The organism is Actinoplanes teichomyceticus ATCC 31121 (assembly GCF_003711105.1).
In the GTDB taxonomy this organism is placed as follows: Bacteria; Actinomycetota; Actinomycetes; order Mycobacteriales; family Micromonosporaceae; genus Actinoplanes; species Actinoplanes teichomyceticus.
The window spans coordinates 4,736,775-4,794,445 of record NZ_CP023865.1; the positions used below are offsets into that span (position 1 = coordinate 4,736,775).

The window sequence follows — 57,671 nt, forward strand, 5'->3', positions numbered from 1 at the left end:
GAACGCACCCCGGCGGCGACCGCGTCGTCCGCCCACTGCCGCGCCCGCTCCGGGGTGAGCTGGAGCTGCTGCAGGTTGGGCAGCGCCGGGCCGGGCGCGATCGCCGGGACCGGGCCGTTGCTGATCACCCGGCCGTCGGCGTAGACGGAGACCTGCGGGAGCCGCCCGTACTGGAACTGCGGCGGCACGAAACCGCCCTCCTGCGCGACCCGGACCAGCACGGTGGGGTCGCCGGCGGGGGCCGGGGCGCTCTCGGCGCGCGGGTCGGCGGTCGAACCGGACGAGCCGGCCTCGCCGGCTGTGCCGGGCCGGGCACAGCCGGCCATCAGGATCAGGGGGACGGCGGCGGCGGTCAGAAGGCCGCGGGTTCGGGTCATGTCCGGTACGACGAGACGCGCGGCCCGCCGGTTCCGCGCCGGGCGCAGATTCCCGCCGAAAGAATCAGATCTTGCCTACGGCGCCACCCGGGCCCGCCGGCCGAGCACCTCGACGACGTCCCCGGGATGCAGCTGGCGGCCGCGCCGGGTGTCCACCTCGCCGTTGACGGTGACGTCGCCCGCGGCGATCAGGACCTTGCCCTCGCCCCCGGTCTCGATGAGGTCGGCCAGCTTGAGGAACTGGCCCAGCCGGATCATGTCACCGTCGATCGGCACGTCGCGCATCCGGACATCATCCGGCACCGCCGCGGGCGGCCCGCAGCCAGGGCGGGTGCGGCGGGCGCAACCGGCCGGAAAAGTTTCCCCCGGCCGGTTGAACCATCGGGGCCGGTGATCCGAACTATCTGCCGTGAGGTATTTGGGAACAGCGCTGACGGTGGCGGCGACCGCCGGGATCCTCGGGGTGGCCGGTCCGGCGTTCGCCGACGTGACGGTCACCCCGGCCAGCGCGCCGCAGGGCAGCGGCCAGAACCTGGCGTACCACGTCACCAACGACGGCGCCCGGCCGATCACCCAGGTGACCCTCCAGATTCCCGAGGACACCCCGATCGCCGAGGTCTATCCGCTGTCCACGGACAACTGGGCCCCGCGGATCGAGTGGCGGCAACTGAGCACGCCGCTGAAGACCATCCACAACGGCACCCCGGTCACCCAGGTGCCGAAGTCGATCACCTGGATCGCGGTGGGCGGGAAGTCCATCGCGCCGGGCGGCTCGGCGGACCTGGGCGTGGCGGTCGGCCCGCTGCCCACCCTCAGCTCGGTCACTTTCACCCTCCTCGGCCGGTACGCCGACGGCGGCAGCACCCCGGCGATGCGGGCGGGCATGACGCTCACCCCGGACCCGGGTGGCACGGCGGCGGCCGGCCACCACGGCGCCGCGGACCCCGGGGCCGTCGCGGAGGACCAGCTCTTCGAGCAGGTCGTCGCCGAGGCGCGGGCCGACGAGCGGGGGCCCTCGGTGCTCGGCCTGGCCGGCTGGGTGGTGGCCGCGCTGGCCCTGCTCGGCGCCGGCTGGCTGGCGCTGCGCAACCGGCACCGGGCCGGCGACGACCCGGACGAGCCGTCCCCGGGCGGCGCCGAGGAGGACACCGAGGAGAAGGAGACGGTCGCAGCCGGTCGCTGGAGCTATCGCGGCTGACCGGAAGACTCCCCGCAGGCAGGGTCCTGCAGCGGGAAACCTCACGCGGGTGGCGTGAGGCAGTCGTGGGCACGCGCGTGGGGCGCGGACCGCGACAGGCGGGTGGGGCCCCGGGCAAGGCCCGTGATCCGCGCGCCGGGCGGGTGGGGAGCTCCCCACCCGCCCGGCTGTATTCATGGCCTCGCCCATTCATGGCCTCGCTCCGCTTCATGGCCTCGCTCCGCGAGGCGGGCGTTGCGCCCCGGTGAGTCGATGGCGGGCCGGAAACGAGCACGCTGCGCCTGTCGTCTGCGGCCCTCTCGACGGGCCCGATGCGTGGTGGTTGCGGTCACGGCCACGGCGGGTTGCGGCCGTGGGCACGGCGCGGGCGGCGGTGGCCGGATTCAGACCGGGACTACGCGTTCGGTGCGGAGGGCTTCGATGATCTCGCGCTCGACCCGGTCGGCTTCGTCGTGCGGGACCTGGCAGGTCCCCGCCGCGATGTGGCCGCCGCCGCCGTAGCGCAGCATCACCTCGCCGATGTCCACCGGCGAGGTGCGGTCCAGGATCGACTTGCCGCAGGCGAACACCGTGTTCAGCTTCTGCCGGCCCCAGATGATGTGCACCGAGACCCGGGCCTCCGGGAACAGCGCGTACACCATGAACCGGTTGCCCGCCTCGATCACCTCCTCGTCGCGCAGGTCGACGACGATCACGTCGCCGTCCAGGCGGCTGACCCGGTGCAGCTGCTCGACGAAGCGGGCCGAGCAGTCGTGGAACAGGGCGGCCCGCTCGGCCACGTCCGGCAGGGCGAGGATCTCGTGTACGTCGGAGTGCTCGATGCAGGCGTCGATCAGCTGCATCATCAGCTGGTAGTTGGAGATCCGGAAGTTGCGGAACCGGCCGAGTCCGGTCCGGCTGTCCATCAGGAAGTTCAGCAGCGTCCAGCCGGTCGGGCTGAGGATGTCGGTGAGGGTGTAGTCGGCCGAGTCGGCCTGGTCGACCGCCTGCATCAGGTCGTCGGAGACCTTGGGGAAGCGGTCCTTGCCGCCGAAGTGGTCGTAGATCACCCGGGCCGCCGACGGGGCGTCCGCGTCGATGACGTGGTTGCTCCGGTCCCCCTCGTTGCGCAGCGTCTCCGAGTGGTGGTGGTCGAAGACCAGGTGCGCCCGGCCGTCGTACGGCAGGTTGGTGAGGATGTCCCGGTCGGTGACGTCGACGGCGCCGTCCTGCACGTCCTTGGGATGCACGAACATGATGTCGTCGATGAGGTCGAGGTGCCGCAGCAGCACGGCGCAGACCAGGCCGTCGAAGTCGCTGCGGGTCACGAGCCGGTACTTCACGGGGTCCCCCTCGGTTGCCAGACCGTTGCGCCCATTTTGCCACTTTTATCGGTTAGGTCCTCCCCGCATCCAGGGAAGCGGAGCACGCCATGTCGTGAAGCCGGTCACGAAAAGTCACGCCTGCGCCGTGGCGACCGACACGTGTGCTCGCCGGCACACATCGCGATGAACCATGGACCTCGGCCGCTGCGTAAGGTCAGACGGACGGTAACGACCCGGTCGGAGGACACGGAGAAATGGACCAACCTCAGCTCATCCAGGAGCGCAGCGCGCCGCCGGCCACTCTGGTGATCTTCGGCGCCTCCGGTGACCTCACCCGCCGCAAACTGCTGCCGGCGGTCGAGAGCCTGGCCCGCCACAACCGCCTGCCCGACGAGTTCGCGCTGGTCGGTGTCGCCCGGACGCCGATGTCCGACGAGCAGTTCGCGGAGAGCGCCCTGGGCGGACGCAGTCTGTCGCAGAAGCGCCAGCTGGCCGGCGGCATCCGCTACGTCTCCGGCGGCTACGACGACCCGGAGACGTACAAGCGTCTCGCCGAGACGCTCGACGAGCTGGACGCGCAGCGCGGCACGTCCGGGAACCGGCTGTTCTACCTGTCGACCCCGGCCGGCGCGTTCGAGCCGGTGATCTGCGGCCTGGCCGGCGCCGGGCTCAACCAGGCGCGCGAGGGCTCGTTCGCCCGGCTGGTGATCGAGAAGCCGTACGGCCGGGACCTGGCCACCGCCCGCGAGCTCGACGCCGTGGTGCACGCCGCGTTCGACGAGCCGAACGTCTTCCGCATCGACCACTACCTGGGCAAGGACACCGTCCAGAACGTGCTGGCGCTGCGCTTCGCCAACTCGATCTTCCAGCCGATCTGGGACCGCTCCTGGGTCGACCACGTGCAGATCACGGTGGCCGAGACCCTCGGGGTCGGCACCCGGGGCGGCTTCTACGAGTCGGCCGGCGCGATGCGCGACATCGTGCAGAACCACGTGCTGCAGGTGCTCGCGCTGGCGCTGATGGAGCCGCCGGCCTCGTTCGAGGGCGAAGGCCTGCGCAGCGAGAAGGTGAAGCTGCTGCAGGCGATCCGGCTGCCCACCGACCGGGACATCGCCGACGCGGCGGTGCGCGGGCAGTACACCCGGGGCGGCACTCGGGAGGAGCTGATGGCCGGTTACCGCGAGGAGGTGGGCGTCGACCCGCTGTCGCGGACCGAGACGTACGCCGCGCTGCGGCTCAACGTGGACAACTGGCGCTGGGCCGGCGTGCCGTTCTACGTGCGTACCGGCAAGCGCCTGCCGGCCCGGGTGACCGAGGTCGCCCTGCAGTTCCAGCGCCCGCCGCACCTGCCGATCCCGACCAACCAGCTCACCGAGCTGGACGCGGACGCGCTGATCCTGCGGATCCAGCCGAACGAGGGCATCTCGCTGCGCTTCGGCGCCAAGGTGCCGGGCCACACCTTCCGGGTGCGCACCGCCAGCATGGAGTTCTCCTACGACCAGACGTTCGTCGAGGAGTCCCCGGAGGCGTACGAGCGCCTGCTGCTGGATGCGCTGATCGGCGACGCGTCGCTGTTCATCCGCAGCGACGAGGTGGAGCAGTGCTGGCGGATCGTCGACCCGATCATCGAGCACTGGGCCAGGGACCAGTCGCCGATCCCGACGTACGAGGCCGCCTCCTGGGGGCCGACCGACGCGGACCGGCTGATCGGGCGCAACGGCCGCAAGTGGCGCAACTCGAAGTGAGACGCGCCGTGCCGGCGTGAATCCTGCGGCGGTGGGCGGGCTCGCATAGGGTGGTCAGCAACGTCGATCCCCATCGAGTCCGCCCCCGAGTCGAAAGAAACACGGATATGCAGGTATCGGTCGCGCACCATCCACCCAACACGGCCGTCCTCGTCCTGCGCGGTTCCCTCGACATCGACACCGCGCCCGCCCTCAAGGCCAATCTCGGTCGCCTGGTCGAACGGCCCGCCCCGCGCGTCGTGGTGGACGTCGCCGGCCTGGACTTCTGCGACTCCATGGGCGTCGGGGTGCTGGTCACCGCGCACGGCCGGGCCATGGAGCGAGGCGGCTGGGTCCGGCTCGCCGCGCCGTCCGGCTTCCTCCGGCGGCTGTTCGACACGCTCGGGCTCACCGACTACCTGCCGATGTTCCCGGACGTGGCGGCCGCCCTCAAGGACGAGTGACCGTCACCGCGCCGGCGGAGGAGACCGCGTCCAGGGCGGCCACCGCCGCGCCGCGGGCACCGGCCATGTCCAGGTCCGCGACGATCGCGAAGGTGGCCGCCTCGACCTGCTCGTCGCGCAGCTGGGTGCTCTCCCGCACGGTGTTGAGGAACCACTGCCGGAAGTGCGGGGCGGCCTCGACCACGCCGCCGCCGAGGAAGTACGCCGACGGATCGGTGAAGTTGGCCGCGATGGTGAACAGCTTGCCGATCGCCCGGGCCTGCTGGGTGAAGACCGCGATGGCCAGCGGGTCCTCCTTCTCCCCGTAACCGCGCAGCAGCTTGGCCGCCCGGTCGATCGGCTCGGCGGCCAGCGGGTGGTCCGGGAACCGGGTCAGCCAGTACGGCAGCAGGTTGTTGCGGATCCCGGTGAGCGAGGCGATCGCCTCCACGTCGCCCTCGAACCCGCAGTTGCACCGGGGCACCGGCTGGTCCGCCTCGATCACGCCGTGCAGCGGGATCTGCACGTGACCGAGCTCGCCGGCCATCCCGGCGGCGCCGCGGATCACCTTGCCGTTCTCGACCACTCCCCCGCCGAGCCCGGTGCCGACGATCGCGGCCACCGACGAGTGCTCCAGGGCGGCCGTGCCGAAGTGCCGGTGGTGGGCGTAGAGGGCGGCGGCGTTCGCGTCGTTGTTGTAGATCACCGGCAGGCCGAGCCGGGCCTCCAGGGCGCCGCGGATGTCGAACCCGCGCCAGGACACCTGGTTGAAGTTGGTCGACCCCTTGGACGAGATCACCCCGTGCGCGCTGGCCGGGCCGGGGGTGTCCAGGCCGACCGCGCGGACCAGCGACAGCGGCGTGCTGGTCAGCTCCAGGATGCCGGTGAAAGCCTCGGCGAGCGCCTCGACCGCCGACTCCGGGCCGTCCAGGACGCGGCTCGGATTCTCCACCAGGTGGCTGACCAGAAACTGCCCGGTCGCGTCGAGCACGGTGGCGTTGTTGCAGGTCCCGCCGTTGTCGAGACCGACGACCGCCCAGGAGGAGGGGGTCCGTACCGTTTCTGCCTGATCCACGGGTGTGAGCCTACGTCGGTCGTGGTGTCCGGTCACGGGTGCACCCGGATTGCGGACGCGTTAGTCACGGTTGCGGCCGCGACGCGGTCTGCCCGGCGGGCCGAACGGAAGAGCATGACGCCGACCCGCCGTACCCTGCTGACCGGAGCCGCGGCCGTGACCGCCGGGCTGATCATCGACGTGCCGGCCGCCGCGGCGGCGAAGCCCGCCGCTCTGGACCCGGCCGCGCTGCTCGGCGACGACCCGATCGCGCACCTGCTGCGCCGGGCCACCTTCGGCGCCACCGAGCAGTCGCTGGCCGAGGCGCGCCGGCTCGGTGTGGCCGGTTGGCTCGACCGGCAGCTGGACCCGCAGCGCATCGACGACAGCGCCTGCGACAAGCTGCTGCGGCGTCTCCCGCTGGCGCACGCCACCCCGGCGGCCGTGCGCGCCGCCCTGCCGAAGCACTCCTACGACGGTTTCCGGCAGCTCGGTCAGGCGGTGCTCGCCCGCGCGGCGTGGAGCCGGCGGCAGCTGTTCGAGGCGGTCGCCGGGTTCTGGGGCAACCACCTGCACATCGCCGCGCCGGCCAGCGGGATGTGGGACACCCGCGGCGACTACGACGCCCAGGTGATCCGCAAGCACACGTTCGGCCGGTTCGCCGACATGCTCAAGGCCTCGGCCCGGCACCCGGCCATGCTGACCTACCTGGACCAGCGGTCGTCGAGCAAGGCGCACCCGAACGAGAACTACGCCCGCGAGCTGATGGAGCTGCACACCGTCGGGCTGATCTTCGACGAGAGCGACGTCCGGGACGCCGCCCGTCTGCTCACCGGGATGACGGTGAGCCGGGCCGGCAACTACGCGTACGACGCGTCGCAGCACGCCACCGGCGCCGTCGACATCGCCGGCTTCCGGCACGCGAACGCGAAGGCCGACGGCGAGGCGGCCGCGCTGGCCCTGCTCGACCACCTGGCGAAGCACCCGGCCACCGCCGAGCGGGTGGCCCACAAGCTGTGTGTCCGGTTCGTCACCGACGAGCCGCCGGCCGCCCTGGTCGCCCGGCTGGCGAAGGTGTACCTGGCCAACGACACCGCGATCGTGCCGGTGCTGCGCGCGCTGTTCACCTCCGCGGAGTTCGCCGACTCGATCGGCCGCAAGACCCGCACCCCGTTCGAGGACATGGTGGCCACCATCCGGGCGCTCGGCCTGGAACCGGACGCCGACGGGGTGAAGAGCCTGGGCGCGCTGCACGACATGCTGGTCTCGGCCGGCAACGCGCCGTTCCGGTGGGCGCCGCCGAACGGGTTCCCGGACGTCGCGTCGGTCTGGGCGTCGCCCTCGGCCTTCCTGATGCGCTGCAACCTGCATCTGAACCTGGCCGCCGGCTGGTACCCCAAGCAGCTGACCCGGCCCGCGAACCTGCTGAAGTCCCTGGTCCCGGTGCTGCCGGCGACCTACGGCGGATTGATCGACGCGCTCGCCACCCGGCTGATCGGGACGACGTTGCCGGCTTCGCACACCGCGGCCGTGCTCAGTGTCGCCGGAAAGGTGCCGACCAGTCCCCTGAGCGGCTCCGACCGGTCGCTCGCCGGGCACGCTCCGTACCTGATCGCGCTCGTCCTCGACGCCCCGTCCTTCCAGCTGAGGTGATCATGAAGAACGTTCTGTGCTGTGAGCCCACCCGACGGACCGTCCTGGGCGGCGCGCTCGCCGGGCTGGCCGGGGCGGCGCTGAGCACCCGGATGGCGTTCGCCGCCGAGCGGTACACCGGGGACACCCTGGTCGTGATCTCGCTGCGCGGGGGGTTCGACGGGCTGTCGGCGATCGTTCCGATCGGTGATCCGGCGTACTACGCGGCGCGGCCGGCCATCGGCGTGCCGAAGAGCCGGGTGATCGCCGGCAACGGCGCGTTCGGGCTGCACCCGGCGCTCGCACCGGTCCTGCCGCTCTGGCAGGGCGGCCGGATGGCGGCGGTGCACGCGGTCGGACAGCCGAATCCGACCCGCTCGCACTTCGCCGCGATGGAGGCGATGGAGAACGCCGCGCCGGGCACCTCGATCCGCAGCGGCTGGCTGGACCGGATGCTCGGGCTGACCGGCGCGACCGCGCCGCTGGCCGGGGTGTCGCTGGGGCACGCCATGCCGGCCCGGATCCTGCTCGGCGGCGCCGACGACGTGTCGATGCCGGCGATCGACGACTTCACCCTGGCCGGGGACGGCAAGCGGCCGATGGCCGCGGCGCTGCGCGCGATGTACGCCGACGCGCCGGCGGCGCTGGCCGCGCCGGCCGGGTCGGCGGACCGCGCGCTGTCCGCGACGGCCGCGGTGAAGGCCGCCGGGTACGCCCCGGCGAACGGCGCCACCTACCCGGACACCGAGCTGGGAGCGGCGCTGCGCGACGTGGCCCGGCTGATCAAGGCGAAGGCCGGCCTGGTGACCGCGGCGGTGGACAGCGGCGACTGGGACATGCACGAGGGGCTGGGCACCGCGGTCAAGGGCCAGCGGATGTACGACAACCTGGCGGACCTGGCCGCGGCCCTGGCCGCGTTCACCACCGACCTCGGCGACACCGCCATGAAGAACGTCACCGTGCTGACCATCAGCGAGTTCGGCCGCCGGGTGCGGGAGAACGGCTCGCGGGGCGCCGACCACGGGCACGGCAACGCGATGTTGCTGCTCGGCGGCGGCATCCGGGGCGGGAAGGTGTACGCGAACTGGCCGGGCCTGTCGCCCGGCGCGCTGGTCGACGGCGATCTGGCGGCGACCACCGACTACCGCTCGGTGATCGGCGAGGTGCTGCAGAAGCGCTGCGGCTTCGGCGCCCTGGACGGGGTCTTCCCGGGTGTGAAGCCGTCGGCGTTCGGCCTGGCCGCCGCCCGCTGACCCCGCACACCGCAACGGCCGGTGCTCCCTGCGGGGAGTACCGGCCGTTGCGGTTCGGGGGTGTCAGCGGGCGCCCGCGGTGCGGCGCTTCGACCAGATGTCGAAAGCCACCGCGGCCAGCAGGACCGCGCCCTTGACCAGCATGACGGTCTCGGATGCCGCACCGATGAGGATCATGCCGTTGTTGATCACGCCCATGATCAGGCCACCGGTGATGGCGCCGACCACCTTGCCGACACCACCCTGGACCGCGGCGCCACCGATGAAGGCGGCCGCGATGGCGTCCAGCTCGAAGCTGTTGCCGGCGGTCGGGTTGGCCTGGTTGAGCCGGCCGGCGAAGATGATGCCGGCCAGGGCGGAGAGCACGCCCATGTTGACGAACAGCCAGAACAGCACCGACTTGACCTTGACGCCGGAGAGCGTCGCGGCCTGGAGGTTGCCGCCGATCGCGTAGATCTGACGGCCGAAGACCGCCCGATTGGTGACCAGGGTGTAGCCGACCACCAGGACGGCGAGCAGGATCAGCACCCACGGCAGGTTGCGGTACCGGGCCAGCTGCACGATCACGAACATCACCAGCACGGCCGGGACGACCGCCTTGAGCACGAACATCCACATCGGGTCGACCGCCTGCCGGTAGGCGATCCGGGCGGCCCGGGAGCGCCACTGGACGACCACGATGCCGAGGACGACCAGCAGGCCGACGATGATGCTGAACAGGTCGGCGCCGCCGAGCGGGCCGAGGCCGACGTTGCCCAGGAAGCCGTCGGTGAAGCCGTTGGCCAGGTTCCGCACCGGGTCCGGGAACGGGCCGAGGCCCTGGTTGCCCAGGATCTTGTAGGTGATCGCGCGGAACAGCAGCATGCCGGCGAGCGTGACGATGAAGGCGGGGATGCCGAAGTAGGCCACCCAGAAGCCCTGCCAGGCGCCGATCAGCGCGCCGAAGATCAGCGTGGCCACCACGGCGACCGGCCACGGCACGTCGTGCTGGACCATCATCACCGCGGCGAACGCGCCGGTCGCGCCCACCACCGAGCCGACCGACAGGTCGATGTGCCCGGCGATGATGATCAGGATCATGCCGATCGCGAGGATCAGCACGTACGAGTTCTGCACGATGATGTTGCTGATGTTCTGCGGGGCGAGCAGGTCACCGTCGGTCAGGATGGTGAAGAGCACGATGATCGCCGCGAAGGCGATGTAGATGCCGCTCTGCTTCAGGTTCAGATTGAGCTTGGAGCGGCTCTTGCCGGGTGCCTGAGCCGGCTGCTTGCCGACCGCGAGGTCCGCGTTGGTGGGTGCGACCGTCACGGCGCGACCTCCTGTTCTTCCTTCGTCATGAGAGTCATCAGGGACTCCTGGGTCGCCTCGGCACGCGGCACCTCGCCGGTGATCCGGCCGGCCGAGAGGGTGTAGATGCGGTCGCAGATCCCGAGCAGCTCGGGAAGCTCGGAGGAGATGACCAGGATGGCCTTACCCTCGTCGGCGAGCCGGTTGATGATCGTGTAGATCTCGTACTTCGCGCCCACGTCGATACCACGGGTGGGCTCGTCGAGAATGAGCACGTCCGGGTCCGTGAAGATCCACTTGGACAGCACGACCTTCTGCTGGTTACCGCCGGACAGCTTGCCGACGACCGCCTCGACAGTCGGGGACTTGATGTTCATGCTGGCCCGGAACTCGTCGGCGACCTTGTACTCTTCGTTGCCGTCGACCCAGCCGCCCCTGGCCAGCTTGGTCAGCCCGGCCGCGGAGATGTTGCGCTTGATGTCCTCGATCAGGTTGAGGCCGTAGCGCTTGCGGTCCTCGGTCGCGTACGCGATGCCGTGCTTGATCGCTTCCTGGACGCTCCGGACCTGGATCTCCTTGCCGTCCTTGATCAGGCGGCCGGAGATGTTCACGCCGTACGAGCGGCCGAAGACGCTCATCGCCAGCTCGGTACGGCCGGCGCCCATCAGGCCGGCCAGGCCGACGATCTCGCCCCGGCGCAGGCTGAGGTTCGCCTTGCGCACCAGCGCACGGTCGGGCTGGGTCGGGCTGTGCACCGTCCAGTCCTCGATCCGCAGCACCTCGTCGCCGATCTTGGGCTCGTGCTCCGGGTACCGGTGTTCGAGGTCACGACCCACCATGCCGGCGATGATCTTGTCCTCGGACAGGTTCGCCGTCTCCTCGGTCCAGATGGTCTGGCCGTCGCGCAGGATGGTGACGCGGTCGGAGATGCTCATCACCTCGTTGAGCTTGTGCGAGATGATGACGCAGGTGATGCCCTCGTCGCGCAGGCCACGCAGCAGGTTGAGCAGGTGCGCCGAGTCGTCGTCGTTGAGGGCCGCGGTGGGCTCGTCGAGGATCAGCAGCTTGACGTTCTTGGTGAGCGCCTTGGCGATCTCGACCAGCTGCTGCTTGCCGACGCCGAGATCGACGACCGGGGTCACGGCGCTCTCCGACAGGCCGACCCGGCGCAGCAGCTCGTCCGCGGCGGCGTTCGTCTTGTTCCAGTCGATCCAGCCGCGCTTGGCCTGCTCGTTGCCGAGGAAGATGTTCTCGGCGATCGAGAGGTTGGCGGCGAGCGCGAGCTCCTGGTGGATGATGACGATGCCCTTGTGCTCGCTGTCGCGAATGCCGGCGAACCGGCTGACCTCGCCGTCGTACTCGATCTCGCCGTCGTAGGTGCCGTGCGGGTACACGCCGGACAGCACCTTCATCAGGGTCGACTTACCGGCCCCGTTCTCGCCGCAGATGGAGAGGATCTCGCCCCTGCGGACTTCCAGGTTGACATCCTGCAACGCCTTGACGCCCGGGAACGTCTTGGTGATGTTCTTCATCCGCAGGATCGTGTCGGTCATTGGAGGTCTCCTTCGGCCGCCAAGGGAGCCGAACCCCGCCCGCTGGGGTCGGGCGGGGTTCGGCGCCAGCTCACTTGATGTCGGCCTCGGTGTAGTAACCGGAGTCGATGAGCTCCTTCTTGTAGTTGCTCTTGTCGACGATGACCGACTGCAGCAGCTGGGCCGGGACGACCTTCTTGCCGTTGTCGTAGTCGGTGGTGTTGTTCGTCTGCGGGGTCTGGCCCTTCAGGATGGCGTCGGCCATCTCGACGGTGATCTTGGCCAGCTGGCGGGTGTCCTTGTAGATGGTGGAGTACTGCTCACCCGCGGCGATCGACTTGACCGACGCCTTCTCGGCGTCCTGGCCGGTGACGATCGGGTACGGCTGGGACGCGGTGCCGTAGCCGCCGCTGCGCAGCGCGGAGAGGATACCGATCGAGATGCCGTCGTACGGCGAGAGGACGCCGTCCACCTTCGCGCCGCCCTTGTAGGTGGCGGTCAGGATGCCCTCCATGCGCTTCTGCGCGGTGGCCGGGTCCCAGCGCAGGGTGGCGACCGTCTTGAAGTCGGTCTGGTTGCTCTTGACGACCAGCGTCCCGTCCTTGATGTACGGGTCGAGGATGCTCTTGGCGCCGTTGAAGAAGAAGGTCGCGTTGTTGTCGTCCGGCGAGCCGGCGAACAGCTCGATGTTGAACGGGCCCTTCTTGTCACCCTTGCTGCCGTCGGCCTTGAGCACGCCCAGCCCGGTCAGCAGCGAGGTGGCCTGCTGCACGCCGACCTTGAAGTTGTCGAACGTGGTGTAGTAGTCGACGTTCGCGCTGCCGCGGATCAGGCGGTCGTACGCGATGACCGGGATGTTGTTCGCCTTGGCGCTGTCGAGCTGGCTGGACAGCGCGGTGCCGTCGATCGACGCGACGATCAGCAGCTTGGCGCCCTTGGTGATCTGGGTGTCGATCTGCTGGGTCTGGGTCGGGATGCTGTCCTCGGCGTACTGCAGGTCGACCTTGTAGCCGAGCGCCTCCAGCTGCTTCTTGACGTTGTCACCGTCGGCGACCCAGCGCTCCGAGGAACGGGTCGGCATGGTCACACCGACCAGCGCACCGGCGTTGTCGCCGCTGGCCGCCTCCTTGTCGGCGGTCTTCTCGCTGGAGCCGCAGGCGGCCATGGTGGTGACCAGGGCGGCGGCCGAGATCGTGGCCGCGAACCGGGTGTATTTCACGGGGGGTTCTCCTCTTTGAGCGCGGTGTTACAGAGGGCGGGCCAGGCGGTGGTACGCCTGGTTCCACCGCACCCGGTCGGCGAAGTCGTCGGTCGTGGTGCGGTCATCGATGAGCAGCAGCTCGGTCTGGACCATCGTGGCGAAGTCCCGCAGGACCTCGGGGCCGACGGCCTGGGTGAGAACGGTGTGGTGCGGTCCTCCGGCGGTGAGCCAGCACTCGGCCGAGGTCGACAGCGACGGTGCGGGCTTCCACACGGCACGGGCAACTGGCAAGTTCGGCAGCGGCTCGTCCGGCTGAACAACTTCGACGGTATTGGCGACCAGGCGGAACCGGTCGCCGAGGTCGGCCAGGCCGATCACCACACCCGGACCGGACGTGGCGTCGAAAACCAGGCGGACCGGGTCCTCGCGGCCGCCGATGCCGAGCGGGTGGATCTCGACGCGCGGCCGGGCGGACGCGATGCTCGGGCAGACCTCGAGCATGTGCGCTCCGAGGATCTTCGGCTCGCCCGGGCCGAAGTGGTACGTGTAGTCCTCCATGAACGAGGTGCCGCGGCCGGTGCCGGCGCCCATCGCCTTCACGGTGGCCAGCAGCGCGGAGGTCTTCCAGTCGCCCTCGCCGCCGAAGCCGTACCCGTCGGCCATCAGCCGCTGCACGGCCAGACCGGGCAGCTGGCGCAGCCCGCCCAGGTCCTCGAAGTTGGTGGTGAAGGCGCCGAATCCGCCCTCGGTGAGGAACTGCCGCAGGCCGGCCTCGATCCGCGCGCCGTAGCGCAGCGACTCGTGCCGCTCGCCGCCGACGGCCAGCTCCGGGGCCAGCTCGTAGAGTTCGGCGTACTCGCCGACCAGGTCGTCGACCGCCTTCTCGTCGACCGCGTCGACCACGGCGACCAGGTCGTTCACCCCGTACGTGTTGACCGAGACGCCGAACCGCAACTCGGCCTCGACCTTGTCGCCCTCGGTGACCGCGACGTCGCGCATGTTGTCGCCGAAGCGGGCCAGCCGCAGGGTGCGCAGGCGCTGCAGGCCGGTCGCGGCCTTCGCCCAGCCGTCGATCCGGGCGACCACCGCGGGGTCGGAGACGTGCCCGGCCACCGTCTTGCGCGGCACGCCCAGGCGCGCCTGGATGAACCCGAACTCGCGGTCGCCGTGCGCGGCCTGGTTGAGGTTCATGAAGTCCATGTCGATGGACTCCCAGGGCAGCGAGATGTTGTGCTGGGTGTGCAGGTGCAGCAGCGGCTTGCGCAGCGCGTCCAGGCCGGAGATCCACATCTTCGCCGGTGAGAACGTGTGCATCCAGGCGATCACGCCGATCACGTTCGGGTCGGCGTTCGCGTCCAGCATCACCTGCTTGATCGCGCCCGAGTCGGTGAGCACCGGGCGGCTGACCAGCTCCGCGCCCAGGCCCGCGGCGAGGGTGCGCTGAATCTCGGCGGACTGGTCGGCGACCTGCTGGAGCGTCTCCGGTCCGTACAGGTGCTGACTGCCGGTGAGAAACCAGATCTGCGGTTTCATCGGTTTTCCTTAGGTGTCGATGGTGCTGCTGTTACCGGGTCTCGGTCACGCGACGCGGGATGGCACGCGGCTCGCGCGTCACCCTCCGCCTCTCCCCGGCCAGAGTGATCGTGCAGCACCGAGCACTCCGCGAGAGGCTCGTCCTGAATCTTGGCTGCGCCGGATTCCAGCTGGTGAACGCCCCTGGGACACCGGTTCGTGGCCGGTGCTCCGAGCCGGGCGCCGGGGTATTTCGAGGATCTCCTCGCCGTGGCCGGCATGACAGGCCGAAGTGCCCGTGCCGACGGGGTCCTCCTGCTCCGGGTCCCCGTGACCGCGCGGCGGAACCCCTGCGAAGGAGGCCGGCACACCGTATGGTGGCACCCACGCCTCCTCACGGAGGGTGACCGCCTCGGTCGTCCGGTCGTGCCGTGCGTCGCCCGCCGACGGCACGACGACCGGAGCGCTCAGGGCCCCGTCGCCGAGGCCGGCGGCGCGGGTGGCGCTCGGCTCAACGGACATCGGAAATACCTCCACGAGGGGGGCCGGCGACGTGGCGACGACCACACTCCGGCGGGAGAAGCCCAGTGTTATCGCTAACAATTCTCGTGTCAACGGCTCTTCGCAACAACGAGGTAACGGCCGCTTAACCCGCCCCGGCAGGCCCTCAGGCGGGCGGCGCCACGCTCTCGCGCACCACCAGTTCCGCCGGCACGACGACCGTCTCCACCGCGCCTGGATCGTCCTTCATCTGGCCCAGCAGCAGGGTCAGGGCGGCCCGCGCGACGTCGCCGAAGGCCTGCCGCACGGTGGTCAGCGGCGGGATGAAGTAGGCCGCCTCCGGCACGTCGTCGAAGCCGACCACGCTGACGTCGTGCGGCACCCGCCGGCCCCGCTCGTGCAGCGCCCGCAGCACCCCCATGGCCAGGTGGTCGTTGGCCGCGAAGACCGCGGTGACCTCGGGCATCCGGGCCAGCATCTGGCCGGCGCGGTACCCCTCGGCGGCCGACCAGTCGGCGCTCAGCAGCGGCGGCACCTCGCGGCCGGCCTCCCGCAGCGTCTGCCGCCAGCCCTGGATCCGGCCGGCCGAGTCGAACCAGTCGGTCGGCCCGGAGACGTGCCAGACCGTCTCGTGCCCGGCCGCCAGCAGGTGCTGCACCGCCGCCCGCGCGCCGGCCACCTGATCCACCGTGACCAGGGAGCGCCCGGCCGCCGGGTCGCCGTCGATGAACACCACCGGCACGTCCGCCGGGATCTCCGCGAGCGCCTCGGTGGCCGAGGCCACCTGGGCGATCACCACCAGGCCGGCGACCCGCTGGTCCAGGTGGCGGTCCACCACGGCGGCGATCGAGTCGCGGTCCAGCTCGCGTACGCTGCCGACGCTGACCGCGAACCCGGCGTCCGCGGCCGCCTGCTCGAACTCGGTCAGCATGGATGCCGGGCCGTAGAGCATGCTGTTGCGCGCCACCACGCCGATCAGCTGGGAGCGGCCGGTCACCAGGGCGCGGGCCGCCCGGTTCGGGCGGTAGCCGAGCTCGGCGATCGCGGCCCGGACCCGCAGCCGGGTCTGCTCCTTGACGTTCGGATGATCGTTGAGGACCCGTGAGACGGTCTGGTGGGAGACCCCGGCCAGTCGTGCCACGTCGGTCATCGCCGGGGAACGGGATCCCTTGGTCTCCACTTGCGCACCTCGCCAGGTCCGGATCTGATGGAGCGTAGCGGCGAGCCGCGCGTCTCCCGGTATGGGAAATGTTATCGATAACAATGCCCGTGCCGCGAGCCCCGCGCGACCGTTGCCTGCAGCCCCGTACTCTCGGCAACAATGGACGCGACACCCACGATCGGCAGCCCCGCCGTGCTCGGCTCGACGGACGACGAAGGCTTCACATCGCTGCGCCGGCCCGCACGCCCGCGCGCCGAACGATACGAGATCGGACGCTCACTGCGCGAGCGGTCCCCCCGCTCGGACATGGCGCACTGGCGCCCGCCCGCCGACCGGCCCGATCCGGTGCGTCATGTGGTCGCCTCGCACGAGGGCCGGCTGCCCTGGCTGGTGCCGCTCCGGATCGGTCGCATGACGGCCAGCCCGTACGCGTTCCTGCGCGGCACCGCCGGCCTGATGGCCGACGACTTCGCCGCCCTGCCGCACACCGGCATCACCCCGGTGATCTGCGGCGACGCCCACCTCGGCAACTTCGGCTTCTACGCCTCCCCGGAGCGCGAGCTGGTCTTCGACCTCAACGACTTCGACGAGGCGCACCCCGGCCCCTGGGAGTGGGACCTGCGCCGGCTGGCGGTCAGCGTGCACGTGGCCGGCCGGGTCAACGGCTTCCGGGAGAGCGCCTGCGCCGACGCGGTCCAGCACTGCGTCGCCGAGTACCGCGAGCAGATCTCGCAGCTGTCCAGCCGGCCGCTGCTGGCCCGCTCGTTCGACCAGCTCGACGTGGACGCGATGCGCTCCGCGGCCAGCCGGGGCAGCTTCCGCGACGAGATCGAGCGGGCCGCCCGCCGGGCCCGCCGCCGCACCAGTGACCGGGCGCTGCCCCGCTTCACCGAACGCCGCGACGGCACCCGGCGGCTGATCGAGGAGCCACCGGTGATCACCCGCCCGCCGGAACGCGACCGGGAGCTGCTCGGCGAAGCCCTCGACGGGTACCTCAACACCCTCAAGCCGCACTGGGCCCGGATCCTCGGCGGCTACCGGATCGTCGACGTCGCGCACAAGGTGGTCGGCGTGGGGTCGGTGGGATTGCGGGCCTACGTCGCGCTGTGCGAGGGCAGCGACCCGGACGACGTGGTGTTCCTGCAGCTCAAGCAGGCCCGGCGGTCGGTGGTGGCGAGACACCAGCACGGCGCGCCGCCGTGGCACCGGCACCAGGGCCAGCGCGTGGTGGAGTACCAGCAGGCGTTGCAGACCGTCAGCGACCCGCTGCTCGGGTGGACGACCATGGGCGAGCACCAGTTCTACGTACGCCAGTTCCGGGACATGAAGGGCGCGATCGTCGTCGAGGACATCAACGCCGGGGCGCTCGCCGACTACGCCGGCATCTGTGGGTACCTGCTGGCCAAGTCGCACGCCCGGACCAGCGGGGCATCGGTGATCGCCGGGTACGTCGGCGGCAGCGACAAGCTGGACGAGTCGCTCGCCCGGTTCGCCCGCGCCTACGCCGACCAGGTGGAGAGCGACCACGCCGCGCTGGTGGCGGCGGTCCGCCGCGGGGAGCTGGCGGCGGAGAGCGGATGAACGTTCCGGCCACGGATCCCGTGACCGGGCGTGTCGCCATCGCGGACGCCATCGCCGTCACCGGGGTCTTCACCGTCCGCGTCCCCGTCATCGTCCGCGTCCCCGTCATCGTCCGCGTCCCTGTCATCGTCCGCGTCCCCGTCATCGCCATCGCCACTGTCATCGCCATCGGAGGAGCCGCGTGAGCGGAGTCATTTCCCTGGAGTCCGCTCCACTGCGGGAGTTCTGGATCGAGCGGCACCTGTGCACGCTGACCACGCTGCGGGCGGACGGCTCACCGCACGTGGTCGCGGTCGGCGCCACCCTCGACCCGGTCACCGGGATCGCCCGGATCATCGCATCCGGCGGATCGGCCAAGGTGCGGCACGTGCGGCGGGGCCAGCAGCAGGTCGCCATCTGCCAGGTGGACGGACGCCGCTGGAGCACCGTCGAGGGGCTAGCGGTGGTCCGCGACGATCCGGAGGCGGTCGCCGACGCGGAACGCCGGTACGCCGCGCGCTACCGGACGCCGCGCCCCAACCCGCAGCGGGTGGTGATCGAGGTGGCGGTCACCCGGGTGCTCGGCTCGGCCTCCCTGCTGCCCTCCACCGTCACCACCTGACGCCGGGCCGGTGGCCGCCGCGACGCGCTCCACCCGGCGGCCCCGCGGACCGGGACACCGCCAGGACCCCTCAACCCAGCGGCCCCCTCGCGGACCGGGACACCGCCGCGACGCGCTCAACCCAGCGGCGCCGCGGACCGGGACACCGCCAGGACCCGCTCAACCCAGCGGCCCCCTCGCGGACCGAGACACCGCCAGGACCCACTCAGCCCAGCGGCCCCCTCGCGGACCGGGACACCGCCGGTGAGGTCGCGATGGGCGCCGCCGGCTCCGGATCGCCGGGCCGCGCCCCGCGGCGGCGCAGGGCGACGACGGCCAGCCCGGCCAGCAGCGCCGTCACCAGGATCGCGCCGGGGAGCTTGACGGTACGGGTCAGCCCGGCGCCGTCCGGCAGGACCGAGAAGGCGGCGGCGACGGTCACGGCCATCACCGCTCTCGTAGCGACCGTGGTGGCCGCGAGCAGGACCAGCGGCCACAGCGCATACCACGGCAGCACCACCGGGGCCAGCGCCACCGTGGCGCCCAGGGCCAGCGCCGCCGAGTGCAGCGCGGCCCGCCCCGGGTCGGCGCGCTCGCGCAGCGCGCGGAACCACAGCATGGTCAGCACCACGGCGAGCACGACCAGGGCGACCGCCCGGACCGCCGGCACCGCGTCGAACGCCGGGTCGAACGGCCGCCCCAGATAGGTGAGCGTCATCCCGAGCGCGGTCGGCAGCGACGAGAACTGGATCAGGATCTCGCTCTCCCGCAGGCCGGTGATCCACCCGTACCCGAGCCCGCCGGCGGCCGTGATCCCGGCGAACGTCGCCGCCGCCGCGCCGCCCACCCCCGCCGCCGCGACCACCACGCCGCGGAGCCCGGCCCACCGCCCCGGCACCCCGGCGGCTCCGGCCACCGGGCCCGCGGACCGGGCGGCGACCCCGGACACCAGCCTCCCGGACCGGGCGGCGACCCCGGCCACCAGGCTCCCGGACCGGGCGGCGACCCCGGACACCAGCCTCCCGGACCGGGCGGCGACCCCGGGCACCAGCCTCCCGGACCGGGCCGCGGCGCAGATCAGGGCGGCGAACGGGATGACGACCACCGCGGTGGCCTTGATCGCCACGGCGCATCCCAGCAGCACCCCGGCGCCGAGCACCGCCACCGGGCGGCCCGGGAAGCGAACCGCCAGCGCCAGGCCACCGACCAGGAAGCCGAGCATCAGCGCGTCGTTGTGCGGGCCACCCAGCAGATGGGCGCCGACCAGCGGCCCGGCCAGCGCCACCCAGAGCGCCCGGCCCGGGGGCACGCCGCAGCGCCGGGCCAGGACCGGCAGCCCGGCCGCCGTCGCGATCGTCCCGGCCAGCGCCAGCACCCGGAACAGCAGCGGAACGGCCAGCTCCCCGGTGACGTGCGGATCGGGCGGCAGCGCTCCGGCCACGGCGACCACCCCGGCCGCGGCCAGGACGAACAGCGGGCCGTACGGCGTCAGCGTGTCCCGCCAGATCGGCGCGACCGCATCGACCCAGGTGCAGGGCAGCGTCTGCGCGGTGTGCTCGTACGGGCTCAGCCCGCGCAGCCACAGCTCCCCCTGGCAGGCGTACGAATGCACGTCCCGGCTGCCGAACGGCGGCAGCAGCAGGAACGGCGCCGCCCACAGCACGATCGTGCCGACCACCCAGCGCGGCGCGAGCGGCCGGTCCCGGCCGGTCCACCAGGCGTACGCCTGCAGGGCGGTGCCCACCACCCAGCCGGACACCACCGCCGGACCGTGCCCGCCGAGCAGGCCGGCCACCGCCAGCAGGACCGAGCCGCCGAAGCCGGTCCACCGCAGAGTCCGCGAGCTCACCACCGTCGCATGGTCGCCGCGCGGGATGAGCGCCAGGCCAGGGCCGGGCGAACGGCAGGCGGCCATCCGGTTCGATGTATGTTCACCGTATCCGTTCCGATCGAGTCCGCTTGAGTCCGCCGGCTCGGCGGTTGCCCTGGCATTCTGGGTCACCCCGGCAAGCGGCACGCCGCCGCACGTGCGGCCTCGACCCGCAGGCACGGCCCGCATTGCATAGAGTCGGCACATGACGCTGCCTGCCGCCGAGAGCGTGCTGCTGCCCGGGCACGACGTGCCGCTGGGTCGCTACGCCACGGTCCGCCGTCTGCTGCCGCACCGGGAGCGCCGGATGGTCGGCGCCTGGTGTTTCGTCGACCATTTCGGGCCCGACGACGTGCGCGGCCGGCCCGGCATGCAGGTCCCGCCACACCCGCACACCGGGTTGCAGACGGTGACCTGGCTGGTCGACGGCGTCATCGAGCACCGCGACAGCCTGGGCAGTGACCAGGTGATCCGGCCCGGGCAGCTGAACCTGATGACCTCGGGGCACGGCATCGCGCACTCCGAGTACACCCCGGCGGAGCATCCGGACGGGATGCACGGGCTGCAGTTGTGGGTGGCGCTGCCGGACGGCGCACGCCGCGGCCCGGCCGCCTTCGAACACCTGGACGGGCTGCCGTCGTACACCGAGGGGCCGGTCACGGTCACCGTCGCGGTGGGGTCGCTCGGGACGCTGCGCTCCCCCGCGACGGTGCACTCGCCGCTGGTCGGGGCGGAGCTGGCGTACGCCGGGGCGGCGCGCCAGACGCTCGAACTGGACCCGGCGTTCGAGTACGGCGTGCTGGTGATGTCCGGGTCGGCGGTCGTCGACGAGTCGCCGCTGACCCCCGGCTCGCTGCTCTACCTGGACACCGGGCGGACCACGCTGGACATCGCGGTGTTGTCGCCGGCCCGGCTGTTCCTGATCGGTGGCGAGCCGTTCGACGAGCCGCTGGTGATGTGGTGGAACTTCGTCTGCCGGTCACACGAGGAGATCGTGCAGGCGCGGGCCGACTGGGCGGCCGGGCGGCGCTTCGGCACGGTCCGGGGCTGCGCTGCCGGCGCCGGAGCTTCCGACGGTACGGCTCAAGGCGCGCGACCGCCACGGGTGCACGTACTGAGCGACGTACCGGATCGGGGCCCCGCGTCCTCCAGCGGACCCTGCGCCCGCGGACGGCGGCCCCGCTTGGTCTGCGAGCGGCCGAGCCGGAGTCGCCGGGCCGGGGGACGCGCGGGTCGTCGCCCGGGTGTTCACGACCGGTCCGCGGGGCGTCGGGCACCGGCCCGGCCCGGCGATCGACGAGCTCGCCGTGCACCCGCTGCGCGGTGCGCCCGGCGGGGACGCGACGGCGGCGGGGACCGCGAGGGCGGCCAGGACCGCGACGGCGGCCAGGACCGCGACGGCGGCCAGGACCGCGACGGCGGCCAGGACCGCGAGGGCGGCGCGGACCGCGACGGCGGCGGGGACGCGGCGTATCGTCGGAGCGGGATCGCCCAGCATCGGAGGCTCTCGCTTGCGGACGTGGTCGGCCGGGACGGCGGCGCACTGGTGTTATCTGCGCGCGGTGGCGGAGGCGTTCGAGGCCGCGGGGATGCCGGTGGCCGACTGGCGGGCCGATCCGGGGCCGCCGCGCGACGGCTGGATCCCGTTCGACCGCAGCCGGGCGTCCATCGTGGTGTGGGACCACGACCAGGCCGGGCTGGGCTGGTCGGAGATCGCCGGGTGGTATCTGTTGCTGATCAACTCACCGGGGCGGCGGGTGACGATCCCCCTGCCGGTGCCCCTGGTGGCCGCGCCCCCGACCGTGATCGCGGCGGTCGCCGTCCGGGTCGGCCCAGCGCCCTCGGCCATCCGCTCCCCCGGCTCCAGCGGGCACCGCGATCTTCCCGATGCCGACGCCGGGCCCGGCACGCCCGAGTTGGAGCGCGCGCTGTCCCGTTACGGGTGACGGCGCCGGGGCGGGCGTGCCCCGGGTCCCCGGGCGCACCGGGATCAAGACCAGGCGACCGGCGCCGCCGGGGGGCCCTTCGGGGTACGCAGAGGGGCAAGGACGGCGGCGGGATCGCTCCCGCCGCCGCCTCTGGTCCCGGCCTGTTGCGCCTGATCCGCCAATCGCCCGGGGAGTCGGGGGGCGGTCTCCCGGGGCGGGTCGTCCACGGGCGCGGGGGTGCGGCCGTCAGAACGGGGGGGGCGACGGCCGCTCGGCCGGGAAGCCGGCGAGCCGCTGTGGACTTCGTCGGCCGCAGCGGGCGGCTCCGTCCTGCGTGGACCGGGCCGCACCACAACCGTGCCAGCTTCAACGTTCAAGATCCGCGGAATGTGGCGGTGTCCTTGGACACGTTCGGTCACCTGATCGGGGTCACCCGGGAGTTCCTGACTTTCCTGAAAAGGAGCTTAAGAAGTGCTTAAGTCGATCGGGCCCCCGTCACCCGGACACAATCACGTTCGTTGATTGCCGCGCGTGCGCGAACGTCACCGTGCGCGCTCCCGGGCACCCCGCATAGTCACTGTTCACAACATTGAACCGGGCGGCCCCGCCGGACGTATTCGAGGTCGACCGAGTACTCCCGGCGGGCTGCGGCGCCGGGTCGGTCACCGGCCGCGGCGCCCTCGCGAGTCCGGACCGGGGGACCCGCAGCGCGGTGGCGCACCATGCAGATCCGTGATTAACCTTCCACATCCACCACGTGGCGGGCGGTTGATCCGGGTGCGCGAGGGGCGGGCACCGGGGGCGCGGAGGTGGTCCAGGTGAGGACGGTGGCACATATGCGGCGACGGGGCGGTGGGACATTCCCGGGCCGTAGCGAGGCCGCGGCATGAGCTTCGAGGACGACGAGTACTGGGACGACGAGTACAACGAGTACTCGCTGATGCCCAAATACGCGGTGGTCCAGCAGCGCCACTACGAGAAGCGGACCGCCCCCGACCCGGTCATCCCCACCCGGCGACCGGATGCGGACGGTGACGAGCCGGCCGCCCACCGTACGCACCGTAGCCGGAAGCCGGCGGACCCCTTCGACGCGCACCGTCCGAGCTGGCTGGACGATCCGGACTTCGTACCGATCGACACCTCCGTCGACAACCTGTCCGGCAACTACTTCGACGACATCGACTTCAACCGTCCCGAACTGGGCGTGGACTTCGACAAGCCGGACTTCCCGATCGTGGATCCGGCGGCCCTGCAGAATCCCGAGCGCAAGCGCCGCGGGCAGGGTGACGACTACGGGCGCGCCGGGCGGCCGGCGGACCGGTACGGGACGCATCGCGAGGACGGTCGCGGGCGCCGGCGCGACGACGGCCGCCGCGAGCCGGCCGACCACGACGGCCGCCGCGAGCCGGCCGACCACGACGGCCGCCGCGAGCCGGCCGACCACGGCGACGAGCGCGGGCGGCCCCGGGACGGCCGGCGCGGCCCGGACGAGCGGTGGGGCGGCGCACGGCCACGGCCCGCGGGCGAGCGCTGGGACGACGACCGGCGCGGCGCGCGGCGCGACGACCACTGGGACGGCGGGCGGCGCGACGACCACTGGGACGGCGCGGAGCCGCGTCGGCGGGGCCCGCAGGTCCGCCGGGACGAGGACGTACGGGATCTTCCGCCACGTGACGGCCGGGCGGCGACCGGGCGCGGCGCCACCGGCGAGCGGCGCGGCGCCGCGGAGGTTCCGCAGCCGGAGGAGCGCGACCCGCGACGTGGCACCGGACCGCAGGAGCGGGACGGCCGGGCGACGGTCCGGCGCGGACCCGGCGCCGAGCGCGGACGGGACCTCGTCGCGGACTGGGACGACGAGGACTTCGGACCGATCCGGCCCCCGGGCGGTCGCCGCCCGCGCCGGGACGAGCAGGACCCGCGGAGCGGTGCGGCGCGGCGCGGCGACCGGCCCGCGATGTCCGGGCGGGCCCAGGTGTCCGACCCCGACGACCGGTACGACGGCCCCGACGACCGGTACGACGGCCACAGCCGGCCGAGGGACGCCGACCCGGTTCGGAACGGCGGCAGGTACGAGGGCGGCGAGGCGGCGCGCGGGCGGGTAGCGGCCGACGCGCGGCTCCGCGACGACGAGCCGGTCCGGGACGGCACCCACGACCGCGACGAACGCCCTGGCCGCGACGGCACCCACGACCGCGTCCAACGCCCTGGCCGCGACGGCACCCACGACCGCGACCACTTCGGGCCGGGGCGCGACGACTCGGGCTGGGACGACGCCCTCGACGACGAGCCCGTCGACCTGCGGGCCCGCGACTGGGACGACGCCCCGGCGGGCCGGAACCGGGACGACGCGCGCGCCTCCGAAGGCGGGCCGGGCGGCGGGTCCGTCCGACGTGACGAGCGTTCCCGGGGCGTCCGCCCGGAATGGGCGGGCGACGACGTGGCGGACGGCGAGCGCTCCGGCGGCGGCCGTGGCGAGCCGATGGTGCTCGACGGTGAGTACTACGAGACACCCCGCGGGCCGGTGTCCCCGGCCGGCCCACGGCAGGCCGCGCAGCACGGCGACGACGGCAGGCCGCGGGTGGTGCGGCGGGCGGACCCGCCCGTACCCCCGAAGGTCGTCAGCCGGGTCACTCCGCCGCCCGCGCCGCGCGTCATCAAGAGCGACCCACCCGTCACGCCGCGGGTCGTGGGAACCGCGCAGCCGACTCCCCCGGCGCGGGTGATCGGCCCGGCCGCGCCGCAGGTCCCGGCTCCGCCGGCCACCGCCTCGACTGCGCCGGCCGACGCCGGCGCCCGCCCGCCGGCCCCCGCCGTTCCCCACCTGCCAGCCGCCGGCCCGCCGACCGGCGCCGCTGCCAACCCGGCCGGCGGTGCCGCTCCCAATCCGGCGACCGGCGCGGGTGCCATCCCGCCGGGCGGGGCCGGTGCCATCCCGCCGGGCGGGGCCGGTGACAACCGGCCGGGCCGCGCCAGTGAGAATCCGGCGCTCGGCACCGGTGACAACCGGCCGGGCCGCGCCGGTGAGAATCCAGCGGCCGGTGCTGCCTCGGATTCGCCGGATTCGTCCGCTCTGCGGTCGTCGCGGGGCGAGGTCGGGCCGCAGGGTTCGGCGTCGGCGGAGCTTTCCGACAATTCCGGTACGCCGGTCGTCTTCCGGAACGAGTCGAACGCCGAACCGACCGTGCCCCTCGCCGCTCCCGGCCTCGATCCCGGCGCTCACGCCGGCACCGCGCCCGGCGGCCAGACCGGTGACTCGCCGTATCCCGGCGCGCCCGTGGACCAGCGGTCCAGCGTCCGAGGACAGCACCAGATCGCCGGGCCGGAACGACGGTCGGCGCTCGATTCCGCAGACGTCCCCCTCGATGGCCAGTCGACCGGCTCCGGGCCGGTCGCGGAACAGGGTCCGAGCGGGGACGCCGGGATTCCCGCGGGAAGCGGCGGCTATGCACGGCCGGGCGTTCCGCAGCAGCGCGCCGGACGTACACCGCGGACGGCACACGTCTTCCTCGCCGACGGTGACGGACCGTGGGCGATCGTTCCGGACGAGGTGCCGCCCGCGGCCGGCCGGCCGGGCGGCCCCGTGTGGGGTTCGATGCCCGGCGGCCGGCCGACGGTGCCCATCCCCGGCCCGGACCACGCGCCCGCCGGGATGCCGCCTGCCGAGACGCCGCACGGCGGAATGCCCGCCGGCACGATGCCCGCCGCCATCGGACAGCCGGCCGTGCCGACGGCCGGCGCCGGCGTACCCGGCCCTGACCAGCCGACCATGCCGACCCCCGACACCGGCGCACCTCGCCCCGGCCAACCGACCCCCGACACCGGCGCACCTCGCCCCGGCCGGCCGATCATGCCGGTCGCCGACACCGGTGTGCCCGGTCCGGACCGGCGCGTCATGCCGGCTGCCGGCACCGGTGTGCCCGGCCGGGTGATGGCGCCGGGCGCGGGCCAGCCCTCGACCGAGGTGGAGCGGTCGGTGCCTGCGCCTGCGGGCGCGGGCGCGCCGGTTCCGATGACATCCGGCACCCAGGCCGCACCTGGCGTCGACCTGACCGTCGCGGGGCCTGGTGGCCGGGCCGGGCACGTCCCGACCACGCCGCCCGCGGATCCGGCCACGCCCGGCGCGGGCCAGCCGACCGCCCCGGCCGCACCCGCCTCGGGGCGTCCGGTCGCACCACCGCCCGGCTTCGTGCCGCCCCACCACGGGCCGTCGGTCACACCGCCCGCTCCCGGTCCGGGACGACCCGCCGATCCAGCCGTCGCCGTCCCGCGGGAGCCCGGGACCCCGCTCCCGGGGCGGCCTGTCGGGCCGCCACCCGGCCTCGTGGCATCCCAGCCGGGGCAACCGGTGGCGCCGGCGCCCGGGCCTGCCACACCCCGCCCCGGTCGACCCGTCGCTCCACCGCCCGGCTTCGTGGCACCCGATGCGGGGCCCGTTTCCGGCCCGGCCGTGCCCCGCTTGGGACAGCCGGTCACGCCGCACTTCGGACAGCCGACCGCGTCCGCACCGGGCGCAGCCACCGGCCAGCCCATCGTCACCGCGCCCGGCGCCACGGCAGCAGCCAGCGGCCAAGCCGACACCACCGCGCCCGGCGCCACCGCGGCAGTCAGCGGCCCACCCGACACCACCGCGCCCGGCGCCACCGCGGCCGATGCCGCCCAGCCGGTCTCCCCGGCTGCCCAGTGGGCACCCGATCAGCCGGGTCACCGGCCGCACGTTCCGTGGCAGGCTGCTCCGCAGCCGGTCTCGCCCGCGGAGCGGTCGGCACCCACCGAGCAGGGGCAGCCGATCCACTACCGGACACCGCCGGGACCGTGGGCTGCTGGACAGGCACCGGGCATCGAGCATCCGGCAGCTGCCGCCGAACCGTGGGCCACCGACAGCGCCGCCCCCGGCCAGACGCCCAGCGACGCCGCGCACCCGGTGGGACCGTGGGCTGCCGGACGACCGGGCGTCGGGCAGCCGACCTCTCCCGCCGGTTCCTGGGCCGCCGCTCGGCCCGGTCCGGACCAGATGCCCACTGCCTCGGAGCCACCGGCGGCCGCCGCCGCACCGTGGGCCGCCGATCGACCCGTTCCCGCTCAGGCGCCCGGTGGCACCGCGCCGGCCGTGTCGGCTGCGGAGCAGGCGGCGGCCACCCGGCATGGGTACGCGGGACAGGCGGACACCGCCGCAGGGCCGTGGGCGGCCGGGCCGCACGCCACGGCTCGGAGCGGTGCCCCAGGGCAGCCGGTGTCCGGGGCCCCGCGGGGCGGATATCCATCCGGGGACGGGCCGACGGGCGAGCTTCCGCAGATCGTGTCACCGGATGACGGTTGGGGCCCGCGAGCCGGGCAACGGCCGGTGTCCCCGGCACCGGGCAGGGCATGGCTGCCGGCGCCTCGGCCGGTACCGGAGTCGACCGTCACCGGCGGCCGGCCGCCGGTGGGTGATCCATCCGCCGGGTTCGGCGGCGACCACCGTGCCCCGGCCGGCGCTGTCCCGGTGCCGCGTACCCCCATCGATGTTTCCGCGCAGTGGGCGGCCAGCGGATCCGGGCGGCAGGCGGAGGGCCCAGCGTACCCGCCGACCGGCGGCGGAGATCCGCACCAGGCGCCGACCGGCGATGGCGCGCAGCCGGCGACAGCCGGCCCGGAGCCACGGCCCGCGCCGGCTGACGGCGACCCGCAACCGGGGGCTGTCGCTGGCGGTTCCGCGGGGCCGTCCACCGGCAGCTCGAGCGCGCGGCCCGCGACGGCAGGCGACGGCACTGCGACGCAGGCGCCCGCCGGCACGTCCGTGTGGCCCGCTACCGCAGGCGGCCAGCAGACGCCTGCTCCGGGGACCGGGCAGCGCGGCGGTTCCGGCGGGCCTGCCGCGCCGGCGCCGACCCGCCGTGGCTCGGCAACGGACGGAGACACGGCGGCAACCGGCATCCACTCGGCGACGGCCGGGCAGCCGGCGGCACCCGGCGACCGCACGGCGACGAGCGGAGACACCGCGGCAACCGGCACCCGCACGGCGACGAGCGGAGACACCGCGGCACCCGGCACCCGCACGGCGACGGATGCGGAAGCAGCGATGGCCAGCGGCGGCCCGGTGACGGGCGAGGAGCCGGCGCCGTACATGGATCCGGACGGCACCTGGCACAACCTCAAGCCGATCGCCCGGCTGACGGTGTCCGGACCGGATCAGGAGCCGCGGCGGTACACCGACACCGCGTTCGGCAGCGGCTGGTTCGTGGCCAAAACGCCGGCGACGCCCTCGGCCACGGCAGCGGGCGGTGCGGATGCCGGCGAGAGCGGCGGCAAGGGGGCGGCCGGTGCGGCGCCCCGGGACGGGTCGGCGCGTGCGGACGCGGTGGGCAGCGGGGCGTCGCGCGGCAACGGACAGGCCGTGGACGCGACGGCGGGCGACGTGGCGCGCGGCGGCGACGGACGTACCGGGAAGGGCGCGGCATCGGCGGATGGCGACCGGGCGGCGGAGTTCGCGCACGCGGACGCCCACCGAGCCGCCGGGTCTCCGCGAGCCGACGCCGGCCAGGCCCCAGCGTCTCCGCGAACCGAACCCGGCCAGGGCGCGGGAATTCCGCGGACCGACGGCCAGCAGACCGCGGAGAATCCGCAGACGGACGGCGGCCGGGACGCCGGGGTTCCGCGGGCGGACGGCGACCGGGACGCCGGGGTTCCGCGGGCGGACGGCGACCGGGACGCCGGGGTTCCGCGGGCGGACGGCGACCGGGCTGCGGACCCTCCGCGGCAGGCGAACGATCTCGGCAAACACCTGCCGCTGTCCGCGGCCGATCTGGACGCCATCCGCTGGCGGTTGGACGGCGGCACCCTCCGGGAGGTCGTCGACGACCGTGACGCCCTGCGTGAACTGGGCGAACGCCTCGACGGGCCGCTCACCGACGAGGCCGACAACATCGTCAAGGCGGGGTTGCTGAGCGTACGGGCGGAGGTCTACCGCCTGCTCGGCGAGCTGGGCATGGCCGCCGCGGCGAGCCGGCTCGCCCTGGCGCACGCCGAGTCGGCGCAGGACGAGCAATCGATGGTGATCGCCCAGGCGGAGCTGGCGCACGTGCTTCGGCTGCGCGGCGACTGGAGGGAGGCGGACCGGCTGTTCCAGCGGGCGGTCGACTCCGAGGTGCCGGCGGCGGTGCTCAGCGTGGTGCACGAGAACGCCGGGCGCAGCGCGTTCGACCAGGGCCGGCACATGGAGGCGCTGGATCATTTCGCGCGGGCGATCCGGCTGGGCGCCGCGGACGACACCGATCTGGTGGAGCGGATCGGTGTGTGCCTGGAGGCGGTCTACATTCACGTGCTGCGCGACGGGTGGGGGCCCTATCCGCGGCGGGCGGAGGAGATCCGGACGCCGCTGGGCGGCCGCGGCGCGGCGGACCCGAGCGGGCCGCCAGCCGGCGAGACACAGCCAGCCACGGAAAGCCAGACCGCCGAAGGCCAGGCCGCTGAACGACAAGCCGCGGAAAGGCAGACCGCCGAACGACAGGCCGCTGAACGACAGACCGCTGAACGACAAGCCGCGGAAAGGCAGACCGCCGAACGACAAGCCGCCGCGTCCGACGCGCTCGACGAGCGGACCGCCGAGCAGCCGATCATCGGCGAGAGGTAGGCGCCCCGCCACGGCAGCACGCCGGCGTGCTGCCGTGGCGGGGCTCCGTCGCCGCGGTGCGTGGACGTGCGGCGGCCGTCACCGCGGTACGTGGACGTGCGACGGCCGTCACCGCGGTACGTGGACGTGCGACGGCCGTCACCGCGGTACGTGGACGTGCGACGGCCGTCACCGGTACGGCGCGAACCCGTGCGGAGCCGTTCACACCGGCACGCTCTCGCGCTGCGGCGCGGACCGGCGCCCCAGCGTGACGCCGACGCTGGCGAGGGTGACCAGCAGCAGCGCGGCCACCTCGACCGGGCCGAGCCGCTGGCCGAGCACGAGCAGGCCGGCCAGCGCGGCGGCGGCCGGTTCCAGGCTCATCAGGATGCCGAAGACCCGGGTGGGGATGCGGCGCAGGGCGTTGAGCTCCAGGCCGTACGAGATGACCGAGGAGAGCAGGGCGACCGCGACGCCGCCGAGCAGCAGGTGCGGGTGGTCGGCGACGGCGTGCGCCCCGGCCAGCCCGAACGGCGCGACAAGCGCGGCGCCGACCGCGAGCGAGACGGCCAGCCCGCCGGTGCCCGGGATCAGCGCGCCGACCCGGGCGCTGAACACGATGTAGCCGGCCCAGCACAGCCCGGCGAGCAGCGCCAGACTCAGGCCGCCGAGCGGGGCGGAGCCGCCCGAGTGCAGGCCGAGCAGGAGCACCCCGGCGCCGGCCAGCAGCGCCCAGCACAGGTCGACCAGGCGGCGGGTCTGCACCAGGGCGAGCAGCAGCGGGCCGAGGAATTCGACGGTGACCGCGGTGCCCAGCGGGACGGTCCGGATGGCCAGGTAGAAGATCAGGTTCATGCCGGCCATGAACACGCCGAGCAGGGCGGCGGCGCGCCACGCGGCGGCCGACCAGGCGCGCAGGTCGGGCCGGGTGAGCAGGCCGAGGATGAGCGCGGCCAGGGCCAGGCGCAGGAAGGTGACGCCGGCCGCGCCGAGGTCGTCGAAGAGCGTCCGGGCGATCGCGCTGCCGAGTTGCACCGAGGCGATCGCGGCCAGGACCAGCAGGGGGGCGGGCACGCGTCTCATGGGGCAGAGAGTGCCTCATCCGGTTCGCAGCGCCATCACCGGATCCAGGCGGCCGGCCCGCTGGGCGGGGAATCGCAGCGCCACCACCCGATCCAGCGGCCGGCTAGCTGGGCGGGGACGACGCCGAAGACGATGCCGACCGCCGCGGACACCCCGAAGGCCGGGGTCATCGCTTGTCAGGTGAGCGCGGCCGGGACCGCGCTGAGCCCGTCGACCAGCAGCGCCGCGGTCGGCGCCGGGCAGTCCCCCGGAGGTGGTCAGCAGCACCGGGGCGCACCGACGAACGGGCCGCCCCGCGAAGGGGGCGGCCCGGGCCGGGCGGTCCGGATCAGGTGCCGGGACGACGCCCGAACACCTTCACCGTCATGCCGATCTTGCCGATGCTCCAGTACTTCTTGGCGTCCTGCTCAAGCAGGTTGACGCAGCCGTGCGAGCCACGCCACTTGTCGTGGAGGTACGTGGTGGTCTGGTGGAACCCGCGCCCGCCGATGAAGCGCTGCCAGTAGGGCAGCCACACCTCGTACGGGTCGGACCATTCCTTCCTGGTCCGCTTGTTGATCTTGAAGGTACCGGCGGGCGTCTCGTAGTCGTCCATGCCGGTGCGGGTGACGGTCGGCTTGACCGACAGCTTCCCGTTCTTCATCACCCAGGTCGTCTGACGGGTCAGATCGACACAGAAGGTGACGCCCTTCTTCTTGGGCTTGCAGGCCGAGGTCTTCGTCGTCGCCAGTCGCTTGGCCACGTCGTAGGTGGTCGGTCCGGCGAGGCCCTTGGCCGGCTGGATGCCGAACCGCTTCTGGAACTTGACGATGGCCGTGCAGTCCGCGGCGGACTGCTTGCCGTCGACCGTCACCGTGCCGTAGCCACCCAGCCGCTTGAGATAGCCCTCGACCTGCTTCTGGTACTTGCCGGTCGCGCAGGACGAGGCCGCCGCCCGGGTGACCACCGTGGTGGCCGCCGTGGCGGTGACCGGCGCGGTCCGCGTAGCGGCGCCGGCGCCGGCCGGTGCCAGGGCGAACGCGCCGAGTCCGCCGCCCACCACGGCGGCCAGCGCCGCCGTGGTGAGACGCGCGGTAACACGTTTCACTGCCAAAATCACATCCTCCCCAGGAGTGTCTTGGGCACATCGAAGCACAGCGGCCCCACCGGCCGGATCAGGGGAAGGGACGGTGACATGAAACCGGGATGTCGGTGGCGTCCCGTCCGGATGTGCTTCGAGGCGACCTCCACTCACGGGGAGTCGCGTTTCGGCCTACTTCGGGGTGGCGAAGTCCTGGACCCAGTACGGCGTCCGGTCACGGTCGAGCGCCAGGCCGACACCCATCTCGTCGAGCCGGCAGTCGACGATGTTCTCGCGGTGCTGCGGGCTGTTCATCCAGCCGTCCATCGCCTCCCACGGGCTCTCCTGCCCGCGGGCGATGTTCTCGCCGTACCAGCGCCAGTGGTAACCGGCCTCGCTGACCCGCTCCCCCGCGCGGTCGCCGTTGGGCGAGGTGTGCTCGAAGTACTCACGGCGGGCCATGTCCGCGGCATGCCGGTTGGCCGCCTCGATCAGCCGCCGGTCGAGGGTGACCGGGCGGCAGCCGGATCTTTCGCGCTGCCGGTTGACCAGCGCCAGAATCTGCTGCTGGACCGGGGAGCGCGGGCTGGACGAGACGCTGCGCGCGGTGACCGCGGTGTGCGAGGCGGCGATCGGGTCGACCGCCGCGCCGGCGACGTCGTTGCGGGGCCGCACGACGGGTCGGATCCGGGTCTCGGCCGGCCGCTCGGCCGGCGCCCGGTCGACCAGGACACGGGCGGGGCCGCCGGCCGGCGAGCGGGTCGGCGCGTCGGCGGGCGAACGGGTCGGCGCGTCGGCCGGGGGGTCCGCGGGCGCGGCCGGCGGCGCGTCGAGCGGCGGCGCCGGGGTGCCGGCGGCGGCCGGTGGGCTGATCGCGGGGCCGGCGTCCGGGCCGGCGGGCGGCGAGCCGGCGGGCCGGTCGCCGCCGGACAGCGGGAGCCCTGAGGCGGTGACGCCCGCGGAGTCGTCCGGTGGCTCCTGCGCCAGCGCGCGAGTCGCGACGACGCCCCCCGTGATCAGGGCGGCGGCCACGCCGAGCACAACCAGAGGCTTACGCATACTTCGTCGATTCCCCTCCTCAGCGCGCCCCGGTCCGGCCCGGGGCGCTCCCGGAGTTGACCAACGTCACAGACGGGTGGCGGTCACTTCACCGCCACGCCCGGGATCGGGTGCCAGAACTTCGAAGACCTTTGATGCGTACGGCCTGAGCTGGGCAAAAGCGGGTCGACCCGGGACGCACGCGTCGCACAGTCGCACCGGAATCGGGCAGTCTTCCCGCTATCGGGGTAATCCGGTAAGGCGTTCTTGCCGACCGCGCGGCTGTCCCGGAGCCTCGGGGCCCGTGGCTACGGTTCCCCGGTGCGTAACCGATACCTGGACCTGCTTCGTGCCGCAGCCATCGTCCGGGTGATCGTCTACCACCTCTTCGGCTGGTCCTGGCTGTCCATCGTGATGCCCGCCATGGGCGTCATGTTCGCGCTGGCCGGATCGCTGACGGCGGCGTCGCTGGAGAAACGCCCGGCCGGCCGGGTCGTCACGTCCCGGCTGCGCCGGCTGCTGCCGCCGCTGTGGCTGCTCGGGCTCGTCGCCGTCCCGGTGATGATCTACCTGGGCTGGGCGCGGGAGGAGGACGGCGAACACCCCTTCACCCCATGGAAACTGGCCTTCTGGATCCTGCCGCTGGGCGACCCGCCCGGCAGCGAGCTGGGCATCGACGCGTGGGAGCCGCTCTGGTACATCCGGGCGTACGTCTGGTTCGTGCTGCTCTCGCCGGTGCTGTGGTTCGCCTGGAAGCGGATGGGCCCGGCGTGCTGGCTGCTGGTCATCGCGCCGATCGCGGCCATCGTGCTGCTGGACCGGACCGGCTTCGGACTGCCGGAGGCCGCCGACGTGGTGATGTGGGACTTCGTCACCTACGCGGCGTGCTGGCTGATGGGCTTCGCGCACCGTGACGGGCGGCTGCGCCGGCTCAGCCCGGCCACCGTCGTCCTGCTGGCGGTCGTGCTCGGCGCCGCCGCGCTGCAGTACCAGAACGGTCACCAGGGCGAGGACGCCTGGGACCTGAACGACGTCTCCGAGTCCCAGTCGCTCTACTCGCTGGCCTTCGTGCTGCTGGCGCTGCGCTGGCAGCCGGGCATGGGCTGGCTGGCCCGGATCCGGCCGCTGGACCGGGCGGTCACCCTGCTCAACGCCCGGGCGGTGACCGTATACCTGTGGCACAACCTGGCCATCGCGGCGATCTGGCCGGTGCTCACCTTCCTGGCCTTCGACGATCTGGGGCGTCTGGAGAAGCCGGTCACGCTGGGCGTGACGTTCGCGCTGACCGCGGTGGCGGTGGTGCTGTTCGGCTGGGCCGAGGATCTGGGCGCGCGGCGCCGGCCACGGTGGTGGCCGGACACCGCCACCGCGCCCGCGGTGTCCGCCGCGCCGGCCGAGCCGGCCCCACCGGCGCCGGCCGTCACCGGGGCGACCCCGGCCGGGTGGCCGGAGGTGGGCCGGGACGGCGAGCCGTACGCGGGCGGGGCGCCGGTCGGCCGGGACGGTGAGCCGTACGCCGGGCGGCCCCCGGCCGGCGCCGGGCGCACCGGGCTGCCGCTGACCGGGTGGCGGATCGGCAGCCAGCGGTCGCGCCGGGAGGCGAAACGGGACGAGGACAACCTGATCCCGACGTGGTGGGCGCCGAAGGACTGAACCCGGCGAGGGGAGCCGGCCGGCTCCGGCGTGCGCGGCGGAGGGCGGCGCTGCGCGCCGGAGCCGGCCACCTCACCACCGGCCCGTGCGGCGGCCGGCCGGCGCGGGATCCCGCGCGGCGGGGCTCGGTGGCCGGCCCGGGACGGGTGGGTCGTACCGGAAGGGTGAACCGCGGGCGACCGCGGACCGCGAGCGGCAGGTCACCCGTGGTGACCGAAACATCGGGCCAAAGCGAGCGAAGCTCGCAAATCCCGGCCGGAGTGAGACTAGCCTGATCGCGTGGGGCAGCAAGGACAAGCGCTGGTTCCGGCGCTCGACGCCGGACTCGTCGCCTTGGTCTTCCGCGCCGGCCCGCTGTTCTGCGCGATTTCCCTGGACGAGGTCGTCGAGACCATGCGGCCACTGCCCACCCGTCCGCTCGCCGGCACCCCGCCGTACGTCGCGGGCCTGACCATCCTGCGCGGCGAACCCTCTCCGGTGATCGACGTGGCCCGCCTGCTGACCGGGACCACGTCCGATATCGATCGCTACGTCGCGGTCCGGGGCGGGCCGGGCCCGGTGGCCTGCGCGACCGGCCCGGTGCTCGGCGTGCGGACCGTCCACGCCACCGCGCCGGACGGGCCGAGCACGCTGTTCACCGGCGCGTCACGTGCGCTGGTCGCGGCGGTCGGCACCGTCGGCACCGAGCCGCTGCTGGTACTGCGCAGCATCCGCTCCGTCCCGGACGAGGTGTGGGAGGCGGCCGCGCTGGAGGCCGGGGCGGGAGCGCCGACGTGAGGAACACCGATCCGCCGATCGTCCGGTTCCGCCAGATCCTGGAGCGACGGCTGGGCTGGACCAGCGCCGGCAACGCGGCGGTGCCCGTCCGGCCGGTGCTCGCCGAGCGGGCCGCCGCGCACGGGCTGTCCGAGAACGCCTACCTGAGCCGGCTTACCGGGCGGGAGTGGCCGGAGGAGATCCAGCGGCTCACCGAGCGGCTCAGCATCACCGAGACCTACTTCTTCCGGCACGGCGACCAGTTCCGCGCGCTCGCCGAGCGGGTGCTGCCGCAACGGATCGCGGCCCGGGCCGGGCAGCGCGCCCTGCGGCTGCTCTCGGTCGGCTGCTCCTCCGGCGAGGAGGCGTACTCCCTGGCCATCACCGCGCACCGGGCGCGTCCCGGACAGGACTGGATCGTGTCGGTGCTCGGGCTCGACGCCAACCCGCAGATGCTGCGCCGGGCCGAGCGGGCGGTCTACCCGGAATGGTCGCTGCGGGAGACCCCGCCGGACGTCCGGGCCCGGTGGCTGCGGCGCACCGACGACGGCTTCCGCGTGGTTCCGGAGATCACCGCGTCGGTGCAGTTCGTCGAGCACAACGTGGCCGGTCCGGACGAGCCGCTGGTCTGGCAGCCCGGCCGGTACGACGTGATCTTCTGCCGGAACCTGCTGATGTACCTGACCCCGGCCACCGTCGGCGGCCTGCTGCGGCGGATCACCGACTCGCTGGCCGCCGGTGGCGCGCTCTTCCTCGGGCACACCGACTCGCTCGGCAGCGATCCGGCCGGCCTGTCCGTGGAGCACTTCGGCGACACGGTGTACTACCGGCGCGTGGTCGTCGGGCAGCCGGCGGTGCGCGGCGGGCCCCCGCCCCGCCCGGCGCCCGCGGCCCCGCAAGCGCCGGCGGCCCGGTCGACCCCGGCAGTCCCGGCGGCCCCGCCCCCCGCGGCCCCGACAGTCCCGGCCCCCGCGACCCCGGCAGTCCCGGCGGCCCCGCCCCTCGCACCGCCTCGGCAGTCCTGGCGGCCCCGGCCCCCGCGGCTGCAGTCGCAGCGGCCCCCATTCCTGACCCGGCAGTCCCGGCGGCCCCGGCCCCCGCGGCCCCGGCAGTCCCGGCGGCCCCGGCCCCCGCGGCCCCGGCAGTCCCGGCGGCCCCGGCCCCCGCGGCCCCGGCGGACGTCCGGACGCGGGTGCTGGAGTTGCTGCGCGACGAGCGGTTCGCCGAGGCCCTCAAGCTGAGCCCCGCGCTGCTGTCCCACGGCCACCGCCGCGATCTGCTGCTGTACGGGGTGCTGCTGGCCCAGGGCGGCCGGCTGGCGCAGGCCCGGGACGCCGCCCACCGGCTGATCGACTCCGACGGGCCGGACCCGGACGTGCACCAGCTGCTCGGCGTCTGCCACGAGGTCGACGACCCGGAGCAGGCGGCCGGGCAGTACCGGCTGGCGGCGTACCTCGATCCCGGGTTCGCCATGCCCCGGCTGCGGCTGGGGCTGCTCGCCCGGCGGCGCGGCGACGCGCGGGCCGCGGCCACCGAGCTGACCGCCGCGCTCGACCTGCTGCCCGGCGAGAGCGAGGAGCGGATCACGCTGTTCGGCGGCGGGTTCGGCCGGCTGGCGCTCACCTCGCTGTGCCGGGCCGAGCTGGACGCCACGACCGGGGAGGGCAGCCGCCGATGACCGAGCAGATCCGGTCGCGGGTGGAGCGGCTGCGCAGCGACTTCGACCACTCGTTCGCGGTGCCGGCCCGCACCCTCGATCACGAGACCGTGGAGCTGCTCGCGGTGGCGGTGGGCGGCCGCTCGTACGCCCTGCGCCTGTCCCAGACCTCCGGCCTCTACCCGGATCGCCCGGTGACGCCGCTGCCCACCCCGGTGCCGGCGCTGCGCGGGCTGGCCGGGTTCGCCGGCGTGGTGGTCCCGGTCTACGACCTGGCCACCCTGCTCGGCCATCCGGTCGTGGAGGAGTGCCGCTGGCTGGTGCTGGCCGCCGGGACGCCGCCACTGGCGCTGGCCTTCCACCAGCTCGACCACCACGTCCGGGTGCCGGCCGCCGACGTCGTGGACGGCTCCGGGGCGTCGGCTGCCCCGGGCTGCCTGCGCGGGATGGTGCGGCTGCCGGACGGCGACCGGCCGATCGTCGACGTGCCGGCCACCCGCGCCCTGGCCCACCGGACGGCCGGGCATGAGCACTCGGAGGTGAGCCCATGATGACCGGACCCACATTCGGCCGCAAGCTCGGCATCGGCGTCGGGATCACCAGCGCCCTGACCCTGCTGTCGGTGGTCCTGTCCGCGATCTGCCTGGTGTTCGTGATGAACGCCAAGGACCGGGTGATCGCCGCGGCCACCCGGGAGCTGACCGGCGCGGAGAACCTCAACCGCCTGATGGAGAGACGGCTCGCCGACTACCGCGGCTACCTGCTCTTCGGCACCCAGCAGTTCGCCGACGACACCGCGCAGGACCGCGCCGAGTTCCGCGACCAGCTGAGCCAGATGCAGACCAGCGACGACCCGGTGGTCCGGTCCATCCTGACCCGGGTCGCGGAGGCCGAGGAGAAACACGCGGCGGCGGTCGACACCGCGATGGCCGCCCGCGCCCGCGCCAAGGACCCGCTGGCCGCGGCTCAGGAGTACGGCACCCCGGCGCTGCAGCTGCGCAGGCAGGTGCAGGCCGCGCTGGAGGAACTGAACACCCGGGTCCGCAGCGACGTGGAGAGCGACCGGCGCGAGTCGTCGCGGCAGGCCACCATCGCCATCCTGGCGATCGTCGCGCTGGGCCTGGCGACCACCGGCGCCGCGATCCTGGTGGCCTGGCGGCTGAGCCGGGACCTGCGCCGCGAGGTGGGGGCCGCGGTCGGGCACATCCAGAGCTCGTCGGCGCAGCTGGAGGCCGCCGCCGCACAGCAGGTCAACGGCGGCCGGGACCAGGCGAGCGCGATGAGCGAGATCACCACCACGATCAACGAGCTGCTGATCACCTCCCGGCAGATCGCCGACAGCGCCCAGCGGGTCTCCAAGATCGCCGAGGACACCGAGTCGGCGGCCCGCAACGGGGACGCGACGATTCAGGAGACCCGGGCGTCGATCACCGCGATCCGCACCCAGGTGGACCAGATCGTCCAGCACATGCTGGCGCTGGGCGAGAAGTCCCAGCAGATCGGGGTGGTCGTGGACCTGGTGTGGGAGCTCGCCGAGCAGACCAACATCCTGGCCATCAACGCCACCATCGAGGCGAGCGGGGCGGGCGAGTGGGGCCGGCGCTTCGCCGTGGTGGCCGAGGAGATCCGCAAGCTGGCGGACCGGACCGCGGCGTCGGCGAAGGAGATCCGGGCGCTGATCGACGACGTACGGGGCGCGGTCAACACCACGGTGATGGCCACCGAGATCGGCGCCAAGGCGGTGGACACCGGGGCGCGCCAGTTCGACAACGCCACCAACGCCTTCCGCCAGATCGCCCAGCTGGTGGCCACCACCAACGACGCGACCCGGGAGATCGAGCTGTCCACCAAGCAGCAGACCACCGCGGTGGAGCAGGTGAACGTGGCCGCCTCGGACACCGCGCGGGTGTCCCGGGAGACCGAGGCCACCGCGGTGCAGACCAAGCAGACCGCCACGCACCTGAGCAACCTCTCCGGCGACCTGCTGGAGCTGGTCGGGACCCGGGGCCGCTGAGATGCCGGGCAGCCGGGACCCGCTGCGCTACTTCCGGGTCGAGGCGCGGGAGCTGGTGGAACAGATCAGCTCCGGCGTGCTGGACCTGGACCAGCGGCCCGGGCCGGAACCGATGGCCAAGCTGCTGCGGGTGACGCACACCCTCAAGGGCGCGGCCCGGGTGGTGAAGCAGAAGGAGATCGCCGACCGGGCGCACGAGTTCGAGGAGATCCTGGTGCCGTACCGGGACGACCCGGGCGCGCTGGCCGCCTCCGACATGCGCGAGCTGCTGCGGCTCAACGACGAGATCAGCGCCCAGGTGGCGGCACTGTCCGAACCGGCGCCGGAACCGGAACCGGCGGCGGGGCCGGAACCGGCGCCGCGGCCCGAGTCGCCACCGGCCGCCCCGGCGCCGGCCCCGCCGCCGGCGGAGATGCCGGAGCCCGGGCCGGGCCCCGCGCGGTCGCCGACCGAGGACCTGGACCACCTGCTGGACTCGATCGCGGAGGCGAACGCCCGGATGGCGCCGCTGCGGTCCGGATGCCACACCCTGGAACGGCTGCACCGCAGCGCCGAGGCGCTCGCCGACCAGCTGCGCGGCGGCCGTACCCCGCCCGCGGTCGCCCGGGCCACGGCGCAGCGGCTGGCCGGGGAGCTGGGCGCCGCCGGGCGCCGGCTGACCGACGCGGTCGACCAGATCGAGCGGGGGCTCGACGACGTACGGGGAAAGGCCGAAGGGCTGCGCCTGGTGCCGGCCGGCAGCATCTTCACCGCGCTGCGCCGGGCGGTCCGGGACGCCGCCGACAGCGAGGGCAAGCGGGTCGCGTTCGTCACGCAGGGCGCCGAGGTGAAGATGGGTCTGCACCTGCTCGGCCCGGTCAACGCGGCGTTCCTGCACGTGGTGCGCAACGCCGTGGTGCACGGGGTGGAGCCGGCCGCCGAGCGGCTGGCCGCGGGCAAGCCCGCCGAGGGGACGGTCACCTTCGGGGTGCAGCGGCGCGGCCGGTTCGCCGCGTTCCGCTGCACCGACGACGGGCGCGGGTTCGACGTGGCCGGGCTGCGCCGCAAGGCCCAGGCCCAGGGCCTGCTCACCGTGGACGCGGGCGGCGGCGAGACCGAGGTCCTCGACCTGGTGCTGCACGGCGGCCTCAGCACCTCCCCGGAGGTGACCGAGGTGTCCGGCCGGGCGATCGGGATGGACGTGCTGCGTGACGTCGCGGCGCAGCTGCACGGCGACGTGAGGATCTTCAGCACGCCCGGCGCCGGGGCCACCGTGGAGCTCGTCGTGCCGCTGGCGCTGCTGAGCATGACCGGGCTGCTCGTCGAGGCCGGCGGCATGGTGGTCTCGCTGCCGCTGGACGCGGTCCGCGCCTGCGTGCGCCTGTCCGCCGCGGAGGCCGCCACCGCGGCCACCACCGGCCGGCTCGTCTACCAGGACACCGCCGCGCCGTTCCGGCCGCTGGCCGAGACGCTCTACACCGGGCGGGCGGTGCCGGACGCCACCGGGCCGGGCGCCGCCGTGGTGATCCACACCGGGGACGGCACGGTGGCGGTCGGGGTGGACCGGCTGTGCGGCACCCACGCCCTGGTCGCCCGCCCGCTGCCGGAGCTGGCCCCGTCGATCCCGGCGGTCGGCAGCGTCACGGTCGACGCGGACGGCAACCCGCGGCTGGTGCTCGAACCGCTCGGCCTGGCCGGCGACATCCTGCGGAGCGCGGCCGGCGGCGCTCACGCCGAGGTGACCGCGCCCGCTCCCCCGCTGCCCATCCTGGTGGTCGACGATTCGCTGACCACCAGGATGCTGGAACGCAGCATCCTCGAATCGGCCGGCTACCAGGTGGACCTGGCCGCCTCCGGCGAGGAGGGCCTGGAACGGGCCCGGTCCCGCCGGTACGGCCTGTTCCTCACCGACATCGACATGCCCGGCATCGACGGCTTCACCTTCGTCGAGCGCACCCGCGCCGACCCGGAGCTCGCCGCGGTCCCGGCCATCCTGGTCAGCTCCCGCGCCAGCGCCGCCGACCGGGAACGCGGGATGCGGGCCGGGGCCAGCGCGTACATCGTCAAGGGCGAGTTCGACCAGCAGGAGTTGCTCGCGCACATCCGCCGTCTGGTGGTCCGGGCATGATCCGGGTGCTGGTCGTCGAGGACTCCCCGACCATGCGCCACCACCTGCGCGAGGCGCTCGCCGAGGACCCGGAGCTGCAGGTGGTCGGCGAGGCGGTGAGCGGGGAGGAGGCGATCGACATGGCCGCCCGGCTGCGCCCCGACGTGATCACGATGGACATGATGCTGCCCGGGATCAGCGGGCTGCAGGCCACCGAGCACATCATGGCCGAGCACCCGACCCCGATCCTGGTGGTCTCCTCGGCGGACCGGCAGGAGCTGTTCAGCACGTACAACGCGCTGGCCGCGGGCGCGGTGGACGTGATGGAGAAGCCGCGCGGCGACGAGTCGGACGCGGATTGGAAGCCGCGGCTGCGCCGGGCGCTGCGGATGGTGTCCCGGATCCGGGTGATCACCCATCCGCGGGCCCGGCTGGACGGGCGGGCCCGGCAGGGATCCGCGCCGGCGTCCCCGGCGGCCGCCCCCACCAGCACGCTGGCCGTGGTCGCGGTCGGCGCGTCGACCGGCGGCCCGGCCGCGCTCACCGAACTGCTGCGGGAGCTGCCGCCGGACTTCCGTACGCCGGTGCTGTGCGTGCAGCACATCGCGGCCAGCGAGCAGTTCGCGGTGGCGTTCTCCGACTGGCTGGCCGGGCAGACCGGCCGCAACGTGCGCTACGCCGGCGACGGCGTGCCGGTGCGCACCCTGACCGGTCAGGTGCTGCTCGCCCCGCCGGACCGGCACCTGTACGTCCGGGAGCACACCCTGCGGCTCTCCGACGGCCCGCTGCGGCACTCCTGCCGCCCCTCGGTGGACGTGCTGTTCGAGTCGGTGGCCGCCGAGTACGGCGGTACCGCGGCCGGCTGCCTGCTCACCGGGATGGGGCGTGACGGCGCGTCCGGGCTGCTGCAGATGCGCCACCGGGGCGCGGTGACGTTCGCCCAGGACGAGCAGAGCTGCACGGTGTACGGGATGCCCCGGGAAGCGGTGCTGCTCGGCGCGGCGCTGTACGTGCTGCCCCCGGCCCGGATCGCGGCGCGGCTGGCCGAGCTGCGGCCGGTGGTGAGCCGCCGATGAGCCCGACCGTGCTGATCGTCGACGACAGCCTGACCGTACGGATGGACCTGCACGACGCGTTCTCCGACGACGGCTTCCGCACCATCCTGTGCGCGACCGGCGCCGAGGCGCGGGACGCGTTCGCCAACGCCAAGTTCGACGCCGCCGTGCTGGACGTGCTGCTGCCCGACGCGGACGGCCTGGACCTGCTCACCGAGCTGCGCGGCTCGCCGGCCCACGCGGACGTGGTGACCATGCTGCTGTCGGTGGAGAGCGAGGTCGCCGACCGGCTGGCCGGGCTGCGCATCGGCGCGGACGAGTACGTCGGCAAGCCGTACGACGCCGGGTACGTGGTGGCGCGTACCCGGCAGCTGCTCGGCGAGGCGACCCGGGGCGAGGACGCCGCCCCGACCGTCCTGGTGATCGACGACAGCATCACCTTCCGGGAGCGGCTGCGCGACCTGCTGGAGGCGGAGGGGTACGCGGTGCTGGTCGCCGGCAGCGGCGAGGAGGGCCTGCGGATGGCCGCCGACCGCCGCCCGCACGCGGTGATCGTCGACGGGGTGATGCCGGGCATCGACGGCGCCACGGTGATCCGCCGGGTCCGGCTCGACCCGGCCCTGCGCGACACCCCGTGCCTGCTGATGACCGCCGCCGAGGACTACGCCACCGAGATGCAGATGCTCGACGCCGGCGCCGACGGCTTCTTCCGCAAGCAGCAGGACCTGGCCGTGGTGCTGGCGAAACTGGCCGCGGTGCTGCGCCAGACCACCGAGCAGCTGCCGATCGAGGCGACCGGCAGCCTGCACGGCCCGGGCAAGGTGCTCACCGTCAGCCCGAACCGCGACGAGCTGGAAACCTGGGCCGACGCGCTGCGCGCCGAGGGGTACGACGTGGTCGCCTGCTCCGGTGTCGACGACGCCCTGGCGCTGCTCGGCGAGCAGCCGGCCGACTGCATCGTGCTGGGCCTGGACGACGACCCGGCCCGGGCCCGGCAGGCCTGCCGCCGGATCCGGCAGGTCCCGCAGATCGGCGACCTCCCGTTGATCATGGCGGGCCACGACGACGCGATGCTGGACTGCCTGGCCGCCGGCGCCGACGACTACGTGCGGCTGGCCGACGTGCCGGAAGGGCTGCGGGTGCACGTGCGCGCGCAGATCCGCCGCAAGCAGTCGCACGACGAGTCCCGCCGGATCCGCGAGGAGCTGATGCGCCGGGAGCTGGACGCGGCCGAGGAGCGGGCGGCCCGCCGGATCGCCGAGACCCGGGCCGCGATGGTCGAGGAGCTGGAGTGGCGCAACCGGGAGCTGGAGGCGTTCTCCGGCTCGGTCTCGCACGACCTGCGCGGCCCGCTCCAGGTGATCAGCAGTTTCGCCGAGCACATGCTCGACGAGGCCGACGACGAGCCGCTCGGCGAGCAGACCCGGCACCGGCTGACCCGCATCCACGCCGCCGCGCTGCGGATGGCCGACCTGGTGGAGTCGCTGCTGATCCTGGCCCGGGCCAGCCGCGGCGAGCTGCGCCGCACCACCTTCGACCTGACCGCCACGGCCCGCCAGGTGTGCGCCGAGCTGGCCGCCCGCGAGCCGGAGCAGAAGGTCGACTTCGAAATCCAGGAGGGGATGACCGCGAACGCCGACGAGGGGCTGGTCCGGGTGATCCTGGAGAACCTGATCAGCAACGCGGTGAAGTTCACCCGCAAGGTCGAGCACCCGCTGGTGCAGATCGGCTTCCGGGACGGCCGCTACTTCGTGCGCGACAACGGCGCCGGTTTCCCGACCGGCAAGGCCGGTGAGCTGTTCCGGCCGTTCGCCCGGCTGCACGACGCGCGCGACTTCCCGGGCACCGGGATCGGGCTGACCACGGTGCACCGGGCGGTGGAGCGGCACGGCGGGGAGATCCGGGCCGAGGGCGGGGAGGGGCAGGGCGCCACCTTCTGGTTCACCCTGCCCCCGGCCGACCCCCTCCCCGGCCCGGACCGGCGTGGCCAGGCCCGCCGGTCCGGCTGAGTCCGCCGCGGATCAGTCGGTGCCGAGCGCGTGCACCGGGCTGACCCGGGCCGCGCGCCGGGCCGGCAGCACCCCGGCCAGCGCGGTCAACGCCACCAGCGCCACGAACGCCACGACCAGCTGCCAGACCGGCACCGTGAGCGGCGCGTTCACCCCGGTCGCCTGCAGGGCCAGCCAGGCGTACGGGACGCCGAGCAGCAGCCCGAGCACCGCGCCGATCACGCCGTACAGGGCGGACTCGGCGGTGAGCATGGCGCGCAGGCCGCCCCGGGACATGCCGATCGCGCGCAGCAACCCGGACTCGCGGACCCGCTCGACCACCGACAGCGCGGTGGTGGCGCCCACCCCGACCACGGCGATCAGCACGGTCAGGCCGATCAGGCCGAGCGCGATGCCGAGCAGCGCGGTCATCGCCGAGTCGACCCGGTCACGCTGGTCGGCGAGCACCTCCACGGTGAAGTCGCCCGCCCCGCCGGTCACCGCGCGCAGCGCCCGCAGCCCCTCTGTCCGGGCCTGCTCGGTGTCCCCGGCCGCGTCGGCGAGCAGCCCGGAGTACCCGGCGCCGGCCCCGAGCGCGCTCAGGTCGGCCGGGGTGACCAGCATCCAGGTGTGCAGTGGCGCGTCGTCGCCGAGCACCGCGACCACGGCCAGCCGGGCCTTGCCGCGCCGGGCGGTCACCTCGACGGTGTCGCCGACGTCCAGCCCGGCCAGCTCGGCCAGGGAGCGGGCGATCACCGCCCGGCCCGGGCCCAGGTCGTCCACCGAGCCGTTGCGGACGTCCAGGTCGCGCAGCCGGGGCAGCGCGGCCATGTCCAGGTCGGTGACCGCCACGTCGTCGAGCTGTCCGACCTTCACAGCGTCCAGCCGCCGGTACGGGGTGACCCGGGTGAGCTGCCCGGCGGCCCGCGCCCGGTCGGCGGAGCCGGCCGGCAGGGTGGCGCCCGCGCTGCCGGTCAGCTCGAAGTCGGCCGGGGCCGAGGCGGCCAGCTCGCGGTCGCCGAGCACCCGGACCGACGCGCCGCCGACGAGCACCCCGGCGATCAGCGTCACGCCCAGCGCGACCACCACCGACACCGCGGCGGCCCGGCGGGCGCTGCCGCCCACCCCGCCGATCGCCAGCCGCCCGATCGGGCCGAGCCGGCGCAGCGGCCAGCCGGCGACCGCGAGGACCGGCCGGACCAGGACCGGGCCGAGGGCGATCAGGGCCACGAAGGCCAGCGCGCCGGAGGCCACCACGGCCAGCAACATGGTCTGGGCGTCGTGGTCCCGCGCGTCCGGGCTGGGCAGGTTGGTGGCGACGTACCCGGCCAGGGCCAGACCCGCGGCGAGCGGCAGCAGCCCGGCGACCCAGCGCAGCCGGCCGATGCCGGTGCGCGCGCCGGTACCGGCCGCGGCGCGCAGTGCCTCCAGCGGCGCGACCCGGGAGGCGGAGACCGCCGGGGCGAGCACGGCCAGGACGGTCATCAGCACCGCGAGCAGGACGGTGCCCAGCGCGGGCAGCACCGGCACGCCCGGGGACAGCACATTCCAGCCGATCCCGCGCAGCGCGGCCGGGACGAGGTGGCCGGCGGCGAGCCCGGCCAGCACCCCGGCCACGCCGGTGACCAGGCCGGTCAGCGCCCCCTCGGTGGCCAGCGCGCGGAACGTCGCGCCCCGGCCGGCGCCGACCGCGCGCAGCAGCGCGAGCTGGCGCATCCGCTGGGCGAAGACGATCCGGAAGGTGCTGGCGGCGATCAGACCGGCCGCGGCGACGGCGACCGCGACGAACATGGCGACGACGGCGAACACCTGGTCGATCTCGGAGGCGGCCGACCGGGCCTCGTCGAGCCGTACGTCGGCCCCCGTGGCCACGTCCGGTCGCTCGTCCGCCTTGACCGCGGCGAACACCGCCTCGATCCGGCCGCGTAGCCGGTCGGCGTCGGCGCCGCCGGCCAGGTCGATGTCGATCTGCTGCAGGTAGTGCTCGCCGCCGAGGGCGACCACGGTGGCGGTGGGGGCGTACGCGTCGTAGCCGAAGTCCTGCGGCGCGTCGACCACGCCGACCACCCGGAGCGCCGTCTTGCGCCCGGTGCCCGGGTCGACGGTGGCCGACGAGCCGACGTCGAGGCCGAGCAGCTGCACGGTGCGCGGGGTGACCGCGATCTCGCCGGGCGCGCTCGGGTAGCGCCCGGACCGCACCGTGACCAGCGCGAGCGGGCCGCCGCCCGGGTCGGCGGTGACGTTGAGGTACTGCCCGCCGAGCTGGGCGCCGAGGCTGGAGCGCCCGGCGGCGCCGGCGACCCCGGGCAGCGCGGTGATCGCGGCCAGCTCCCGGTCGGTGACCGTGCCGTCGCGGACCACCAGGTCGACGGCCTCCGGGGTGCCGCTCAGCCCGTCCAGCACGCTGCGTTCGGTGATCTGCTGGGCGAGCACGGTGGCGTAGACGACGAACGACGCGACCAGCACGGCGAGGCCGGTCAGCAGCATCCGCGCCGGGCGCCGGGCGACCCCGGCGAGCTGGGTGCGCAGGACCGGGTTCATCGGCCGGCCGCCAGCGACTGCAGCGCGTCGGTGACCGAGGCGATGTCCGGTCGGTGGATCTCCCCGGCCAGCCGGCCGTCGGCGAGCAGCACCACCCGGTCGGCGTAGGCCGCGGCGCCCGGGTCGTGGGTGACCATCACGATGGTCTGGCCCAGGTCGCGGACCGAGTCGCGGAGCAGCCCGAGCACCTCGGCGCCGGAGCGGGAGTCCAGGTTGCCGGTGGGCTCGTCGGCGAAGAGCACCTCGGGCCGCGACACCAGGGCCCGGGCCAGGGCGACCCGCTGCTGCTGGCCGCCGGAGAGCTCGCTGGGCAGGTGGCCGAGCCGCCCGGCCAGTCCCAGCGTGGTGACCAGGCGGTCGAACAGCTCGGCGTCCGGCTTGCGGCCGCCCAGGTCCAGCGGCAGGGTGATGTTGCCGGCCGCGGTCAGCTGCGGGAGCAGGTTGAACGATTGGAAGACGAAGCCGATCCGCTCCCGGCGCACCCTGGTCAGCACCTTGTCGGACTGGCGGGTCAGGTCGCTGCCGCCGAGCAGCACCTGACCGGACGTGGCGGTGTCCAGCCCGGCCAGGCAGTGCATCAGGGTGGACTTGCCGGACCCGGAGGGGCCCATGATGGCGGTGAAGCGGGCACGCTCGAAGCCGACCGTGACCCCGTCGAGGGCGCGTACCGCCGTGTCGCCGGCGCCGTACACCTTGACCAGATCGACGGCCGCGACCGCCGCCAGGGCGTCACGGCCGATCGGGGGTGACGATTGCGTCTGCATGCAAGCTCCAAGATTGCGGTGAATCGGACACCAGGATCCTGATCGATCCCGCCGCCCGGCACATCGGCTCGCGGACCGGCTTGCGGGCGCGGCGGGTCTTACTTTCGGCCGATGGGGCCGGCCCGGCGGCCACCTACGCTGGGGACGATGAACCGTGTCCTGGTAGGGCTGCTGCAGGTCGCCGGGCTGGGCGCCATGGCGCTGATCGGCCTGGTCGACCTGAGCGCCGGCATGACCGCCAGCCCGCTGCTGGGTGGCCAGATCCTGCTGGCGATGGCGGCTGCCGCGGTCTGGCTGCCGCACTACCGGCCCGGCTCACGGATGCTGCCGATCGCCGCGATCGCCGTCTCCGGCGTCTCGCTGGCGGTCACCGCGGCGCTGGTGGTCATCGGTCCGTACGGCGGGCCGTGGGGGCTGGCCGAGTCCGCCGCGCTGCTGGTCGTGCTCGGGATGGTGGCCCGCGGCGCCCGGCCCGGTCCGGCCGTCGTCGCGCTGGTGATCACCGGTGCGGCGGTCAGCGTCATGCCGCTGCGGGCCGGCCAGTCCGCCATCTACGGCACGTTCAGCCTGGTGCAGGCGCTCGGCGCGGCCGGCGCCATCGGCCTGGGCGTGGCCCTGCGGATGGCCGCCAACAACCGGCAGCGCGCGCTCGACTCGGTCCGCGCCGAGCAGCGCGCCGAGTTCGCCCGGGACCTGCACGACTTCATCGCCCACCACGTCACCGGGATCGTGGTGCAGGCCCAGGGCGCCCGGTTCGTCGCCGAGCAGGACCCGAAACGGGTGCTGCTGGCGCTGGAGCAGATCGAGCAGGCCGGCACCGAGACGATGGCCTCGATGCGCCGCATGGTCGGGGTGCTGCGCGATCCGGACTCGCGCCCGGACGCCCCGCTCGCCCCGGTCGCCGGGGTGCCGGAGCTTTCCCAGATGGCCGAGCAGTTCACCGCGGCCGGTGGCCCGCCGGCCCGGCTGCACCTGCAGGGCGATGCGCACGGGCTGCCGGTGGAGGTGTCCACCTCGGCGTACCGGGTGGTGATGGAGGCGCTGACCAACGTCCGCCAGCACGCGCCACAGGCCACCGCGGTGGACATCTGGGTGCGGCGCGCCCCGGACCAGCTGCTGATCCGGGTGGCCAACGACGGCCCGGCGCCGCGGCCGTCGCTGGACCGGCCGGGGTACGGTCTGGTCGGGCTGACCGAGCGGGTCCGCGCGGCCGGCGGCCAGATCGTGTCCGGGCCGGGCGTCGACGGCGGCTGGGTGGTCGACGCGGTGTTCCCGCTGTGAACTCGTACTGGGGTGACTGTTGATACGCGTACTCGTCGCGGACGATCAGGCGCTGGTCCGCACCGGATTCGGCATGATCATCGGCGCGCAGCCGGACATGGAGGTGGTCGGCGAGGCGGCCGACGGCGTGGCGGCGGTGGAGCTGGCCCGGCGGCTGCGCCCGGACGTGGCGCTGTTCGACATCCGGATGCCGAGGATGGACGGCCTGCAGGCGTTGCGGCTGCTCGCCGGGCCGGGCGTGGCCGATCCGGTCAAGGTGGTCATGGTCACCACCTTCGACCTGGACGAGTACGTGCACCAGGCGCTGCGCAACGGGGCGGCCGGCTTCCTGCTCAAGGATTCCGGACCGGCGCTGCTGGTCGAGGCGGTCCGCGCGGCGGTCTCCGGGGATGCGCTGATCAGCCCGTCGATCACCGTACGGCTGCTGGAGCACCTGTCGCCCCCGGCGCCACCCGGCGACGACGGCGGTCTCTCCCCGCGGGAGCTGGACGTGGTCCGCCTGATCGCGCGCGGCCGGACCAACGCGGAGATCGCCGCCGAGCTGTTCATCTCGGTCGGCACCGTGAAGACACACCTGGGCAGCGTGCAGGGCAAGTTGGGCGCGCGGAACCGGGTCGAGGTCGCCGCCTGGGCCTGGGAGCGCCGCCTGGTCAGCTGAGCCGGCCCGCGGCCCCGCGCCGGGCCCCGCGCCGGGCCCCGTGCCCGGCCCACGCGACGCCCGCTCCACCCCGGACCGCCGCGCGCCCCCGCCTGACGCCGACCCCGCTGAACCACCGCCACCACCAGCGGCCGCAACTCAGCTGGCGCACACAGGCGTAATCCCGCCCCGCAAACCACCCCCCCGGCCACCAGCCGGCGGCATCCAGCTGGCACGCGCGGCGGTCATTCCGCCCGCACCACCAGCCGGTGGACGTGGCCGGCGGTGCGGGTGGTCGTCGCGCTCGGGCAGCCATCGCCGGGGCGCCGGGACGCGGCTGGGCCCGGCGCCGTGGCGGCGTCGCGCGGGAGCGGCACGGGACGTGGCCGGGAGGCCTGCGGGCGGGGCCACAGCGGCGTACCGGGAAGGGGTTTGCTCCTGATGCGCGTGCCGGTGACCGTCGTGAACTGCTGCGGGCCGGGGTGGACGCCCGCACCGGGACCGATGTGGATCGTTCCGCCTGGCCGGGTGGTCACCGGTCGGCGGCGGCACGCCGGGGTCGCGCCGCCCCGGCCGTGCGGTGCGGTCGCTGCCGCCGCGTGACCGTGCGGCGGCGGCTTCCCGGGCGCGTTTCGCGGAAGCCGCCGCGCCGGACCGGACCGGGGGCCTAGCGTCGGAAGTCGACATCTTCCGAACGGGGGTTCATCATGTCCAGACGCCCGCAAAGGCTGGCCGTCGCCCTGCTGGCCGCAGCCGGCATCGCGTTCGCCGGGGCCTCACCCGCCGGCGCCGTGTCCGCCGATGCCGTCTCCACCGGCGTCTCGCCCACCGGTGTCGTCTCCGCCAACGCCTCACCCGACGACGCCGAGCCCGCCGGTACCAAGTCCGCCGGCACCCAGTCCGCCGGCACCAAGCCCGTCGGCGCCCAGCCCGCCGCCACCCAGCCCGCCGCCACCTCCACCGACAGCGCTGAGCCCAACGGCGCCTCGCCCACCGGCGCCGGGCCCGGGGCGGCGGCCTGCGGGGCGAAATGCGACCAGCAGGATCCGCGGACCTTCAACATGTGCGGCTCGGCCTGCCAGGACGGCATTCCGCAGCGCTGCGCCGACGACGCCGTCACGCGGCACACCTCGGAGCGCGGCTGGGTCGAGCTGCGCTACAGCGTCGCCTGCCGCACCGTCTGGTCGCGTACCGCGGTCGGCTTCCCGGGGATGCGCGGCGAGCACTGGGTCGAGACCCGGTACAGCAACGGCGTGCTGCGCATGGCGACCACGCCGACCTCGGACGCCTGGTCCCCGATGCTCAACGACGCCGGGCTGGCCGGGCGCGCCTGCGCCGCCACCCTGGACGTCCACTACGAACGCACCGCGACCGAGTGCACCGGCTGGTACTGACCGGGTGCCGGCGACCGCGGCGGCGGTGCGCCCTGCGGGCCGGGCGGGACCGTCCCGGTCGTCCGGCCGCGGCGGACGGTCAGGCGGCCAGCCGCAGCAGGCGCTGGATCTGCGACTGCCGGTCCACGGCCATCCGGGCGGCGAGACTGCGCGCCGGTGGGTAGGCGCCGCCAGCCGCCTCCATCCGCAGGGTCGCCATGCCGTTGTGGAGGCTGCCCAGCAGGAGGCTCACCGCGGTGCGGTCGAAGTCGGCGCCCCGGGCCGCCGCCAGCTGCTGGAGGTCGGATGCGCGTAGCGCGTGCAGGTCGCCGTGGCCGGCGTGCGCGCCGGCCGACGGGTCGGCGGTGACCGGTTCGGCCCAGCCCAGCAGCCAGCGTCGCATCATGCCGCGCTCGGTGCGCCACTGCCCGCGCAGCTCGGTGGCGATGCCCCGGATCCGCGGGTCGGTGGCGCGCTGCTCGGCCAGCGCGGCGACCCGATCGCCCTCGCTGATCTGCGTGAGCCCCATCTGCAGGAACATCACGTCGACGTCGTTGACCGCGGCGGCGGCGCCGGGCGCGGCCGGCGGGGTGGCGGCGCCGGGCGTCTCCGGCCGGGTGGTGGCCGGGCGGGACGTGACGGCGGTGCCCGGCGCCGTCGGCCGGGTGCCGCCGCCGGGCGCGGCGGCGGGGCGCGCGCACCCGGCGGACACCAGTACGGTCAAGGTCAGGCCCACGACGGCGGCGGACCGGGCGCGCCCGCCGCGCCGGCCGGTGCCCGGTGTCCCGGCCCGCGCCGTGCACGCGGCGCGGACCGCGAACGCCGCACCCGCCGCACCCACCGTGAAGGCCGCACAAATCCCGAGCGCCGCACGGACCGCACCCGCCGCACCCACCGTGAAGGCCGCACAAATCCCGAGCGCCGCATGGACCGCACCCGCCGCACCGACCGTGAAGGCCGCACGGAGCGCGAACCCCGCACGGAGCAGGGCGGCCCGGCAGGCCGGGCCGCCCGGGTCGATCAGCGTGGGCACGGCGTCACAGCGCGGTCCACAGGGCGGGTACGTTCGGCGGCTCCCACCCGCTGATCGCGGTGTGCGCCTGCCGGCACTGGTACGACCGCCCGGCGTAGGTGACCCGGTCGCCCGCCCGGTACGCGGTCCCGGCCGCCCACGTCGTGCTGCCCGTGGGCGGCGCGGTCGTCGGCGTGACCGTGGGCGACGGCGGCGGGGTCGTCGGGGCGGTCGGGGTCGGGGTGGGGTTCGACGTGCCGCCGGTGATGTTCAGGTCGACGCACGAGTAGAACGCGTTCGCCGTGTCGGCGACGTTCCACCGGGCGAGCACGGTCTGCCGTCCGCTGAAGCCCTTCATGTTGACCGTGTGCGACTTGGTCGCCCCGGGCTGCGCGCCGCCGTCGTTGAACGACGCGAGCAGCGTGTTGCCGATGAAGTACTCCCAGGTCGCGGTGGAGTGCCGGGCGGTGAGGACCCAGTTGAAGGTGACCGTCTGGCCGACCGTGGCCGCCGGCCAGTTCTTGCTGTTGTCGTTGAGCACGGTGAACCGGCTGCCGCCTCCGTTGCACTGCTTGGAGCCCTTCGGGGCCTCGACGCTCTGCGGTTCGTAGACGATGTCGCCGCAGCCGGAGACCGCGCCGCTGGCGCAGCTCGCCTGACGGCTGGGCGGGGATGAGATGTAGCCGTGCGCGAAGGCTGGGGTGACCGCCACGAACAGCGAACCGGTGACCGCCGCGACGGTCAGGGCCGGCAGGGTGAATCGGCGTCTCATCGGGGACTCCTTGAGGGGGATGAGGGACGACGTGTTCACCAACGTAAATTAAGTCGGGTTAACAGTAAACACTGTTAAGGATTCTTTAGGGTGGGTGCGAACCGGCCCGGCCGCCACCGGCCGCGCGCCACGGGCACGGCTCAGGAGCGGCGGTCCAGGAAGTCGTACACGTCGCGGTTGTCCACCCCCGGGAAGGTGCCCGGCGGCAGGGCGGCCAGCAGGTGCGAGTGCACCCGGGCGCTCGGCCAGGCGTTGCCGGCCCAGCGGTCCACCAGGTGGGCCGGCGGGCGCCGGCAGCAGTCCGGGTCCGGGCAACGGGAGACGGTACGGCCGGTGGTGTCCCCGCCGCGGAACCAGCGCGCGTGCTCGTACGGCGTCCCGACGGTCACCGAGAACTCCCCCGAGCGGGTCGACTCCACGTGCACGGTGCACCAGTACGTGCCCGCCACCGTGTCGGTGAACTGGTAGAACGACGAGTACGGGTCGTCGGCCTCGAACACCGTCCGGGACGCCCACTTGCGACACACCGGCTGGCCCTCGATCGCCCCGGTCACATCGGACGGGAAGCGCACGTTGTCGTTCTCGTACGCCTTGTAGACGATGCCGCTCTCGTGCACCCGGGCGAAGTGCACCGGGATGCCGAAGTGCTGGGTGGCCAGGTTGGTGAAGCGGTGCGCCGCGGTCTCGTAGGACACCCCGAACGCGTCCCGGAAGTCGTCGATGGCCAGCGCCCGGTCGGCCTTGGCCGCGGTCAGGAAGTCGACCGCGAACCGCTCCGGCATCAGCAGCGCCGCCGCGAAGTAGTTCACCTCGACCCGCTGGCGCAGGAAGTCGCCGTAGTCGGCTGGGTCGTGGTGGCCGAGCACGAAGTGCCCGAGCGTCTGCAGGACCACGCCGCGCGGGTCGTGCCCCCTGCCGCTGGCCACCTGGGGCAGGTAGATCCGGCGGTTCTTCAGGTCGGTCACCGAGCGGGTGGAGCTGGGCAGGTCGTTGACGTAGTGCAGGGTGAAGCCGACCTGCGCGGCGATGTCGAGGATGCCGCGCTGCGACAGCGGGCCGGTGGTGTGCCGTACCGATTGCAGGATCCGGTTGGCGGCGGCCTCGATCTCGGCGAAGTAGTTGTTGCGCTTGCGCATCTCCGCGCGCAGTTGCGCGTTCGCCCGGCGGGCCACCTCCGGGGTGGCGCTCTGCTCGGTGAGCAGCCGGTTGAGCTCGCGGTGCAGGCCGATCAGCGACTCCAGGGCGTCGGCCGGCAGGCGCCGGCCGGCCTTGACGACCGGCAGCCCGAGTGCGGCGTACGCGGGATTCTGCTGGAAGTGCGCCAGTTCGATCTCCAGGCCGGCGCGCCGGCTGGGCGCCTCCGGGCGCAGCAGGTCCTGCATCGGCACCCCGAGGGCGGCCGCGATGGCCTGCAGGACCGAGAGCTTGGGTTCGCGCTTGCCGTTCTCGATCAGGGAGAGCTGCGAGGGCGCACGCCCGACCGCGTCGCTGAGCTGGTCGAGAGTCATGCCCCGGGTGCGTCGCAGGTGCCGGAGGCGCTGCCCCAGGGTCACCAGATCGACGGCGGACTCGGCGGAGGGTGAAGCGGTCACGGGTTTCAACGTAACAGAATTTTCGACGTTCTTCTGTGCCGAAAGTCCTTCAACGGGGCCGGTGGGATCCCTGAGAGTGAAGTTCTTCCACGAGGAAGAACGCGACAGGGCAGGAAAGGGATCTTTCGATGACGGAGCTGACCGAAACCAGGGGCGGTACCGCTGCGGACCTCACTCGGGCGTGGGCCGGCGACCCCCGGTGGACCGGCATCACGCGCGACTACACCGCGCACGACGTCGTGAAGCTGCGGGGCTCCCTGCAGGAGCGACACACCCTCGCCGAGCGCGGCGCGGCGCGGCTGTGGGAGCTGCTGCACAGCGAGGAGTACATCAACGCGCTCGGCGCCCTGACCGGCGGCCAGGCCGTCCAGCAGGTGCGCGCCGGCCTGAAGGCGATCTACCTGTCCGGCTGGCAGGTCGCGGCGGACGCGAACCTGTCCGGCAACACCTACCCCGACCAGTCGCTGTACCCGGCCAACTCGGTGCCCGCGGTGGTCCGGCGGATCAACAACGCGCTGCTGCGCGCCGACCAGATCGACCACGCGGCCGGCCGGCACGAGCGGGACTGGTTCGCCCCGATCGTCGCCGACGCGGAAGCCGGCTTCGGTGGCCCGCTCAACGCGTTCGAGCTGATGAAGGCGATGATCGCGGCCGGTGCGGCGGGTGTGCACTGGGAGGACCAGCTGGCCAGCGAGAAGAAGTGCGGCCACCTCGGCGGGAAGGTGCTCATCCCGACCCAGCAGCACATCCGTACGCTGAACGCGGCCCGGCTGGCGGCCGACGTCGCCGGGGTGCCGACCCTGGTCATCGCCCGCACCGACGCCCTGGCGGCGGACCTGCTGACCACCGATGTGGACGAGCGCGACCGGCCGTTCCTGACCGGCGAGCGCACCTCCGAGGGCTTCTTCCGGGTCCGCCCGGGCGCCGAGGCGGCAATCGCCCGCGGTGTCGCCTACGCGGACTACGCCGACCTGCTCTGGGTCGAGACCGGCAAGCCGGACCTGCGCTTCGCCAGGGAGTTCGCCGAGGCGGTGCACGCCAAGCACCCGGGCAAGATGCTGGCGTACAACTGCTCCCCCTCGTTCAACTGGAAGCGCAACCTGGACGACGCCGACATCGCCCGCTTCCAGAAGGAGCTCGGCGCGATGGGGTACAAGTTCCAGTTCGTCACCCTGGCCGGCTTCCACGCGCTGAACCACTCGATGTTCGAGCTGGCCAAGGGCTACGCGGCGAGCGGCATGACGGCGTACGTGAAGCTGCAGGAGGCGGAGTTCGCCGCCGAGGCCGACGGGTACACCGCCACCAAGCACCAGGCCGAGGTCGGCACCGGCTACTTCGACGCGGTCTCCACCGCGCTGAACCCGCAGAGCTCCACCACCGCGCTGTCCGGATCCACCGAGGCGGAGCAGTTCTGACATGGGCGGCGAAGAGGTCACCATCACCGGCACCACCGCCGGCCGCTACCGCGAGATCCTCACCCCCGAGGCCGTCGCGTTCGTCGTGGCGCTGGACCGCGAGTTCGGCGCCCGCCGGGTGCAGTTGCTGGAGCGCCGCCGGCGCCGCCGGGCCACCCGCACCACCGATCTGGACTTCCTGCCCTCCACCCGGCACCTGCGCGAGGACCCGTCGTGGCAGGTCGCGCCCCCGGCCGCGGACCTGCGCGACCGCCGCGTGGAGATCACCGGCCCGCCCGAGCGCAAGATGACCATCAACGCGCTCAACTCCGGCGCCCGGGTCTGGATGGCCGACTTCGAGGACGCCACGTCCCCCACCTGGGAGAACGTCGTGCTCGGCCAGGTCAACCTGAAGGACGCGCTGGACGGCACGCTGAGCTGGACCGCCCCGGACGGCCGGCTCTACCAGGTCGGCGCCACGCTTCCCACCATCATGGTCCGCCCGCGTGGCTGGCACCTGCCGGAGTGCCACCTGCGGATCGGCGGCCGGGCGGTCTCGGCGTCGCTGTTCGACTTCGGCCTGTACCTGTTCCACTGCGGGCGCAAGCAGCTCGACCGGGGCAGCGGCCCGTACTTCTACCTGCCGAAACTGGAGTCGCACCTGGAGGCCCGGCTCTGGAACGACGTCTTCGTCTTCGCGCAGGACTACCTGGAGATGCCGCGCGGCACCATCCGGGCGACCGTGCTGATCGAGACGATCAACGCGGCGTTCGAGATGGACGAGATCCTGTACGAGCTGCGCGAGCACTCGGCGGGTCTGAACGCCGGCCGCTGGGACTACCTGTTCAGCATGATCAAGAACCGGCCGGACGTGGTCCTGCCCGAACGCTCACAGGTCACCATGACCGTGCCGTTCATGCGGGCCTACACCGAGCTGCTGGTCAAGACGTGCCACCGGCGCGGCGCGCACGCGATCGGCGGGATGGCCGCGGTCGTGCCCAGCCGGGACCCGGTCGCCGCCAAGCGCGCCCTCAACCAGGTGCGCCAGGACAAGCGGCGCGAGGTCGGCGACGGTTTCGACGGCTCCTGGGTGGCGCACCCGGGGCTGGTCGAGATCTGCCGCGAGGTGTTCGACCAGTGGCTCGGCGACGAGCCGCACCAGATCGTGCGCAAGCGCGACGACGTGCGGGTCGGCGCGGCCGAGCTGCTCGACGTGCGCTCCAGCGCGGTCACGGTGAGCGAGGTGGCGCTGCGTACTAACGTCAGCGTCGCGCTCCGCTACATCGCCGCATGGCTGGGCGGGCGCGGCGCGGTCGCGCTCGGCGGGCTGATGGAGGACGCCGCCACCGCCGAGATCTGCCGGGCCCAGCTCTGGCAGTGGATCGCGTCGGGGACGCCCACCGACTACGGTGTGCCGGTGACGGCCGCCCTGGTCACCCGGATGTTGCGGGAGGAGTTGACGGTCCTCAGCGAGACCGGTGCGCTCGACGAGGAGGCGGCCCGGCTCTTCGGTCAGGCCCGGATGCTGCTGACCGTCCTGCTCACCGAACGGACCTGCCCGGAGTTCCTGACCCTGCCGGCATACCTACGGCACCTGTCGGGTGGGTCGGCGGCTCCGGTCACCGTTCAGGCTCCTGTCGCGGCCTGACCGGTGAGGCGACGCGGGGCAGCCCTCCGACCTGCCCCGCGTCGCCGCGACCGCGCTGAGCCGGCGTCTCGTCAGAGGCGCCGGCTCAGCCGCGGTCCTGCCAGGTGCACAGGCAGACCCGGTTGCCCTCCGGATCGGCGAGCACCCAGAACCGCGGCGCGTCCGCGTCACTGACCAGCGTCCCGCCGGCCGCGAGCGCCGCGTCGATCCGCGGCCGCACCTCGCTCGGGTCCACCCACAGATCCGGGTGCCAGCGCTGCCGCGGCTCCTGGCTGCCGGAGCGCTGGAACCACACCGCCGGAAGCCGCCCGGCCGCGTCCCGCACCTCGTCGTTGACCCCGTCGTGGTCCCGCTGCTCCATCCCGAGCACGGCCGCCCAGAACGGCGCCACCCGGTCCGCGGCCGGGGTGTCCAGGGCCAGCTCCAGCACGGCGAGCCCGGCGCGCTCCGGCGTCACTCCGGCCCGCGCCGCGAGATCCGAGATCGTACCGGCCAGGCGCAGGTCGCGCCCGGTCACCCGGCCGACGTCGTGGCTGG

The 57,671-nt window shown here is 73.9% G+C and carries 43 protein-coding genes and 3 pseudogenes (2 of these 46 cut by a window edge); 25 read left to right on the top strand and 21 right to left on the bottom strand.

The window, feature by feature from the left end; translation table 11 throughout:
• Both ACTEI_RS20945 and ACTEI_RS20950 read right to left on the bottom strand, forming a co-directional pair.
• Positions 1-377: the beginning of a hypothetical protein gene (locus ACTEI_RS20945; RefSeq protein WP_122979200.1), read on the bottom strand. The gene continues 523 nt to the left of window position 1, outside the view; only the first 377 of its 900 coding nucleotides appear in the window; the start codon lies at positions 375-377; its stop codon lies beyond the left edge, outside the window.
• 75 nt (positions 378-452) lie between these two features.
• Positions 453-662 (bottom strand): RNA-binding S4 domain-containing protein, encoded by a 210-nt coding sequence (locus tag ACTEI_RS20950; protein ID WP_122979201.1) that lies wholly within the window; start codon positions 660-662, stop codon positions 453-455.
• Between the two features lie 133 nt (positions 663-795).
• Between ACTEI_RS20950 and ACTEI_RS20955 the strand changes: the two genes are divergently transcribed.
• Positions 796-1,575 (top strand): DUF1775 domain-containing protein, encoded by a 780-nt coding sequence (locus ACTEI_RS20955; protein WP_164466033.1) that lies wholly within the window; start codon positions 796-798, stop codon positions 1,573-1,575.
• Between the two features lie 383 nt (positions 1,576-1,958).
• Here ACTEI_RS20955 and ACTEI_RS20960 read toward each other — a convergent pair whose 3' ends face one another.
• Complete coding sequence (locus ACTEI_RS20960) at positions 1,959-2,897, bottom strand: DHH family phosphoesterase (RefSeq protein ID WP_122979203.1); 939 nt, start codon at positions 2,895-2,897, stop codon at positions 1,959-1,961.
• Between the two features lie 236 nt (positions 2,898-3,133).
• On the opposite strand from ACTEI_RS20960, the gene zwf reads away from it, so the two are divergent.
• Positions 3,134-4,624, top strand: coding sequence for a glucose-6-phosphate dehydrogenase (gene zwf / locus ACTEI_RS20965; RefSeq protein WP_122979204.1), 1,491 nt, complete (start codon positions 3,134-3,136; stop codon positions 4,622-4,624).
• Positions 4,625-4,731: 107 nt separating this feature from the next.
• Positions 4,732-5,067, top strand: a complete 336-nt coding sequence (locus ACTEI_RS20970) for an STAS domain-containing protein (RefSeq protein WP_122979205.1) — start codon at positions 4,732-4,734, stop codon at positions 5,065-5,067.
• Here ACTEI_RS20970 and ACTEI_RS20975 read toward each other — a convergent pair.
• Positions 5,054-6,121 (bottom strand): ROK family protein, encoded by a 1,068-nt coding sequence (locus tag ACTEI_RS20975; protein ID WP_122979206.1) that lies wholly within the window; start codon positions 6,119-6,121, stop codon positions 5,054-5,056. The two genes, ACTEI_RS20970 and ACTEI_RS20975, sit on opposite strands and share 14 nt — an antisense overlap.
• 114 nt (positions 6,122-6,235) lie before the next feature.
• On the opposite strand from ACTEI_RS20975, the gene ACTEI_RS20980 reads away from it, so the two are divergent.
• Together ACTEI_RS20980 and ACTEI_RS20985 are read left to right on the top strand one after the other, a co-directional pair.
• A complete protein-coding gene (locus ACTEI_RS20980) occupies positions 6,236-7,753 on the top strand; it encodes a DUF1800 domain-containing protein (RefSeq protein WP_122979207.1) in 1,518 nt (505 codons plus the stop codon).
• Positions 7,754-7,755: 2 nt separating this feature from the next.
• Complete coding sequence (locus ACTEI_RS20985) at positions 7,756-8,985, top strand: DUF1501 domain-containing protein (protein WP_122982301.1); 1,230 nt, start codon at positions 7,756-7,758, stop codon at positions 8,983-8,985.
• Positions 8,986-9,048: 63 nt separating this feature from the next.
• On the opposite strand, the gene mmsB is transcribed toward ACTEI_RS20985, so the two are convergent.
• The 5 genes and pseudogenes from mmsB to ACTEI_RS21010 form a co-directional block, all read right to left on the bottom strand.
• Positions 9,049-10,296, bottom strand: coding sequence for a multiple monosaccharide ABC transporter permease (gene mmsB, locus ACTEI_RS20990; RefSeq protein ID WP_122979208.1), 1,248 nt, complete (start codon positions 10,294-10,296; stop codon positions 9,049-9,051).
• Positions 10,293-11,756: pseudogene (mmsA, locus tag ACTEI_RS20995) on the bottom strand (multiple monosaccharide ABC transporter ATP-binding protein); the annotation flags it as partial. The gene mmsB and the pseudogene mmsA, both read right to left, overlap by 4 nt.
• Positions 11,757-11,898: 142 nt before the next feature.
• Positions 11,899-13,026, bottom strand: a complete 1,128-nt coding sequence (gene chvE / locus ACTEI_RS21000) for a multiple monosaccharide ABC transporter substrate-binding protein (RefSeq protein ID WP_187645959.1) — start codon at positions 13,024-13,026, stop codon at positions 11,899-11,901.
• 27 nt (positions 13,027-13,053) lie between these two features.
• Positions 13,054-14,541 (bottom strand): L-arabinose isomerase, encoded by a 1,488-nt coding sequence (gene araA, locus ACTEI_RS21005; protein ID WP_122979210.1) that lies wholly within the window; start codon positions 14,539-14,541, stop codon positions 13,054-13,056.
• 646 nt (positions 14,542-15,187) lie between these two features.
• Positions 15,188-16,171 carry a LacI family DNA-binding transcriptional regulator gene (locus tag ACTEI_RS21010; RefSeq protein ID WP_122982303.1) on the bottom strand — a complete coding sequence of 328 codons (984 nt, stop codon included), beginning with the start codon at positions 16,169-16,171 and terminating at the stop codon, positions 15,188-15,190.
• A gap of 171 nt (positions 16,172-16,342) precedes the next feature.
• On the opposite strand from ACTEI_RS21010, the gene ACTEI_RS21015 reads away from it, so the two are divergent.
• The 3 genes from ACTEI_RS21015 to ACTEI_RS21020 are packed head-to-tail and all read left to right on the top strand — an operon-like array spanning position 16,343 to position 18,365.
• Positions 16,343-17,764, top strand: coding sequence for a DUF2252 domain-containing protein (locus tag ACTEI_RS21015; protein ID WP_187645960.1), 1,422 nt, complete (start codon positions 16,343-16,345; stop codon positions 17,762-17,764).
• Positions 17,761-17,949 (top strand): hypothetical protein, encoded by a 189-nt coding sequence (locus tag ACTEI_RS37205; protein WP_145831004.1) that lies wholly within the window; start codon positions 17,761-17,763, stop codon positions 17,947-17,949. Before ACTEI_RS21015 ends, ACTEI_RS37205 begins: the two co-directional genes overlap by 4 nt.
• On the top strand, positions 17,946-18,365 hold the full coding sequence (locus tag ACTEI_RS21020) for a PPOX class F420-dependent oxidoreductase (protein ID WP_122979211.1): 420 nt from the start codon (positions 17,946-17,948) through the stop codon (positions 18,363-18,365). The genes ACTEI_RS37205 and ACTEI_RS21020 overlap by 4 nt, the downstream gene beginning before the upstream one ends.
• 205 nt (positions 18,366-18,570) lie before the next feature.
• Here ACTEI_RS21020 and mptB read toward each other — a convergent pair whose 3' ends face one another.
• Complete coding sequence (gene mptB, locus ACTEI_RS21025; protein ID WP_145831003.1) at positions 18,571-20,193, bottom strand: polyprenol phosphomannose-dependent alpha 1,6 mannosyltransferase MptB; 1,623 nt, start codon at positions 20,191-20,193, stop codon at positions 18,571-18,573.
• Positions 20,194-20,419: 226 nt separating this feature from the next.
• Here mptB and ACTEI_RS21030 point away from each other — a divergent pair.
• A pseudogene (locus ACTEI_RS21030) lies at positions 20,420-21,332 on the top strand (pirin family protein).
• A 393-nt stretch (positions 21,333-21,725) separates the two neighbouring features.
• On the top strand, positions 21,726-22,160 hold the full coding sequence (locus ACTEI_RS21035; protein WP_145831002.1) for a DUF6292 family protein: 435 nt from the start codon (positions 21,726-21,728) through the stop codon (positions 22,158-22,160).
• Between the two features lie 718 nt (positions 22,161-22,878).
• Here ACTEI_RS21035 and ACTEI_RS37210 read toward each other — a convergent pair.
• A complete protein-coding gene (locus tag ACTEI_RS37210; RefSeq protein ID WP_145831001.1) occupies positions 22,879-24,699 on the bottom strand; it encodes a hypothetical protein in 1,821 nt (606 codons plus the stop codon).
• A gap of 3,501 nt (positions 24,700-28,200) precedes the next feature.
• On the opposite strand from ACTEI_RS37210, the gene ACTEI_RS37215 reads away from it, so the two are divergent.
• Positions 28,201-29,751 carry a hypothetical protein gene (locus ACTEI_RS37215; protein WP_145831000.1) on the top strand — a complete coding sequence of 517 codons (1,551 nt, stop codon included), beginning with the start codon at positions 28,201-28,203 and terminating at the stop codon, positions 29,749-29,751.
• A gap of 201 nt (positions 29,752-29,952) precedes the next feature.
• On the opposite strand, the gene ACTEI_RS21045 is transcribed toward ACTEI_RS37215, so the two are convergent.
• From ACTEI_RS21045 to ACTEI_RS21060, 4 genes and pseudogenes are all read right to left on the bottom strand, one after another.
• On the bottom strand, positions 29,953-30,813 hold the full coding sequence (locus ACTEI_RS21045) for an EamA family transporter (protein WP_122979215.1): 861 nt from the start codon (positions 30,811-30,813) through the stop codon (positions 29,953-29,955).
• Positions 30,814-30,828: 15 nt separating this feature from the next.
• Positions 30,829-31,040: pseudogene (locus tag ACTEI_RS21050) on the bottom strand (hypothetical protein); the annotation flags it as partial.
• A 101-nt stretch (positions 31,041-31,141) separates the two neighbouring features.
• Positions 31,142-31,900: a L,D-transpeptidase family protein gene (locus tag ACTEI_RS21055; RefSeq protein WP_239082434.1), complete on the bottom strand. Its 759-nt coding sequence runs from the start codon at positions 31,898-31,900 to the stop codon at positions 31,142-31,144.
• A gap of 165 nt (positions 31,901-32,065) precedes the next feature.
• The gene (locus ACTEI_RS21060; RefSeq protein WP_145830999.1) at positions 32,066-32,932 is read right to left on the bottom strand and encodes a CAP domain-containing protein; all 867 of its coding nucleotides are present in this window, start codon (positions 32,930-32,932) and stop codon (positions 32,066-32,068) included.
• 300 nt (positions 32,933-33,232) lie between these two features.
• Here ACTEI_RS21060 and ACTEI_RS21065 point away from each other — a divergent pair, with 300 nt between their 5' ends.
• The 9 genes from ACTEI_RS21065 to ACTEI_RS21105 all read left to right on the top strand — a co-directional run bounded on the left by ACTEI_RS21065 (position 33,233) and on the right by ACTEI_RS21105 (position 44,141).
• On the top strand, positions 33,233-34,564 hold the full coding sequence (locus ACTEI_RS21065) for an acyltransferase family protein (RefSeq protein ID WP_122982306.1): 1,332 nt from the start codon (positions 33,233-33,235) through the stop codon (positions 34,562-34,564).
• Between the two features lie 279 nt (positions 34,565-34,843).
• Complete coding sequence (locus tag ACTEI_RS21070) at positions 34,844-35,341, top strand: chemotaxis protein CheW (RefSeq protein ID WP_122979217.1); 498 nt, start codon at positions 34,844-34,846, stop codon at positions 35,339-35,341.
• Positions 35,338-36,561 (top strand): CheR family methyltransferase, encoded by a 1,224-nt coding sequence (locus tag ACTEI_RS21075; RefSeq protein WP_122979218.1) that lies wholly within the window; start codon positions 35,338-35,340, stop codon positions 36,559-36,561. Before ACTEI_RS21070 ends, ACTEI_RS21075 begins: the two co-directional genes overlap by 4 nt.
• Entirely contained in the window at positions 36,513-36,998 is a 486-nt protein-coding gene (locus ACTEI_RS37835; protein WP_122979219.1) for a hypothetical protein, read from the top strand. The genes ACTEI_RS21075 and ACTEI_RS37835 overlap by 49 nt, the downstream gene beginning before the upstream one ends.
• Positions 36,995-37,528, top strand: coding sequence for a chemotaxis protein CheW (locus tag ACTEI_RS21085; protein WP_122979220.1), 534 nt, complete (start codon positions 36,995-36,997; stop codon positions 37,526-37,528). The genes ACTEI_RS37835 and ACTEI_RS21085 overlap by 4 nt, the downstream gene beginning before the upstream one ends.
• Positions 37,528-38,991, top strand: a complete 1,464-nt coding sequence (locus ACTEI_RS21090) for a methyl-accepting chemotaxis protein (RefSeq protein WP_239082433.1) — start codon at positions 37,528-37,530, stop codon at positions 38,989-38,991. Before ACTEI_RS21085 ends, ACTEI_RS21090 begins: the two co-directional genes overlap by 1 nt.
• 1 nt (position 38,992) lies before the next feature.
• Positions 38,993-41,098: a hybrid sensor histidine kinase/response regulator gene (locus ACTEI_RS21095; RefSeq protein WP_122979222.1), complete on the top strand. Its 2,106-nt coding sequence runs from the start codon at positions 38,993-38,995 to the stop codon at positions 41,096-41,098.
• The gene (cheB, locus tag ACTEI_RS21100) at positions 41,095-42,153 is read left to right on the top strand and encodes a chemotaxis-specific protein-glutamate methyltransferase CheB (protein WP_122979223.1); all 1,059 of its coding nucleotides are present in this window, start codon (positions 41,095-41,097) and stop codon (positions 42,151-42,153) included. The genes ACTEI_RS21095 and cheB overlap by 4 nt, the downstream gene beginning before the upstream one ends.
• The gene (locus ACTEI_RS21105) at positions 42,150-44,141 is read left to right on the top strand and encodes a response regulator (protein ID WP_122979224.1); all 1,992 of its coding nucleotides are present in this window, start codon (positions 42,150-42,152) and stop codon (positions 44,139-44,141) included. Before cheB ends, ACTEI_RS21105 begins: the two co-directional genes overlap by 4 nt.
• Before the next feature lie 12 nt (positions 44,142-44,153).
• Here the strand turns inward: ACTEI_RS21105 and ACTEI_RS21110 are convergent, their stop codons facing one another.
• Both ACTEI_RS21110 and ACTEI_RS21115 read right to left on the bottom strand, forming a co-directional pair.
• Positions 44,154-46,661 carry an FtsX-like permease family protein gene (locus tag ACTEI_RS21110; protein WP_122979225.1) on the bottom strand — a complete coding sequence of 836 codons (2,508 nt, stop codon included), beginning with the start codon at positions 46,659-46,661 and terminating at the stop codon, positions 44,154-44,156.
• On the bottom strand, positions 46,658-47,425 hold the full coding sequence (locus ACTEI_RS21115) for an ABC transporter ATP-binding protein (RefSeq protein WP_122979226.1): 768 nt from the start codon (positions 47,423-47,425) through the stop codon (positions 46,658-46,660). The genes ACTEI_RS21110 and ACTEI_RS21115 overlap by 4 nt, the downstream gene beginning before the upstream one ends.
• 147 nt (positions 47,426-47,572) lie before the next feature.
• On the opposite strand from ACTEI_RS21115, the gene ACTEI_RS21120 reads away from it, so the two are divergent.
• The 3 genes from ACTEI_RS21120 to ACTEI_RS21130 all read left to right on the top strand — a co-directional run bounded on the left by ACTEI_RS21120 (position 47,573) and on the right by ACTEI_RS21130 (position 50,737).
• Positions 47,573-48,706 carry a sensor histidine kinase gene (locus ACTEI_RS21120; protein ID WP_122979227.1) on the top strand — a complete coding sequence of 378 codons (1,134 nt, stop codon included), beginning with the start codon at positions 47,573-47,575 and terminating at the stop codon, positions 48,704-48,706.
• Between the two features lie 19 nt (positions 48,707-48,725).
• Entirely contained in the window at positions 48,726-49,364 is a 639-nt protein-coding gene (locus ACTEI_RS21125; RefSeq protein ID WP_122979228.1) for a response regulator, read from the top strand.
• 686 nt (positions 49,365-50,050) lie between these two features.
• A complete protein-coding gene (locus ACTEI_RS21130; RefSeq protein WP_122979229.1) occupies positions 50,051-50,737 on the top strand; it encodes a DUF2690 domain-containing protein in 687 nt (228 codons plus the stop codon).
• Between the two features lie 79 nt (positions 50,738-50,816).
• Here ACTEI_RS21130 and ACTEI_RS21135 read toward each other — a convergent pair whose 3' ends face one another.
• The 3 genes from ACTEI_RS21135 to ACTEI_RS21145 form a co-directional block, all read right to left on the bottom strand.
• A complete protein-coding gene (locus ACTEI_RS21135; RefSeq protein WP_244940644.1) occupies positions 50,817-51,452 on the bottom strand; it encodes a DUF305 domain-containing protein in 636 nt (211 codons plus the stop codon).
• Positions 51,453-51,753: 301 nt separating this feature from the next.
• Entirely contained in the window at positions 51,754-52,500 is a 747-nt protein-coding gene (locus ACTEI_RS21140) for a lytic polysaccharide monooxygenase (protein WP_122982308.1), read from the bottom strand.
• A 140-nt stretch (positions 52,501-52,640) separates the two neighbouring features.
• Positions 52,641-54,092: an XRE family transcriptional regulator gene (locus ACTEI_RS21145; RefSeq protein WP_122979230.1), complete on the bottom strand. Its 1,452-nt coding sequence runs from the start codon at positions 54,090-54,092 to the stop codon at positions 52,641-52,643.
• 128 nt (positions 54,093-54,220) lie between these two features.
• Between ACTEI_RS21145 and aceA the strand changes: the two genes are divergently transcribed.
• Positions 54,221-55,507 (top strand): isocitrate lyase, encoded by a 1,287-nt coding sequence (gene aceA / locus ACTEI_RS21150; protein WP_122979231.1) that lies wholly within the window; start codon positions 54,221-54,223, stop codon positions 55,505-55,507.
• Position 55,508: 1 nt separating this feature from the next.
• On the top strand, positions 55,509-57,134 hold the full coding sequence (gene aceB, locus ACTEI_RS21155) for a malate synthase A (protein ID WP_122979232.1): 1,626 nt from the start codon (positions 55,509-55,511) through the stop codon (positions 57,132-57,134).
• A gap of 85 nt (positions 57,135-57,219) precedes the next feature.
• On the opposite strand, the gene ACTEI_RS21160 is transcribed toward aceB, so the two are convergent.
• A protein-coding gene (locus tag ACTEI_RS21160; protein WP_122979233.1) for a VOC family protein crosses the window boundary here: on the bottom strand, positions 57,220-57,671 show its 3' portion. 202 nt of this gene lie beyond the right edge of the window; only the last 452 of its 654 coding nucleotides appear in the window; the start codon falls outside the window, past its right edge — the gene reads right to left on this strand; the stop codon is at positions 57,220-57,222.

Coding starts and splice junctions, on each gene's coding strand:
- ACTEI_RS20950 (WP_122979201.1), bottom strand. CDS start 662: ATGCGCGACGTGCCGATCGACGGTGACATGATCCGGCTGGGCCAGTTC.
- zwf (WP_122979204.1), top strand. CDS start 3,134: ATGGACCAACCTCAGCTCATCCAGGAGCGCAGCGCGCCGCCGGCCACT.
- ACTEI_RS20970 (WP_122979205.1), top strand. CDS start 4,732: ATGCAGGTATCGGTCGCGCACCATCCACCCAACACGGCCGTCCTCGTC.
- ACTEI_RS20980 (WP_122979207.1), top strand. CDS start 6,236: ATGACGCCGACCCGCCGTACCCTGCTGACCGGAGCCGCGGCCGTGACC.
- ACTEI_RS20985 (WP_122982301.1), top strand. CDS start 7,756: ATGAAGAACGTTCTGTGCTGTGAGCCCACCCGACGGACCGTCCTGGGC.
- araA (WP_122979210.1), bottom strand. CDS start 14,541: ATGAAACCGCAGATCTGGTTTCTCACCGGCAGTCAGCACCTGTACGGA.
- ACTEI_RS21010 (WP_122982303.1), bottom strand. CDS start 16,171: ATGACCGACGTGGCACGACTGGCCGGGGTCTCCCACCAGACCGTCTCA.
- ACTEI_RS21015 (WP_187645960.1), top strand. CDS start 16,343: ATGGACGCGACACCCACGATCGGCAGCCCCGCCGTGCTCGGCTCGACG.
- ACTEI_RS37205 (WP_145831004.1), top strand. CDS start 17,761: ATGAACGTTCCGGCCACGGATCCCGTGACCGGGCGTGTCGCCATCGCG.
- ACTEI_RS37215 (WP_145831000.1), top strand. CDS start 28,201: ATGGCCAGCGGCGGCCCGGTGACGGGCGAGGAGCCGGCGCCGTACATG.
- ACTEI_RS21045 (WP_122979215.1), bottom strand. CDS start 30,813: ATGAGACGCGTGCCCGCCCCCCTGCTGGTCCTGGCCGCGATCGCCTCG.
- ACTEI_RS21060 (WP_145830999.1), bottom strand. CDS start 32,932: ATGCGTAAGCCTCTGGTTGTGCTCGGCGTGGCCGCCGCCCTGATCACG.
- ACTEI_RS21085 (WP_122979220.1), top strand. CDS start 36,995: ATGACCGAGCAGATCCGGTCGCGGGTGGAGCGGCTGCGCAGCGACTTC.
- ACTEI_RS21090 (WP_239082433.1), top strand. CDS start 37,528: ATGACCGGACCCACATTCGGCCGCAAGCTCGGCATCGGCGTCGGGATC.
- ACTEI_RS21095 (WP_122979222.1), top strand. CDS start 38,993: ATGCCGGGCAGCCGGGACCCGCTGCGCTACTTCCGGGTCGAGGCGCGG.
- cheB (WP_122979223.1), top strand. CDS start 41,095: ATGATCCGGGTGCTGGTCGTCGAGGACTCCCCGACCATGCGCCACCAC.
- ACTEI_RS21105 (WP_122979224.1), top strand. CDS start 42,150: ATGAGCCCGACCGTGCTGATCGTCGACGACAGCCTGACCGTACGGATG.
- ACTEI_RS21110 (WP_122979225.1), bottom strand. CDS start 46,661: ATGAACCCGGTCCTGCGCACCCAGCTCGCCGGGGTCGCCCGGCGCCCG.
- ACTEI_RS21115 (WP_122979226.1), bottom strand. CDS start 47,425: ATGCAGACGCAATCGTCACCCCCGATCGGCCGTGACGCCCTGGCGGCG.
- ACTEI_RS21120 (WP_122979227.1), top strand. CDS start 47,573: ATGAACCGTGTCCTGGTAGGGCTGCTGCAGGTCGCCGGGCTGGGCGCC.
- ACTEI_RS21130 (WP_122979229.1), top strand. CDS start 50,051: ATGTCCAGACGCCCGCAAAGGCTGGCCGTCGCCCTGCTGGCCGCAGCC.
- ACTEI_RS21140 (WP_122982308.1), bottom strand. CDS start 52,500: ATGAGACGCCGATTCACCCTGCCGGCCCTGACCGTCGCGGCGGTCACC.
- aceA (WP_122979231.1), top strand. CDS start 54,221: ATGACGGAGCTGACCGAAACCAGGGGCGGTACCGCTGCGGACCTCACT.
- aceB (WP_122979232.1), top strand. CDS start 55,509: ATGGGCGGCGAAGAGGTCACCATCACCGGCACCACCGCCGGCCGCTAC.